Raw genomic sequence first — 57671 nt, forward strand, 5'->3', positions numbered from 1 at the left:
TTTAAGTAATTTTTGTTAGGTTTAGCAGCCCCACAGAAAACGAGTAAGACGAGTAATAAACAGATAGTTTGAATTCCTTTTTTATTTTTTGAAATTAAAACAAAACTAAGTAGCAACATCCCAGCAATTAAACTAATAAGACTAAACACAGCATTTCCTCCTTATTCTTTCTCAAGTTTAATTATAGATGTTATCAAATTGAAATGGAACACTTCGGAGTAATATAAAGCAGAAAAATAGACATTATATGCTATATTAAATATAAAAAGAAGGTAAGATAATGGTGAAAAAAATATATGAATTTAATTCAACAATATATTCTTCGGAAGTTGGCAAAGGGGGCGCCTATGTTATTTTTCCATTTGATATTCGTGAAGAATTCGGTAAAGGTCGTGTCAAAGTTCAAGTTGAATTTGAAGGAATACCTTATGAAGGTAGTATTGTGAATATGGGAGTTAAAGATTCAAAAGGAAACATTTGCTATATTATAGGAATTAAAAAAGATATCCGTCAGATATTAAAAAAAGATATTGGAGATATTATTACTATAAATGTACAAGAGAAGGAGGACAGGTAAATGTCTAATCACAAAATTTTTGATATGTCAGTTGCAAGTGTTTATCCATTGTACTTGAAAAAAATTGAAAAAAAAGGCAGAACAAAAGAAGAGTTAGATCAAGTGATTACTTGGTTAACAGGCTATGATGCACTTAGTCTAGATGAGCAATTAAAGAAAGAAACCTCATTTCGAGATTTTTTTGAAGAGGCACCTGAATTTAATGAGAATGCTAAATTAATAAAAGGGGTTATTTGTGGTTATCGTGTGGAAGAAATTGAAGACTCTCTAATGCAAAAAATAAGATATTTAGATAAACTGGTAGATGAATTGGCAAAAGGAAAAAAGATTGAAAAAGTGTTGAGAAGTTAATGGGTATTTGCTTTTTTTTAGGATTGCCTTTAAAATAGGATATAAATGAAAAGTTTTCTTGAAAAAGAAAGCTTTTTTCATTTCAAAAAAGGAAAGTAGGAATGAAATAAGTTGAGAATTGGTATGCGCACAATAAAAACAGGGTTAAGCGTGTTTATTTGTATTTTAATAAGTTTTATTTTTCATAGAGAAACCTATGTTGTTTCATCTATAACAGCAGTTTTTACCTTGAGAGAAGATATGTATAATACGTTAAAATTTGGCAGACATAGAGTGGTTGGAAATATTATGGGAGCAATGTTTTCAGTAGTTGCCATCTTTATTTTTAATCAATTTGGTGACGGAAATCTTGTTCAGTTATTCGCAATCCCGTTATTAATTACATTGATGATCTGGTTATTATCAGTGGCAAATTGTTATGAGGGAACAGTTGGGGCTTGTGCTACATTTTTAACCATTCTTTTTATGATTCCAGATAATCAATCTTATAGTTATGCTTTAGCTCGTGTTTTAGATAGTTTTATTGGAATGTTTGTGGCATTTGGTATGAACGTTGCTATTCCTTGTCGTTATAAAAGAATGGAAAAAGCAGAAAACAATTTTGAGTAGATCACTTGAAATTGTTTTTTTTGCATAACAAAAAGGTATCCATCCATATAAAATGATTGAATACCTTCGTCAATAGCTGGAATCTTCCACAGTTGATTACTCCTTAACTAGTTGATTTAAATTGTTTTTTGCTTCTTCAATAGTAGAACCTTGTGCTGAAATATTTTCATTGTTTGCATCAAAGACAATAAAGATATTTGCCTCAGTGTCTAAAGTTATACGATATTGAATTGCTTGATTGTTAAATACCATAATAAATTCTCCTTTCGCTTGTTTCTTTTTAAAGAAAGGCATAAACTTTCATGGTAACAAAATTCCTACACTCAATCTAACATAGCTATTTATTTTAAGCAAGAGAAAAATGTGTAAATTTCATGGATACTTCATAAATTTTTATTAAGATAAGAGGTGGCTAGTTTTATTAATTCGTTATTTTTATTGAAAGTTTTATTTCGAATTCAAAAAAAACATAGTATACTAGATGTATTAATAAGGATTGGTGTAAATAATATGGTTTTTTATTTTGTAGGATTAATTTTATGTGCAATAGGTGTGTTATATCTAGTGTTTCCTTCTAAACAGCGGGTTAATAAGTACGGATATAGAACACAAAGAGCTAAAATGAGTGACAAAAGTTACGAATTTGCTCAAAAAGAAGCAAGTAAAACCTTTCTTTTAATTGGAATACCCACTTTTATTGTTGGTTTCTTATTGAAACAATTTGGTTTTGTTCATTTTTTTATTATCGAAGTTCTCTTGATTGGAATACCAATAATCAGAATTTTTTACTTAATGGAAAGAAAACTTGAAAAATTTAATGACGAAGAAGGAGAGACAGTAAATGAAATTACTAATGATCGAGGATAATGAATCAGTTTCAGAAATGATGAAAATGTTTTTCTTAAACGAAGAATGGGATGTTACGTTTGAATACGATGGAAAAGACGGGTTAGATAAATTTTTAGCAAGCCCTGAAAGTTGGGATATGATTACGTTGGATTTAAATCTACCAACAATGGATGGTGTTACTGTTTGTCGTGAAATAAGAAAAGTATCGACAACTGTACCCATTATTATGTTGACAGCAAGAGACTCTGAAAGTGATCAAGTGATTGGCTTAGAAATGGGAGCAGATGATTATGTGACCAAACCATTTAGTCCGATTACACTTATTGCTAGGATCAAGGCACTTCATCGCCGCGCTGCATTAATTGAAGATACTGAAAAAACAACAAACGATATTGATTCGGCATTCGACGTAATTACGGAACATTTTAAAATGAATACAAAAACGAGAGAAGCGTACCTTGATGATCAGTTAGTAGATGGTTTAACCCCTAAAGAGTTTGACTTATTATTAACTTTAGCTAAAAAACCAAGACAAGTTTTTTCAAGAGAAAAATTATTAGAACTTGTTTGGGATTATCAATATTTTGGTGACGAAAGAACAGTTGATGCTCATATTAAAAAATTAAGACAAAAGATCGAAAAAGTTGGACCTCAAGTTATTCAAACCGTTTGGGGAGTTGGCTATAAATTCGATGATTCAGGAGTCGGTGAGTAATGCGTTATTTGCTACAACAAATGATTGCTTTTTTTGCGATTATTTTAACAGTTCTTTTAATTTTTGGTGTTGCCTTTACAAGAATTACAAAAACAACGGTGAAGGAAACAACCTATAACCAGTTAAAGGGATACTCAACAACGATTATAGATAACATGGAGGAGCAAAACTGGACGTTAAAGCAGTCTCTTGATACGACTAATGCTATTGTAAAGAATCAACATGTCGGTTTTTATTTGTTGGATAAAAATAGAACAGTTACTTATCCACCAAGTATTGAAAATCAATCAGCTAAAAATTTGATTTCTAATGAGGAATTAAAAGATTTACAAGATGGTAAATCCATCAAAAAAACCGTTGTTAATTCTTTAGAAAATAAAAAAACAATGATTGCAGTTTTTATTCAACCACTTTTTTCTGCACCTAATTTAGATTATGAAGGAGCATTAATTGTGTGGCAACCAAGTAGCAACATTGAAAAAAGTGTTAGTTCTGTCACACAAAATCTTTTTAAAGGTTTTATTATTTCCACAGTTATTGCTTTGATTATTAGTTATATCTTGGCGAAGTTTCAAGTTAATCGAATTAATCGAATGCGACGAGCAACTAATCAAATTGCTGCAGGTAACTTTGATGTTTATTTGGATGTAAAAAATAACGATGAATTAGATGACCTTGCTCAAGACTTCAATCAAATGGCAGTCGCTCTAAAAGAGTCCCATATCGAAATTGAGCGTCAAGAAGAGCGAAGGCGAAATTTTATGGCTGACGTTGCTCATGAAATGAGAACACCGTTAACAACAATTAACGGATTGTTAGAAGGTCTTGCTTACAAAGCAATTCCAAAAGATCAAGAAGAAAAATGTATTACACTTATGCAAAATGAAACAAGACGTTTAATCAGATTAGTTAATGAAAATCTTGATTACGAAAAAATCTTAACCAATCAAATTAGCATCGCGATTCAAAAATTAAATGCAACAGAAATTCTTGAAACGTTAGTGGATCAACTAAGTGGAAAAGCAAAAGACAAGAATGACGAAATTATCTTAGAAACAACAGAACCAGTTGAAGTGTATGCTGATTATGATCGTTTCGTACAGGTTATGGTTAATATAATAACGAATGCAATTCAATTTACAGAAGACGGACAGATAACGCTCAGTGTTTCAAGAGGTTACATGGAAACAAATGTAAGTGTGAGTGATACAGGAATTGGTATGTCTGAGGATCAAGTGAAGAACGTTTGGGACAGATATTACAAAGCAGATCCATCTCGAAAAAATACAAAATATGGTGAATCTGGTTTAGGTTTATCTATTGTAGATCAGCTTGTAAGGCTTCATGGTGGAACGATAAAAGTTGAAAGTGAAGTTAATGTAGGAACCACTTTTACGATTAGTTTTCCAGACCAAATACCAGAGGAAGGATAGATTTTTCTATCCTTTTTTTTGTTTGACTATACCTAATCGCTTTTTTTTGATACACTTTAGTAGACATAAAATGTAAGGATGAGAATATGACCGAAAACTATAGCTATCCATTAAATCCTGAGTGGACAACTGAAGAGATGATAAAAGTTGTTAATTTATGGGGGAAACTAGAGGAAACCTATGAAAATAAAATGACAGCCGAATCTTTTCTAGCAACTTATACAGAGTTTAAAACAGTCGTTAAAAGTATTGGTGAAGAAAGACAATTAGGAAGAGATTTCGAAGAGTTATCTGGTTATTCTTTGTACCGTGTTGTTAAGCAAGCAAAAGCTCAGAAAACAGGTCCGTTAAACAGAAAGGATTTTTAATCAATGAGTAAAGTAAAACTAATGGAACAAGTTGTTGATTGGATTACTGAAGCTGCTCGAGAGGTTAAGCAAAAGCTTGAACACCCACTGTTGGTCGAAGAAAAGAGCAATCGACATGATTTAGTCACTAATGTTGACAAAGAAACAGAAAAATTCTTAGTTGAAAAAATTAGAGCTCATTACCCAAATGATTTAATTTTAGGTGAAGAAGGTTTGGGAGATACTATCTCCGATACTAAGGGGAGAATTTGGTTAATCGACCCAATTGATGGCACGTTAAATTTTGTTAAGCAACAAGAAAATTTTTGTATTATGATTGGAATCTTTGAAGATAATGAACCTGTTTTAGGATTTATTTATGATGTTATTAAGAATGAATTTGCTTATGGCGGAAAAGAAACAGGAGTCTTTTTAAACGGAGAACCTATCAAAAAGATTGAAAACATTGGTTTAAAAGATGGACTGATTGGAATTAATAGTGGAATGTTTGCTAAAAATTTTTCAAATGCTCAAAATATTGGATTTGAAGCTGTCGGTATTCGTATGTTAGGATGTGCTGGTCTTGACTTTTTAAATATTTTACGAGGCAAGCAAAATGGGTATATTTCCCATTTGGCTCCTTGGGATTTTGCAGCAGGTGTAGCGTTAGGAATCCCATTAGGACTTAAATGTTCCAAATTTGATGGTAGTGATTATAGTATTTTAGATGGTAGGCAATATTTCGTTGTTGCTACGGAAAAAACTTATCAAGATATTTTTAAATAGTTAATTTTTTGTAAAAAAAGTCGAAATGAAAACTTTTCACTTTTTTTCAGTCGTTTTTTTTGTTATAATAAACAGTCGGAAAAATTAGGCGAACAAGGTTCGTCTTTTGTTTTAATAGAGTGAGGAGAGTCTAAGATAGTGAAATTAAGAGAAGATATTCGTAACGTGGCAATTATAGCCCACGTTGACCATGGTAAAACAACGTTGGTAGATGAATTGTTGAAACAGTCAAACACATTTGATAGCCACACACAGATTCAAGAAAGAGCAATGGATTCAGGAGATATCGAAAAAGAACGTGGTATTACTATTCTAGCTAAAAATACAGCGATTAATTACAAAGACAAACATATCAACATTTTAGATACACCAGGACATGCGGACTTTGGTGGAGAAGTTGAACGTATCATGAAAATGGTTGATGGTGTTATCTTAGTTGTAGATGCGTATGAAGGCACAATGCCTCAAACACGTTTCGTATTGAAAAAAGCCCTAGAACAAAAACTAACACCAATCGTGGTTGTTAATAAGATTGATAAAGCAACTGCTCGTCCTGCTGAAGTAGTAGACGAAGTGTTAGAATTATTAATCGAATTAGGTGCAGATGATGACCAATTAGAATTCCCAGTTGTTTATGCATCAGCTGTTAATGGTACAACAAGTTTATCAGATGATCCAGCAGACCAAGAGTCAACAATGAACTATGTTTATGATGCTATCTTAGATCACATTCCAGCTCCTGTTGACAATAGTGACGAACCATTACAATTCCAAGTATCTTTATTAGATTACAGCGAATATGTTGGCCGTATCGGTATTGGTCGTGTGTTCCGTGGAACAATTAAAGTTGGTGATCAAGTAACATTAATGAAACTTGATGGAGAAGTTAAGAAATTTAGAGTAACTAAATTATTAGGATTCTTTGGTTTAGACCGTGTAGAAATCCAAGAAGCTAAAGCAGGAGATTTGATTGCAGTCTCTGGTATGGAAGATATTTTCGTTGGAGAAACTGTTACACCTGCTGATCATCAAGAAGCGTTACCAATCTTACATATTGATGAACCAACATTACAAATGACATTCTTAGTAAATAATTCACCATTTGCAGGTCGCGAAGGTAAATTTGTTACTGCTAGAAAAATTGAAGAACGTTTATTAAATCAATTACAAACTGACGTTTCATTAAAAGTTGAAGAAGCTGGATCTCCTGATAGATGGACTGTTTCAGGCCGTGGAGAACTACATTTATCAATTTTGATTGAAAACATGCGTCGTGAAGGGTTTGAATTACAAGTTTCAAGACCAACTGTAATTTATCGTGAAGTAGATGGCACTGTATGCGAACCGTTTGAAAGAGTTCAAATTGACACACCTGAAGAATATATGGGTGGAGTTATTGAATCTTTAGGTCAACGTAAAGCTGAAATGCAAGATATGATTAATTCTGGAAACGGCCAAGTTCGTTTGATTTTCTTAGCACCAGCTAGAGGATTAATTGGTTACTCAACTGAATTTATGTCATTAACTCGTGGTTATGGAATTATGAACCATACGTTTGATTCATACTTACCAGTTCTTTCTGGTTTAGTAAGTGGTCGTCGTAATGGTGCGTTAGTTTCAATTGACCAAGGAAAAGCAACAACATACAGTATTATGAGTATCGAAGAACGTGGAACTGTTTACGTTGAACCAGGTACTGAAGTATATGAAGGTATGATTGTAGGTCAAAATAGTCGTGAAAATGACTTAGGCGTTAACATTACGAAAGCTAAGCAAATGACTAACGTTCGTTCAGCTAATAAGGACCAAACATCAGTTATTAAGAAACCGAAAATTCTTTCATTGGAAGAATCTTTACAATTCTTAAATGACGATGAATACTGTGAAGTAACACCAGAAAGCATTCGTTTAAGAAAACAAATCTTAAACAAAGCTGAACGTGAAAAAGCGGCTAAACGTAAAAAAACAGCAGATAACTAGAAACAAGTGAGAGATTGGAGTTTTTTGATTCCAGTCTCTTTTTTTATTGAGATAATCATCAAAAAAGTGTGGTTTAAATCGCGAAATTATTCTCATTTTAACAGCTATTTCTCTTGATTTTTGCTATAATGGAAAAGATTTGATAAGAAAGGGTGTTCGTACATCATGAATAATAAAGATAGTCTAATTCAAGGCTTAAATGAAAAACAAAAAGAAGCGGTAATGCACACAAATGGACCGCTTTTAATTATGGCTGGAGCAGGCAGTGGTAAAACACGTGTCTTGACCCATCGAATTGCTTATATTATTAATGAAAAAGATATTAATCCGTGGAACATTCTTGCGATTACCTTTACAAATAAAGCAGCACGGGAAATGAAAGATCGTGTCATTAAAATTTTAGGGCCAAGTGGTGAAGATGTGTGGGTATCTACCTTTCACTCTATGTGTGTCCGTATGTTACGGCGAGATGTAGATGTAATTGGTTATAATCGCAACTTTACGATTTTAGACAGTAGTGACCAATTAACTTTAATGAAACGGATATTAAAAGAAGAAAATATTGATTCAAAAAAATATGATCCAAGAAGTATGCTAAGTGCCATTAGTAATGCTAAAAATGAATTATTAACACCTAAATTATACGAAGAAAAATATACAGGCTTTTTTGAAAAAGTGGTAGGAACATGTTATAAACGTTATCAAAAAGAATTGAGACAAAATCAATCTATGGATTTTGATGATTTAATTATGTTAACGATTCGCTTACTTCAAACAAGTCCTGATATTTTAGCTTATTATCAAAATAAATTTCAGTATATTCATGTGGATGAGTATCAAGATACAAACCATGCACAATATACGTTAGTTAATATGTTAGCTAAACGGTTTGAGAATTTGTGTGTTGTTGGAGATGCTGATCAAAGTATTTATGGGTGGCGTGGAGCTGATATGCAAAATATTTTAGATTTTGAAAAAGATTATCCAACATCAAAAACTATTTTATTAGAGCAAAATTATCGCTCGACAAAAAATATTTTACAGGCTGCTAATAGTGTCATTGAAAGAAATGACAATCGTAAAAAGAAAAATCTTTGGACAGATAATAATGACGGTGAAAAAGTTGTTTATTACCGAGGTGAGAATGAAAGAGAGGAAACACAGTTTATTGTTTCAACTATTCAAAAATTAGTTGCAGAAGAAAATAAAAAATATGGTGATTTTTGTGTGTTATATCGAACAAACGCAATGAGTCGTGTGGTAGAGGAAACATTTCTAAAATCAAATATTCCTTATAAAATGGTTGGTGGTCATAAGTTTTATGATCGTAAGGAAATTCGTGATATTTTAGCTTACTTAAATGTTATTTCAAACGAGATGGACTCATTAAGTTTTGAGCGTGTTGTTAATGTGCCTAAAAGAGGTATTGGTCCAGGAACTGTACAAAAACTAAGAGATTTTGCTGAAATTCATGAATGGTCCCTACTGCAAGCAGCTGTTGATATCGACTTAACAAATATCACTGGAAAAGCTCACAATGAACTAGCTGGTTTTGGAGCCATGATGCAAGACTTTAAGCAAATGATTCCTTTTTTAAGTGTGACTGAACTAGTAGAACAAGTCTTGGAAAAAAGTGATTATCGCGATGACTTAAAACGTCAAAACACCTTAGAAGCTCACTCAAGATTAGAAAATTTAGAAGAGTTTTTATCAGTAACACAGGAATTTGATAAACGATTTGAAGCAGGGGAATATGACGATAATGAGTTAGAATCAGAAGAAGAAGCACCAAATAAATTAACCTTATTTTTAAATGATTTAGCTCTTGTTGCTGATATCGACAGTCTAGAAGAAGATCAAAGTCAAGTGACTTTCATGACGCTCCATGCAGCAAAAGGCTTGGAATTCCCATTTGTCTTCTTAATGGGAATGGAAGAAGGTGTCTTCCCACTTTCACGTGCTATTTTAGAAAACGATGAATTAGAAGAAGAGCGTCGTCTGGCTTATGTAGGAATAACAAGAGCAGAAGAAAAACTATTCCTGACAAATGCTTTTAGCCGTACACTTTACGGTCGTACTCAGTATAATCGTCCGTCAAGATTTCTAGGTGAAATTGACGAAAAAGTATTAGAGACATTTGGACAAGAAAATCGAGTCGTTAGACAAACACCGATTGGTGAACGTCCGAAACGTTCAAATTATATCCAACCAGAAAAAACTTCTGTATCAAACAAAGTTCAAACTGGTGGTGAAGCTAGTGCATGGAGTCCTGGAGACAAAGCTGAGCATAAAAAATGGGGCATCGGCACAGTTGTCAAAGTCTCTGGATCAAGTAAAGATTTAGAACTTGATATTGCTTTTCCAGCACAAGGAATTAAACGTTTATTAGCAGCATTTGCGCCAATTAAAAAAGTTGATTAAGGAAGTGATGAGGATTGGATAAAAAACAAGCACAAAGAGAAATGATAGCACTTAACGAAAAGCTAAACCAGTGGGCACATGAATATTATGTTAAAGATATGCCTACAGTTGAAGATGCTGAATATGATAAAATTTATCACCAGCTTGTTGAACTAGAAGAAACATTTCCGGATTTAGTAACATCTGATTCTATTACTCAAAGAATCGGCGGAGAAATTTTAACTGGATTTAACAAAGTTGAGCATCAAGTGCCTATGATGAGTCTGAATAATGCTTTTAATAAAGGTGATTTACTTGATTTTGATAAACGAATAAAAAAATTAACAGATAAAGAAATTCAATATATGGTTGAACTTAAAATTGATGGTTTGGCTATCAATTTACGTTATGAAAATGGTTTATTTATTCAAGGAGCTACTCGTGGAGATGGTGTCATTGGGGAAGATATTACACAAAATTTAAAAACAGTAATGTCAATTCCTTTAAAATTAAAACAGCCTATTGATATTGAAGTTCGTGGTGAGTGTTATATGCCAAAAAAATCGTTCATTCAGTTGAATGAAGCGCGTGAAGCTGATGGTGAGAATGTGTTTGCTAATCCAAGAAATGCAGCAGCTGGAAGTTTAAGGCAACTTGATTCAAAAATTACTTCCAAACGTAACTTAAGTACGTTCATTTATACGGTAGCAGAAACATCTTCCTTTGATTTTTCAACGCAAGCAGCTTCTTTAGATGAACTAGATATAATTGGCTTTAAAACAAACCATCAACGACAATTATGTCAGTCAATTGAAGACGTTTGGGATTACATTGAAAATTTTTTGGATAAAAGAAATGAACTTGATTATGAAATTGATGGCATCGTTATTAAAGTAAATGATTTTTCAGCTCAGAAAGACATAGGCTTTACGGTTAAGGCACCTAGATGGGCGATTGCTTACAAGTTTCCAGCAGAAGAAGCAGAGACAATTATTCGTGACATTGAGTGGACAGTCGGTCGAACAGGAGTAGTGACTCCAACGGCAGTAATGGATCCTGTTCAACTTGCAGGAACAACAGTATCCAGGGCAAGTCTGCATAATGTTGATTTAATAAAGGAAAAAGACATTCGATTATTGGATTCTGTAATGATTCATAAAGCAGGAGATATTATCCCAGAAGTAACTAGAGTTCTAGTCGATAAACGCCGCACAGATAGTAAGGTATACGAATTTCCAACACATTGTCCAGCTTGTGGATCTGAACTTGAAAGAATTGAATCAGAAGTAGCGTTAAGATGTATGAACCCAATGTGTCCTGCACAAATTAAAGAAGGATTAAACCATTTTGTTTCTCGAAATGCAATGAATATTGATGGTTTAGGTCCAAAGGTTTTAGAACAAATGTACGATAAAGAAATAATTAAAAATGTTGCAGATTTATATTTTGTCACAGAAGAAGAATTATTAACATTGGATAAAATTAAAGAAAAATCAGCTAATAATATTTTAACCGCAATCAATAATAGTAAAACTAATTCTCTTGAAAAATTATTATTTGGTTTAGGTATTCAACATGTAGGTTCTAAAGCTGCTAAGCTAATTGCTGAAAAATTTAAAGAATTAGATGCTGTGATGTCAGCAACTAAAGAGGAAGTCAGTGGCATTGACACGATTGGTCCTGTTATTGCAGATAGTTTAGAAAAATATTTTGCTAATGAAGAAGTTCATGAGTTGATTGCCGAACTTAAAAGAGCAGAAATTAATCTTACTTATTTAGGTAAGACTCTAGAAGACTTATCTCATGTTGAGTCACCTTTTAAAGATAAAACGATTGTATTAACTGGAAAGCTGACACACTTTAACCGAAATGAAGCCAAAGAAAAAATAGAAGCTTTAGGTGGGAAAGTCACAGGCAGTGTTTCTAAAAAAACAGATATTGTTGTTGCAGGTGAAGAAGCTGGTAGTAAGCTTGAAAAAGCATTAAAATTAGAAGTTACTGTATGGAATGAAGAACAAATGGTTTCAGCCATTGAAAATAGTACTAAAGTTGAATAGAATAGTATAGTGGATAAAAACATGATTTTCAGGAATAAGGAGCGAAAAATAATATGGCAATATCTAAAGAAGAAGTAAAACGCGTTGCTCATCTTTCTAAATTATCAGTAGATGATAATGAATTAGAAATGTTTACAACTCAAATGGGTAACATAATAGAAATGGTAGAACAATTGGAGAGCGTTGATACAAAGGGTGTTCCTTTTACGTCAAATGTGGCATCTGAAATGACTGTTTTACGTGAGGATATTGTAATCCAAAGTGAAACAAGAGATGAATTAATGAAAAACGTGCCAGAATCTAAAGATGGATTTATTAAAGTTCCTGCGATTATGGACAATGGGGAGGCAGGAGCATAATGAGTCATTTATATGAATTAACAGTTAAAGAACTATCAAATAAAATTCAATCAAAAGAAGTAACGGTTGAAGAGGTTATTAAAGATTCATTTGAGCGTATTAATGCAACAGAAGAAAAAATAGAAGCATTTATTACATTGAATGAAGAAAAAGCATTAGAATCAGCTAGAGAATTAGATAAAAAGGGACCATCAACAGATATGCCTTTAGCAGGTATTCCGATTGGCATTAAAGATAACATCGTAACAAAAGATTTATTAACAACAGCTGGAAGTAAAATGTTGTATAATTTTAATCCACCTTATGATGCAACGGTCATGACAAAAATTTATGAAGCAGGAATGATTCCTGTTGGTAAAATGAACATGGATGAGTTTGCTATGGGCTCTTCAACAGAAACTTCTTATTTCAAGAAAACTAAGAATGCGTGGAGTGATGAAAAAGTTCCAGGAGGCTCATCAGGTGGTTCAGCAGCAAGTGTTGCGGCTGGTCAAATTCCAGCTTCTTTAGGAACGGATACAGGTGGTAGTATTCGCCAACCGGCTTCTTACAATGGAATTGTTGGCGTGAAACCAACATATGGTCGTATTTCTCGTTTTGGCTTGATAGCCTTTGCTTCAAGTCTAGATCAAATTGGGCCAATGACACGTACAGTAGAAGATAATGCAATGGTATTAAATGCTATTTCAGGACATGATGTTCATGATAGTACAAGTGCTAAAAAAGAAGTGCCTGATTTTACCTCGTTAATTGGTAAAGATATCAAAGGCATGAAAATCGGTGTACCTAAGGAATTCATGACAGATGGTGTTGATCCAATGGTTCGTGAATCAATTCAAAAAGCGATGGAAACTTACCGTCAATTAGGCGCTATCGTTGAAGAAGTAAGTCTTCCTCATTCAAAATATGGCGTACAAGTTTATTATATTATTGCTTCATCTGAGGCCTCATCTAACTTGCAACGTTTCGATGGTATTCGTTACGGCTATCGTTCTGAAAATATTGAGAACTTAGAAGATGTTTATGTTAAATCACGCTCTGAAGGTTTTGGAGATGAAGTAAAACGTCGTATTATGCTAGGAACATTCTCACTAAGTTCAGGTTTTTATGATGCGCATTTTAAAAAAGCTGGTCAAGTAAGAACATTAATCATTGAAGACTTTAAAAAAGTGTTTAATGACTATGATTTGATTTTAGGGCCTGTGTCACCAACTATTGCTCATAACTTTGGCTCAGATAAAGATGATCCGGTAACAGCTTATATGAGAGATGTTTTAACAATACCAGTAAACTTAGCTGGTCTTCCAGGAATTAGTTTACCATGTGGTTTCTCAGAAGGTATGCCAATCGGTTTACAATTAATCGGAAACTACTTTGAAGAAGAAAAAATGTATCAAGCAGCTGATGCATTTGAAAAAGCAACAGAGTTTCATAAAATGAAACCAGTTATTTTAGGAGGTAATGCTTAATGAATTTTGAAACAGTTATCGGATTAGAGGTTCACGTGGAGTTAAAAACAGACTCTAAGATCTTCTCATCCTCTGCCGCTCACTTTGGTGCAGATCCTAACACAAATACAAACGCTGTTGACTTTAGTATGCCAGGCGTTTTACCAGTAATGAATAAGCGTGCGCTAGAATATGGTATGAGAGCCGCTCTAGCTTTAAATTGTACTATTTCTCAATCTACCCATTTTGATCGTAAAAATTACTTTTATCCAGATAATCCTAAAGCATACCAAATTACTCAAGATGATGAGCCGATTGGACATGATGGTTGGATTGAAATTGAAGTAGAAGGTAAAAAGAAAAAGATCGGGATCGAACGTGTGCATTTGGAAGAAGATGCAGGTAAAAACATTCATGGCACTGATGGTTATTCTTATGTTGATTTAAATCGTCAAGGAACGCCACTGATTGAGATTGTTTCAGAAGCGGATATGCGCTCGCCAGAAGAAGCCTATGCTTATTTAGAGGCTCTTCGTTCAATTATCCAGTTCTCTGGTGTTAGTGACGTTAAAATGGAAGAAGGATCAATGCGTTGTGACGCAAATATTTCTTTACGCCCTTATGGCCAAGAAAAATTTGGAACAAAAGCAGAACTTAAAAATTTAAACTCATTAAATAATGTTAAAATGGGCTTGATTCATGAAGAAAAACGCCAAGCAAAAACATTGTTATCAGGTGGAGAAATTCAACAAGAAACAAGAAGGTATGATGAAACAACAAAATCAACTATTTTGATGCGTGTTAAAGAAGGCGCAAGTGATTATCGCTATTTCCCAGAACCAGATGTTCCTCGTGTTGAAATTTCTGATGAATGGGTAGAAAGTGTTCGTCAAAGTATTCCTGAACTACCAGCAGCAAGACGTATACGTTATGTTGAAGAATTAGGATTACCAGAATATGATGCGATGGTATTAACTCTATCAAGAGATATGTCGGATTTCTTTAATGCAACACTAGACGAAGGGGCAGATGCTAAACAAGCTTCTAACTGGTTAATGGGTGAAGTTTCTGCTTATCTGAACAGTGAAAAAATTGAATTACTAGATACTAAATTAACGCCAAATAATTTAGCTGGTATGATTAATTTGATTGCTGATGGTACAATAAGTTCTAAAATTGCTAAAAAAGTATTTAAAGAATTAATTGAAAATGGTGGAGATGCAAAAGAAGTTGTTGAAGAAAAAGGACTTGTTCAGTTATCTGATCCGGCTCAATTGTTACCAGTAATTAATGATATTCTTGATGGAAATGCACAATCAATTGAAGACTTTAAAAATGGTAAGGGCAGAGCAGTTGGCTTCTTAGTAGGTCAAATTATGAAAGCAACAAAAGGTAAGGCAAACCCAGGGGTTGTTAATAAACTATTGAATGAAGAACTATCAAAAAGATAAGCTCTTCTAGATAAGGAGAAGGCCATGAAGGCACGACTAATTTATAATCCAACATCGGGTAAAGAATTACTTAAAAAAAATCTAGCAGATATTTTAAATGTTATGGAGCAAGCAGGCTATGAATCAAGTGCTTATGCGACAACTCCAGAACCATTTTCAGCAAAAAAAGAAGCTAACCGTTGTGGTTTAGCAGGATTTGATTTAATTGTTGCAGCTGGTGGAGATGGCACGATTAATGAAGTAATTAATGGTATCGCTCCTCTTGAAAGTAGACCGAAATTAGCTATCATTCCTGGTGGCACAACAAATGATTTTGCCAGAGCTCTTCATATTCCACGTGACAATGTGGTTAGCGCAGCAGAAGTGATTTTAAAAAACCAAACAATTAAATCCGATATTGGAAAAGCAAATGATACTTATTTTATGAATATTGGAGCAGGTGGCTATTTAACAGAATTGACTTATGAAGTTCCTTCACAGTTGAAAAGTGTTTTTGGCTACTTAGCATACTTAGTTAAGGGAGCTGAAATGCTTCCACGAGTAAAACCAATCGATATGAAATTAGAATATGATGATGGAGTATATGAAGGGAAAGCATCTATGTTTTTCCTAGGATTAACAAATTCAATTGGTGGGTTTGAGCAAATTGCACCTGATGCCCAACTTGATGATGGAAAATTTTCATTAATTATCGTAAAAACAGCAAATGTCATTGAAATAATGCATTTAGTTGCAATGATGATTAATGGAGGAAAGCATGTTAATGATAAACGGTTAATCTATACTAAAACATCTAAACTATATGCAGAACCAAAAGATAAAGATTTTCGAATGATGATCAATCTTGATGGTGAATATGGTGGAGATGCACCGATGACTTTTGAAAATTTAAAACAACATATTGAAATTTATGCTAATTTGGATGAGATTCCTGATTCAGCTGTTTCAGGTGATATGGAAGAAGCCTCAGATCAGTTTATTAAAGAAGTTGAACAATTGACAAATGAAGATATTGATGGTGACGGAGTTATTGCAGACAAAGAGTAAAACTAAAGGACGGACTATATGACAAACATAAAAAAAGAAATACCTGTAACTAAGAATGATAAAGTATGGGTGGTCATTGAAGATCTAACTCACGATGGACGTGGTGTAGGAAAAGTTGACTATTATCCAATTTTTATTGAAAATGCAATTCCAGGTGAGGAAGTAGAAGTACGCGTATTGAAGACAACGAAAAAATTTGCTTATGGAAAAGTATTACAATGGAAAGTAAAAAGTGAAAACCGTGTTGAGGACGTTGAGTCCGACTGGATAAGAACTGGTATCGCACCATTACACCATATGACTTATGATGCACAATTACAATTTAAACAAAATCAAGTTGAAAAGGTGATACACCGAATTGGTGGGTTTGATAGCGTTGAAGTAAAGGCAACTAAGGGAATGGAAGTACCATCAAAATATCGTAATAAAGCACAAATTCCAGTTAGAAAATTGAATGATCGTCTAGAATTTGGATTTTTTAGAAGAAATAGTCACGATTTAGTACCTATTGAGGATTTTTATATCCAAGAACCAGAAATTGATGCTGCTCTTATTGCAATCAAACCAATTCTTGAACGCTTTAATGTCAAACCATATGATGAAAAAAATCAAACAGGCAATCTAAAAAATATTGTTATTAGAAAAGGTCATTATACGAATCAATTAATGATTGTTTTAGTAACGAAAAAGAAAAAAATCTTTAAAATTGGAGAAATTTGTAAAGCAATTGTTGAAGAAGTTCCAAATGTCTCTTCAATGATTCAAAGTATTCATACGGAAAATAATAATGTTATTCTAGGTAAAGAATTTGTCCGTTTATATGGTGATGAATTTATTGAGGATGAACTGTTAGGTAATACCTATCAAATTTCTGCAAAATCGTTTTATCAAGTTAACACGAAACAAGCTGAATGTTTATATCAAGAAGCAATAGACCGTGCTGAATTAAAGAAAACTGACGTTGTAATCGACGCTTACTGTGGTATTGGGACGATTGGTTTATCTTTAGCAGATAAAGTATCTAAAGTTTACGGTGTTGAAGTCGTAAGTGATGCAATTGAAGATGCGAAAAAAAATGCTGAAATTAATCACATTGAAAATGTAGAGTTTGAAGTAGGTAAGGCAGAATATGTATTTGATAAATGGTTAGAAGAAGAGATGAAACCTAATGTCATTATAGTTGACCCGCCAAGAAAAGGTTTATCTGAAAGCTTTATTGAAGCAAGTGCTAAAATGAATCCAGAAAAAATTGTTTATATCTCTTGTGATCCAGCAACATTTGCTCGTGACTTGAAATTATATGCTGATCTAGGTTACCAACCAGATTATGTTCAACCTATTGATATGTTCCCACAAACATCGCATATTGAGTGTGTTACTGTTTTAAAAAAATAATTAAAAAAGGTAGAAAAACGAATTCGTTTTTCTACCTTTTATTTGAATAGAGAATCTAAAAGAATACATTGATCATAATAATTCGAATTTGCTAAATCGTTATTAGAGGTGACAATAATTGCAGTACTTTGATTTAGCTTAGTGAAACTTTTGAGAATAGGCATAAGGTTAAATAAAAAAAGGCTTGTATCTATTTGATTTGAAGAAGTATCAAAAATAATAATATTTTGTTTCAAAATCAGCGCCCGAATGATTTGAAATATCATTTGTTCATACTCAGACAATTCGTTAGCACTCTGTTTTAAGCTCTTGTCATTAAGTTTAAACTTGATAATTATCTGATTAATTTGGATTAAAAAATTTTCTTTTTCCTTTTTTGGAATACCTAAAAGTAAGTTGTCCTGAACACTTAAAAAGGGTAACATAATATTTTTTCTTCCCATTACAGCATAAAAGTTGAAAGAGTTAATTGCTTGAAAAAAAGATAAGATATCCTTTCTTTTATCAGTTGTTTCTTGTTCTAAAATAATAGTTAGTTTTTCTGAGAGAAGCGAAGCAAATATTGCTTCTTTATTTTGTTTGTCATAAATCATTCAGGTAATACCCTCCTATACGAACAGAGTGAAATGTAGCTTGAATACCCTGCTAAAGAACCGATAATAGTTGTTGCAATTAAAATAAGTGAATTTCTAATGTAATTTTTTAAAGTATTTTTAAAAGAAATTTCCTCAAAACTCACATCAAAAAGCGATACTTTATTATAGGGTAAAATAGTTTTAGTATCATTCTTAGATGACATCTTTTTTTTATTTTGATTAGTTGTATTTGTTAAATCTGCATCTTCATGAGTTTGAGTAAAAACTAATGACTGTTCTTCAAAATAATTATCAACTATTTTTTTATTAATATTGACACTTTCATTAATAAATTGCCCATGAAATAAAATGAGTAATAATAGAAGTGATGATATACTAATAAAAATTGGAGAAATAAGTTCAAGTAAAAGATATTTTAAGATGTGTGAACGCTTGATACCGATGTAATACATTGAATCAATTTCATCTTTTCTGATTTTTGAAGCATAAAAGCTGAGTAAAAAAAAGAAAACAATGGAGAAAAAAACTAAGGCTAAAAATAGATCATTATAAAAAGAAGTTACGTAGTGATTACTTTCAATCAATTGATCATTTAACCCACTGGTTATCTGAGGCAAAGCACTTCTGAGAGAATCCCATTTATTCATAATATATTTTAATGTAATATTTTGTGTCTGTACCAATTGTGAAATTAAAGTAAAAGAAAATAAGAATAATGAGAAAATTAAAAAATAAAAAATAGTTATTTTTTTATGATATTTTGCTGCGACAAAAGATTGTTTTAAAGTTGTCATTATCTCACCTCCATAATAAAAATTATACCTATTAGTTGTGAAAAAAATATGAATAATAACAAATAAAAAAAAGACTTTGGTTGCAAAAGCCAAAATCTTTTTTTAAACTATTTATTTTCTTCTGAAGAAGAGCTACCACTCGTTTTATTATCTTCTTTGCCGTGGTAGTCTTGATATGTTTTTGTTTCATACATATCTTGAGTTGACTTGTTTCCATGTTTTGAATAAACACTTGTTGATTTTTTACCTTTTTCTTTTTCGATAGTTTCAAGTTTTTCTAACCCATTTTTATAATCATAATCTTCAGGTTTAACAGGTTCTAGTCCACTTTCAGTATAGAATCGTAATAAATCTCCATTGGTTAAAGCATCAGACATATTTAACTGAGTACTAGCTTTCTCTCTTGCTACTTCAACTTCACTTGCTTGATCTTCCGTTAAAGTTTCAAGTAATTCACCTGTTTCATTTAAATAAACTGATTGTCCAATGATTGTATACTTAGGAGTTTCAATTGTTCCGTTTCTAAATGCAACTACTTGATCGTTGTCTTTTGAGAAGAAGTCCTGACCTAATTGAATATACTTAGATGAATCAACACCAAGTAAATGTAGAAGCGTAGGCAAGATATCGACTTGTCCACCATAAGTTTCAGAAACTTTTCCGTCTTTCTGACCAGGAATGTGGAACATAACAGGAACACGCTGCATTTGAGCGTCATCAAAGTCATTCCAATCATCTTTGGATTTACCAATTAAATCTGCAAGATATTTATTTCTAGAATTTGAAATACCATAATGGTCACCATACATGACAATCATTGAATTTTCATAAAGGCCACTTTTCTTAAGATAGTTAAAGAATTCTTCAACAGCTTTGTCTAAATAATTAGCTGTTGCAAAGTAGCCATTGATTGTTGGGTCCGGTGTATTAGCAATAGGAAATCCTGCTTCTTCATCTTTAAATTGAGAATAAGGATAATGATTAGTTACAGCAATAAACTTAGAATAGAAAGGTTGTTGCATATGCTCTAAATATTTTACTGATTGGTCCATAAACGGTTTATCATGTAAACCGTATTGGAATGAATTACTTTCATTAACATCGTAATAACTAGCATCAAAGAAATAGTCATACCCTAAATGTTTATAGGTTTCGTTTCTATTCCAGAAAGCTCCACCATTACCATGGAATACAGCACTAGTATAACCAGCTTCTTGATTTAAAATAGCTGGAGCTGCTTGGAACGTATTTTTATCACCTAGCTGTGTAAATAATGGTCCTTGACCTAAGCCAAAGAAAGAATTTTCTAACATTGTTTCTGCATCACTTGTTTTACCTGAACCAACTTGATGGAAGGCATTTTTAAAGCTGTATGTTTCATTTGAATGATATAGGCTATTTAAGAACGGTGTGACTTCATGTTCAACGCCATTTTCATCTTTTAATTTGTAATCAATTAAAAATTGTTGGAAACTTTCTAAGTGAATATAGATAACATTTTTTCCTTTAGCAATACCAAACATGTCTTTGTTTGGTTCTGATTGATGATCTTTAACGTAGTTTTGAACGTCAACTAAATCATTCTCGCTAGCTTGAGCACGTCGTTGGTTAGCATGATATGTTTGAACGCCATCATAAACGGTAAAAACATTCATACCTAGATATTTGACAATGTGATCACGTGAAAAAGTTCTTTTTAATAGCTCTGGGCGATCCATTTCGGCTAAAGTTAAGTTAGCTGAAAAAAGAAAAACTGCAAAACAAGTAATCGCAAGAGATGTTCTTGCACGGATTGGTCTTTCATCAAGCTTGATCTTTTTGAAAAGTAATAAAAGAGTCAAGACTATAATATCTATCCAATATAAAAAGTCATATGGACGGAACATGCGTAAGGCACTTTCTCCAAGTCCAGAAGAAACTTTACCTGCACCTAACATTGTATTAACCGTAATAAAATCAGTAAATTCTCTGTAGTAAATGACATTAGAGAATAGTAGTAATGTGGTTAAGGATGAAATAATGATTAAGGCAGTATAGGCTCTTTTAGGATTTTTTACATAAAGTGCTGCTGAGAATAAAAATACTGTCGTAGCAATTGGACTTATGAATAAAATGAAATATTGAAAGACACTTTCAATTCCTAAGTTAAAATCTACTAAGTAGGCAAATATATTCTTAGCCCAAAAGAGAACAGACATTAGTGTGAAGAATCCTAATCTTGTATTTAGTAAATTTTTATAATAATTATGTTTCAAAGTTAAACTTCCTTTCTTACATTCCAACCCTTGTTTAGTAAAAATTATTTTATTAAACATTCCCTAATATTTTACCCTTATCAAATTGAAGTGTCAATTAGATTAGGGTGTATTAAGTAAAAATTAAGACTTTAGACGGAGATAAAAAAATGTGGATTGAGTACCTTTAAACTGATATAGTATAAATAGTATAGAATTTTAAGGAAAAGGGTATTTTAATGAAACGTATAATTTTAAAGAATCAAGCAATAACTAAATTTGATAAGAAGTACCCCTTAATTAAGAAAGAAGATTTAGCATCTGAAAAAGATGTGATAAATTCTGAATGGGTTTCTTTTTTTAGTCAATCAAATCAGTTTTTGGGATATGGCTATTTAGGCATTCAAAATAAAGGATACGGTTGGATTTTAAGTTTTAAAGAAAATCAACCAATAACTGAGGAATTATTGAAAAGTAAAATAGAAGTGGCTATTGATAAAAGAAAGCATTTCTTTAATGATGAGCAAACAACTGCCTTTAGAATTTTAAATGGCGAAGGAGACGGTTTTGGAGGAATTACCATAGACTGGTATAATAATTATCTGGTCGTTTCTTGGTACAACCAAACAATTTATGATCATAAAAACGAACTAATAAGTATTATTACTAATATTTTACCGGATTTAGATGGAATTTACGAAAAAGTTAGATTCCGTTCAGATACATTACCAGAATCACAATTTATTATTGGCAAGCAAGCTGAGGAACCTTTGATTGTTAAAGAAAACGGTGTTAATTACGCAACTTATCTAAATGAAGGATTAATGACAGGAATTTTCTTAGATCAAAAAGAAGTAAGAGATTGTTTGATTGATGGATTAGCAAGTGGAAAAACATTGCTTAATACATTCAGCTATACTGGTGCTTTTTCAATTGCTGCTGTTGCTGGTGGGGCGCTCCATACAACGAGTGTTGATTTGGCTAAGCGGAGTATTGAAAAAACAGAAGAACAATTTCAAGTAAACGGTATAGATCCTGAAACACAAACGATTTTAGTTATGGATGTTTTTAATTATTTTAAATATGCTGAAAGAAAAGGGCTATCCTTTGATGTGGTTGTTCTTGATCCACCAAGCTTTGCCAGAAATAAAAAGAAAACATTCTCAGTAGCAAAAGATTACGGTAAGTTAACAACAGAAGCGGTAAATTTAATTAATAACGATGGAACTTTGGTTGCTTCAACTAATGCAGCAAATGTTTCGTTCAAAAAGTTTGAGAAGATGGTAGAAAAGGGTATACTTGATTCGGGACGTCAATTTAAAAAAGAACGTATTTTTAGATTACCAAGTGATTTTGTTGTGTCTGATACTTTTTCAGACGGCGACTATTTAAAGGTGTTAATCTACAAAATAATTTAATAAACAACAAAAAGATGGGATAGATGTGTTATGTCTAAATTAAAGGTTAGAAATCTTACACTTGGTACAGGTCAACCAAAAGTATGTGTTTCTTTAATTGCGAGTAACTTTGAAGAGTTATTTGCAGAAGCAATGCGTATTAGTCAAATGGATTGTGATTTGATTGAATGGCGCGCAGATTATTTTATGTATGTTAATGATATTTCTTTTATGAGAAAAGCGGCTTATTTTATTCGTTATGCAATAGAAGACAAGCCTTTAATTTTTACATTTAGAACACTTGATGAAGGTGGCGGGCAGTATATTGAACCAGATTATTATTTTGAACTAAATCGATATATGGTTCATACTGGATTAGTTGATATTATTGATATTGAATTTGCTAAATTAGTTGATTCTGAAACAGATTTAATTAGATTTGCTAAGCAAAATAACGTAAAAGTTTTATTGTCTAATCATGATTTTGTCGAAACACCAACAGAAGCATTGATGACTGAGATGATATATGATATGCGTTATCTTGGGGCAGATATTTGTAAACTAGCTGTTACACCAAACGATATGCAAGATGTATTAACTATTTTACAAAGTTCTGATAACATTCAAAGGGAAAAAGAAAATATACCGTTTGTTTTAATCGGGATGGGAGAAGTTGGAAAGTTAACTCGAATGACAGGTGAATTGTTTGGTTCTGTTATGACATTTGCTTCATCGGGTAAATACAAATCAGCATCTGGACAAATGACAATTCGTCAACTTAGAAAAGGTCTAGATGTTATGAGTTCAAAGAGTGAGGGTGTAGATTTTGGCAAAGAAAAAAACGCATAAAACAAATGCGATTCGCTTGTTAGAAAAAAAGAAAATACCTTTTGAGATTTCAGAATACGCTTGGTCAGAAGACCATATGGGAGCTAAAGATGCAGCAGAGCAACTAGGCGTTGATAATTCAGAAATTTATAAAACTCTAGTAGCTGTTGGTAATAAAACGGGACCAATCGTCGCGGTTGTTCCTGGAGATAAAGAGTTAGACTTAAAAAAAATCGCAAAAATAAGTCAAAATAAAAAAGTAGATATGTTGCCTATGAAAGAACTGGAGCCTTTAACAGGTTATGTCCACGGAGGCTGTTCACCAATAGGTATGAAAAAGCAATTCCCTACTTTTTTTGCAGTAGAAGCAGAAAAATTGGAAACATTCCGATGTTCCGCAGGTATGAGGGGATTACAAATGCAAGTAGCACCTCAAATTTTAGTTGATTTATTAAGAGGCAAGTTTGCTGATATTACTGTTGAGTAATTAAAAAGAAATTAAGTTAAAGTGTTTTTGAACACTTAACTTAATTTCTTTTTTAGTAAGTAAAATAACTAGCAATCTCAGCAGCATTTTTTCCTGCAACATGTCCCGTAACAAAAGCGGCTGTGATATTGAAACCTCCTGTGTAGCCGTTGACATCAAGAAGTTCACCAGAAAAGAAGAGACCATTAATCAATTTACTTTCCATTGATTTTGGATTAATTTCCTTTAATTCAATACCGCCACCTGTAACAAATGATTTGTCGAGAGGATAAGTATCGTAAACAGAGAATCTAAAATCTTTTATTTCATTGATCAACTGTAATTTTTCAACATCAGTTAGTTGTTTTAGACTCTTTGATTCATCGATTTTTAAATTGCTAAGAAGAAATTCTAAGTATCTTTCAGGGAGTAAGTTTCTAAGCCCGTTTTTAACTGATTTATTGCCTTGTTCTTCAATTCGATATTCAATCTCTTGAAGCAAGTCGCTGTCAGAATGGTTTGGTAGTACATCTAATGTGAGAGTAACCGTCTTATACCCTTTTTCTAATTCTTTATTAACAAACATACTGCATCTTAAAGCAGCAGGTCCGGAAATACCAAAATGGGTGAAGAGCATATCCATTTCATGAGAAACGATAACTTTTTCTTTTTCATTTAAAACAGATAACTTAATATCTCGTAATGACAACCCTTGTAAGATTTTTTTCTCGATAAAAGTTTCTTTTGAACGAATAGGAGACTCTGTTGGAAAAAGGGGAGTTACACTATGCCCTAATTTTTTTGCAAGTTTGTACCCATCTCCAGTAGAGCCAGTATATTGAAATGTTTTTCCACCAGTAGAAAGAATGACACAGTGAGCGGAGTATTCTTTTCCTTCGTCTGTTTTAACACCAGTAATTTGTTTGTTTTCTGTTAAGATTTTTCTCACAGTAGTCTTCATCATAAGTGTTACGTTATACTCTTTTAATTTTTTAGCTAATCCCTCTACAATGGCTTTTGAGGTGTTTTCTACAGGAAACAATCTACCATGATCTTCTTCCTTTAAGGGAACCCCATTTGATTCGAAAAATTCCATAATATCATAGTTATTAAATTGAGAAAAAGCACTGTAAAGAAATTTTCCATTTCCAGGGATAAAATTTATAATTTCCTCGGGTGGTCGATTATTGGTAACGTTACATCTACCACCTCCAGTAAGTCTTAATTTTTTTCCAAGCATTCTATTTTTATCGATAACAGCAACTTTGGCACCAGTTTCAGCTGCTGAAATAGCAGCCATCATTCCACTTGTTCCGCCACCAACAACAATTACATCAAAATCAGTCATTATTTTCCTCCTAGTAGTTATGCGCCTTTTATTCTAACATAAACAGTAAATGTTTTTGTAAATTTTAAATTTTAAGCTATACTATGTCTAAATAAAAAAAGGTGTGTGATAATATGACAGAAATTAAACAATATTTAGAAAACTTAGAGAATAATCTTAAAGCTAAGTATCCAAATCAAAAGGAATACTTACAAGCTGTCGCAGAATTCATGGGAACCATTGAACCTTTTTTAAATCAAAATCCAATCTTTGTAGAAAAGAATATTTTAGAGATGCTGCTTGTACCTGAAAGATTGATTGAATTTCGAATTCCTTGGATGAGTGACTCAGGTGAGTGGAAAGTTAACACAGGTTACCGAGTTCAGTACAATTCAGCTTTAGGACCATATAAAGGCGGTATGAGATTTCATCCAACTGTTAATCAAAGTATTATGAAATTTTTAGCTTTTGAGCAAATATTTAAAAATAGCTTAACTTCTTTACCCATTGGTGGAGGAAAAGGTGGAAGTGATTTTGATCCTAAAGGAAAATCAGAAGGTGAAATTATGCGCTTTTGTCAAAGTTTAATGCAAGAGCTTCAAAAGTATATTGGACCAGATCAAGACATTCCTGCGGGGGATATTGGTGTTGGTGGACGTGAAATTGGTTACTTGTTTGGTGAATATAAACGTTTAAATAGTTATCAAGCAGGCGTATTAACGGGAAAACCATTATCTTACTGGGGAAGTTTAGCTCGAACAGAAGCAACAGGTTATGGGTTAGTTTATTTTGTTGAGCATTTATTAAATGATCAGAAGGATAGCTTTGCAGGCAAAAAAGTTTTAGTTTCAGGAAGTGGAAATGTTGCAATTTATGCCATTGAAAAAGCACAAGAATTAGGAGCGACGGTTTATGGTTGTTCTGATTCTTCAGGCTATGTAATAGATCCAGAAGGAATTGATCTTAATTTAGTTAAAGAAATTAAAGAAATCAAACGAGACAGAATTAAAACATATTTGGAAAAAAAACCTAAAGCTAAATTTGTTGAAAAAGGCAATATTTGGTCGGACGAACTTTATTTTGATATAGCACTACCATGTGCTACTCAAAATGAAATATCAGAAGAACTTGCCAAACAGTTAGTGCAAAATGGTGTTCAAATAGTAGCAGAAGGCGCTAATATGCCGACAAGCTTAGAAGCCTTGGAGGTTTTTAAAGAAAATAATATTTTATATTGCCCCGGAAAAGCATCAAACGCAGGGGGCGTTGCAGTATCAGCGTTAGAAATGGCACAAAATGCGCAAAGATTACCTTGGACTTTTGAACAAGTAGATCATGAGTTAAATCAAATTATGAAAAATATTTATGAAACATGTCGTGATACTGCTAACCGCTATGCAAATAAAAATGATTTTGTATCAGGAGCCAATATAGCAGGATTTGAAAGAGTGGCTAAAGCAATGCTAAGTCAAGGATTGGTTTAATTTGTGTTACAAGTAACATCTTTTATTTTTTTCTGAAAATATGATGTGAAAAACCTGAAAGAATGTTAAAATGTAACTATAGTAACAACAAATAAACATGTAAAAAAATAGGAGGATGATTATGTCTCATATTAGTTTTGATTATTCTAAAGTCGGAAAATTTATTGGTGAAAACGAATTAGGGTATATGCAAGCAGAAGTTAGTGCAGCACATAAAGTACTTAGAGAAGGAACTGGAGCTGGTAGCGATTATCTAGGATGGATTGATTTACCTGTCGCTTATGATAAAGATGAATTCGCAAGAATTAAACAATCTGCTAAAAAAATCCAATCTGATTCTGAAGTTTTAGTAGTAATTGGTATCGGTGGTTCTTATTTAGGAGCTAAGGCAGCAATTGATTTCTTGAATCATTCTTTTTACAATTTATTAGATGGTGATGAAAGAAAAGCACCTCAAGTATTTTTCGCTGGAAATAGTATCAGTTCTTCATACTTAACTGATTTAATTCATGTTATTGGAGATCGTGATTTTTCAGTTAATGTTATTTCTAAATCAGGCACAACAACAGAGCCGGCAATTGCATTTAGAGTATTTAAAGAGTTACTTGTTAAAAAATACGGTAAAGATGAAGCTAATAAACGTATTTATGCAACAACTGATAAAGAACGTGGTGCAGTAAAAGTAGAAGCAGATGCTGAAGGATGGGAAACATTCGTTATTCCAGATGATGTTGGTGGACGTTTCTCTGTACTAACAGCTGTAGGACTACTTCCGATTGCAGTTACAGGAGCAAGCATTGATGATTTAATGAAAGGTGCTGCTGATGCTCGTGAAGCATATAGTTCAGATGACTTAGCAACAAACGAAGCTTATCAATATGCTGCATTACGTAATGTATTGTACCGTAAAGGAAAAGTAACTGAGTTGTTAATTAATTATGAACCAAGCTTACAATATTTTTCTGAATGGTGGAAACAATTATTCGGTGAATCAGAAGGTAAAGATCAAAAAGGAATTTACCCTTCAAGTGCTAACTTCTCAACTGATCTACATTCTTTAGGTCAATATATTCAAGAAGGTCGTCGCAATATCTTTGAAACAGTTATTAAAGTCGATAAAGCACGTCATGAATTAGCAATTCCAGAAATGGATAAAGATTTAGATGGATTAGGATACATCCAAGGAAAAGACATTGATTTTGTTAATACAAAAGCTTTCCAAGGAACTTTATTAGCTCATACTGATGGAGATGTTCCTAACTTTGTAATCACTATTCCTCAAACAGATGCTTATACACTAGGATACTTAATGTATTTCTTTGAAATCGCGGTAGGTATCTCAGGATACTTAAATAGTGTTAATCCATTTGACCAACCAGGTGTTGAAGCTTACAAAAAAAATATGTTCGCACTTTTAGGCAAACCAGGATTTGAAGATTTAGCTAAAGAGTTGAATGAACGTCTGTAAAAATTATGAAAGGTTGTGACTTAAAAGAGTCCAACCTTTTTTATTAATACTACTAATATTTACTAATCGTATGATAAAATAGTTATTATTGTATGATTGGAGATAAAATATGGATAAAAGAGAAAGTAATATTGACGTTTTTAAAGGAATGGCTATTTTTTTTGTTGTATTAGGCCATATCCCAGAAGTTCCTAAGGATGTTTTTAATTACATTTATTCTTTTCATGTGCCACTGTTTTTCTTTTGTTCAGGATATTTAATGTATTTAAGTAAACAAAATACAATTAATTTCTTATACATAAAAAAGTTGTTAAAAAAAATCATGCTTCCGTTTTATTTTGCTTATATTTTTTCTTATTTAGTAACTTTATTTTTTGAATCTGATAAAAGAAATTTTCTTTTCTTTATTGAGTTTCTCAAGGGAGGTTTATTAGGTTCACATTGGATGGATGTAAATAACTTTCCTCTATGGTTTTTACCATTATTTTTTGTTAGTACTTTAACATTTAAATATTTAACAAAATTTTCAATAAAAATTATTATAGGAATTGCTTCAATCTGTTTTTTTATTTCCCCACATGCTTATCTGTTTTTGAAAAATCCAGAAGAAAATATTTTTTGGAGTATTAATGTTTTATTTCCTGCTATTTTTTTCATGTCTTTGGGTTATTTAATGAAGTACTTAAATGCAATTGACTGGTTTGACCATCAATTAAGTCCATTTGTCTCCTTAACATGTGGAGGATTAGGTTTAATTATTGCGTTTGTGTTTCCTTCTGAAATATTGTATATAGAAAATTATTGGTACTTGATTGGTGCAGTTTTAGCAATGATATTTTTCATTTGGTTAAATAAAGACAATCAAAATAATATCATTCGATACTTAGGGAAAAATTCAATGATAATTTTAGTTATGCACAAAATAATAAATTACATATTATTGGAAATAGGCTTTGATAAGTTTTTAAAATCAATTAATTTAACTGGAATCATTTACGCTTCATCTTTTGCTGTAATTATAATCATTTTTTCAATTTCTCCTTTATTCGTTCATTCTTTGACAAAAAAAATAGAGGAAAAGCAGCTATCTAATTTATCAAATTAAGAACTTGATTAGAAATGTCAGAAAGCGTTTACCATTATACCTATATTTATTGTAAAAAAGATCACAAACAGGTAGATTCACAAACTTCTTTGTGCTAATTTGAGCATGTAGTTGAAATTGAGGAGGATGTTTAACAATGGCGATTGAAAAATTTGAAGCAGTTGTAGAAAACGTAGCAGGATTGAAAGTATCATGTAAATCAAGAGATTTTGAATTTATTTTAGATGAACCAAGAAATTTAGGTGGAACTGATACTGGAATGAATCCAGTTGAAGCTTTATTAAACTCTTTAGGTGCTTGTAAAGTGATTGTTGCTAAAAGCTTTGCTAGATTGCATAAAATTAAACTAAAAAGTATTCGTATTGAACTTGAAGGAGAACTTGATCCAGATGGCTTTATGGGAAAAAATCCAAATGCTAAAATTGGATTCTCAAAAATTACAACTAATTTCTTTATAGAAGCTGATAATACAGATGAAGAAATTGCAGATTTTGTTGATTTTATTAACAGAACTTGTCCAGTAGCAGATACGATTGAAAACGGACCAGAAATGATTTCTAATATTATTAAATAAGACTAAGTAGAAGTAGAGATTGACTCAACGAAGAGACAATCTCTTTTTTTGTTGACGTATTTCGAAAAATATCATTTTTATATATTCATTTGAATGTAAGCTAAATCCGATTAAAAAAAGGTGTTTACAAAAATTATCAAATTATTAATCAATTAACATTAAAAAAAATCTCACAATTTGTTCAAATTTTTATTTAACAAACTATTAAATATTTGTTATAATTCATTGCGTGTATTTAGAAAAGGGTAGGTGAATATATATGGCCAAGAAAAATGGGCAAGGAACATCAAAATTAGTGTTACGATCAGTTTTAGTGATTTATTTGATCGAATTAGTATGGTTTCTTTATTCTCAAGTAGTAAAAAAAATGATGAACGGCCAAACAATTGATATTCAAACAAAAGAATTGGCTATCATGTTAATCGTTGGTCTTTTAGTAATTTTAATTCTATTTATTTTAAAAAGGTCCAGAAAAATCGGTGGAATTTTAATAGCTGTTTTGGTGGGTAGTGTACTTCTTTTTTGTATAGCTGCTCCATTATTAGATGTTTATCTTCCAATCGTTTGGCAAATTTTCCAAGGCTTTAAGTAAGATGCTGATTTTTCAGCATCTTTTTTTATTTTATTAGATGTTATCGGTTTTTTTCTGAAAGCGAGTATGATAGACTGTATACAGTGAAATAAAAGGAATGATATCAATGTTAAATCTTTCAGATAAAAGACAACATTTTCGTTTTCCTGTTTACGATGATGAAACAGGAGTTAAATTACCTAAAAAAAGAAATCGCGAGTTTTTAAAAGATATATTAGATGATGGTTTTGTTTATTCAAAACAGGCCCCCGTTAAACGAGAAGAAAAAATAGTTAATAATTATAACATGGATCCTGTTGAAATAATCGATGCCCCAGACTACTTCGGACATGATGGTTTAGAAGATACAGAAGATATTTCAGCAGCACCCAAAACTCAAAAAACTGCATTTCATGAAAAAAGAATAAAACTAGATCAAAAAACAGTACCAGTAAAAAATAGTGGAACTTATGTCGAACCTGAAAAAAAAGACTATAAATCCCCACAATCTTCGTTTTCAAATAAATTTTTTGAAACGGATAATTATGGTAATGCTAAACATCAAAAAACAGATAGTAGACGATCAAAATTTGAATCTTCGTATGATTTACCAGGAGAGAAAGGGAAAAATATTTTTCAACCAAAACATATCCCTGCTTCTTTGATAGAAGATTCTTATGAAGAAGAACGTCCAAGACACAGTAGAGAACTAATTGTGGATGAGCTTAGAAAAGCATCATCTGATAATTTGCTGTTAATGGAAGAAGAGGTTATTTTAGATCCAATCATAGAAGAAGTTGAACCAGTGAGTACTTTAATTAATGAAACACCATCGTTGGATAAAAAGAAAAACCAACGACTTGAAAAAACATTATCTGGAATTATTGCTGAAGAAGGAAGTACTAAATTAGATAGTTATTATTTTGATTAGTGAATACTTACATAGGCAGGTCCTGTGTAAGTATTTTTTATTGATATTTTCTGTAAATTGTACGATAATAATTTAGATATTTGTATTGATATATTAAAAAGTGTATAGAAAGAAAAGGTGATTTTTATGGAGATTCATAAAAATAAAACATATCATTTTGTAGGAATTAAAGGATCAGGCATGAGCTCATTAGCTTTATTGCTACATCAAAAAGGCTTTACAGTTCAAGGTTCTGACGTTGAAAAATACTTTTTTACTCAAAGAGAATTAGAAATAGAGGGAATTAAGTTACTTCCTTTTGATGAAAATAATATTACCGATGACTTAGTGGTTATCGCTGGAAATGCTTTTCCTGATACACATGTTGAAATCCAAACAGCGTTAAAAAAAGGATTGAATGTAATTCGTTATCATCGTTTTTTAGGTGAATTTATTAAACTGTACACAAGTATTGCTGTAACTGGCTCTCATGGAAAGACAAGTACAACGGGATTATTAGCTCATGTTTTGTCAGGAATTAAACCAACAAGTTTTCTGATTGGTGATGGGACAGGGCATGGCGAAAAAGATGCAGAATTTTTTGCTTTTGAAGCTTGTGAATACCGCAGACATTTCTTGTCGTATAAACCTGATTATGGAATTATTACTAATGTTGACTTCGATCATCCTGATTACTATGAAAGCATTGATGATGTATTTAGTGCGTTTCAAGTTTTTGCAGAAGGTGTAAAAAAAGGAATTGTGGCTTATGGGGACGATGAGTATTTACGTAAATTAAAAGTGGATGTTCCTGTTTATTATTACGGTGCAACAGATTCAGATGATTTCCAAGCTAAAAATATCGAACGAACAACAGAAGGTTCAAGTTTTGATGTCTTTTATAACAAGGAATTAATAGGCAAGTTTACAGTTCCTGCATTTGGTTTCCATAATGTGATGAATGCTTTAAGTGTGATTTCAATTAGCTATTTAGAAGGCTTAGATATGGTCAAAGTTGCTCAAGAGATGATTACTTTTAATGGTGTGAAACGTCGTTTTAGTGAGAAAAAAGTAGCGGATATGATTTTAGTGGATGATTATGCTCACCATCCAGCAGAAATAGCCGCAACGATTGATGCGGCTAGACAAAAGTATCCGAATAAAGAAATTGTCGCTGTTTTTCAACCCCATACATTTACTCGTACCATCGCATTAATGGATGATTTTGCTACTTCACTTGATTTAGCAGATAGTGTTTATTTATGCGAAATATTCGGCTCAGCAAGAGAAGATGTTGGTGAAGTAAAAATTGAAGACTTAGGTGACAAAATTTCCAAAGGCGGTTCAGTTGTGAGCCTGGATGATATGTCAGCATTGTTAAATCATGAAGAAGCAGTCATTGTTTTCATGGGTGCTGGAGATGTTCAAAAATTTCAGGTTGCATATGAACAACTTTTAGGTAATACTATAAGAAATAACATGTAATGTTATTAACTTTGTTGGCAGAATAGGAGATTAAATCATGTTAAATTCCCCAAAAAAAGAAGGTAAATTAATTGATGAATTGTTTGAAGGTGAGTCTTTAAGTATCACTGAAACAATTGAAGATAGTCAATTATTGCTTTATTTAGGACTAACGAACGATGCGAATCCATTGTTTATTCAGCATAAGTATACAGAAAAAACGGAATATAAACGTCCGATTGTTCCAAGCATTATGTTGATGGGGATTATTTCAAGTGTTGTTTCAAAACATTTACCAGGTCCAGGATCTAACATAGTTAATTTATCTTTTAATTTAGTTCATCCAGTTTATCACTATGAAACATTAACGTTTCATTTTGAAGTAATCAAGATTGATTTAATGAAAGAAGTTGTGACTGTTTCGGTCAAAGCTCAAAATTACGAAGAAGTGCGCGTTCTTGATGCAGTGGTGATGGTGAAGCCAACAAAGGTGAAACAATCAGAAGAAAGGGACGTGATTGATAATGATGGACAATAATCATAATGTGGAAAAAACGGCTGGCCTATCTAAATTCTATAGTAAGGTATATGGCTATTTAGGTTTAGGTATCTTGGTCAGCGCAATAACATCGTATATTGTAATGAATATTTATCCAGCAGAAGTATTAGGATTTGTTTACGGAAGTAAGCTAAATTTCTTTTTAATGTGGGGTGTTCAAATAGCACTTGTTATTTACTTAGGTAAAAATGCATTCTCTAATTCTGGAAAATCATTAATTGGTTACCTTGCATATACGATATTAACAGGCATTACCGTTTCTGCGACACTATTCATGTATGAAGGAACAGATATTACTTTAGCCTTTGTGACTGCATCAGGTATGTTTATTGCTATGTCGATAGTGGGGCTTGTTATTAAAAAAGACTTGAGTGCTATGGGACATGCATTATACAGCTTATTGATTGGTGGAATCATTGCTATTTTCTTAAATATCTTTTTATTAAAGAGCTCAGTAGTTGATTTATTCATCTCTCTTGCTATGGTAGTTATCTTTTCCGGATTGATAGCTTACGATAATCAAAAAATTAAGCATTTCTACCAAGAGTTAGGTGAAGAAGCAGGTTCTAATTTAGCAATTTATTGTGCTATGACACTTTATCTTGATATTGTTAACTTGTTCTTATATTTGGTACGTATCTTTGGTAGAGACTAATAGTTAGAAATAACTTATAGGATTCTCTTAGCGTTAGCTAGGGGAATCTTTTTTTGATTTAAGTGGATTCTCTTCGCATTGTGTAGTGATTTTTGTTAAAATGATTGAGAATAGTTTGGAAATGGAGTGTATATATGTCAAAAAATAAATTGTTATTAGTAGATGGAAATAGTATCGCGTTTAGAGGGTTCTTTGCATTGTATCAGTCTCTGGAACGGTTTAAAAATAATAGTGGACTTCATACAAATGCACTTTATGCGGTGAATAATATGTTAGAAAATGTGTTAGAAAAAGAAAAACCAACGCATGTTTTAGTTGCTTTTGATGCAGGAAAAACTACTTTTAGACATGGTTTTTATGAGGACTATAAAGCTGGAAGAGCTAAAACTCCTAGCGAATTTAAAGAGCAAATGCCTTATTTAAGAGATTTAATTGAAGGTCTTGGTATGAAACATTATGAATTAGAAAATTATGAAGCTGATGATATCATTGGAACCTTAGCAACACGTGCAGATAAGGAAAAATTTGACGTGGTTGTACTGTCTGGAGATAAAGATTTAACTCAGCTAGCTTCTGATAATGTTCGTGTAGATGTTACTGTTAAAGGTGTTAGTGAGATTGAATCATATACACCTGATCATATCATGGAAAAATATGGTTTAACTCCAAATCAAATTATTGATATGAAGGGATTAGCTGGAGATCAATCAGATAATATCCCTGGTGTTACTAAAATAGGTGAGAAAACAGCTATTAAGCTTTTAAAAGAGTTTGGCACTGTAGAAGGCGTTTACGAAAACGTTGAAGACATGAAAAAAAGTAAAATGAAAGAAAACCTCATTAATGAGAAGGATGTTGCATTAATGAGTAAACGTCTGGCAACTATTAATGTGGATACACCGATTGAAGTAAGTGTGGACGATTTAGCTTTTAATGGAAAAGATTTAGATAAATTAATTCCTTTTTATAAAGAAATGGACTTTAATTCTTTTTTAAACAAACTTGATACAAGTTCCGTAGAGATGGAAATTACTGAAAAAAAAATGGTTAACTATCAATCAATTGAAACATTTGAATCTAGCATGTTTACAACGGACATGTCTCTTTATATTGAAATGTTAGATGAAAATTATCATACGTCAGATGTTGTTGGTTTTTCATTCGGTACTGAAGAAAAATATTTTGTATCAAATAATATTGAACTTCTAAATGATTCTTTATTTATGGAATGGCTAGAAGATGAAACAAAAACGAAGAAGGTATTTGATACTAAACGAACAGAAGTTGCGCTTAATCGTTATGGTATCTCACTTAAAGGAGTAAAATTTGATACGCTATTAGCATCCTATTTAATTGATTCGACAAATAATAGTGAAGATATTGCAGAAATTGGTCAAACATTTAACTATTATGAAGTTGATATTGATGAAGCCATTTATGGTAAAGGTGCTAAAAAAGGACTTCCAGAAGATGATAAGGTACTGTTTGAACATTTAGCAAGAAAAACAATGGCAATCAATGATTTGTATGAACCTTTAATGACAGAGCTTGAAGATAAAAATCAAATGGAGTTATTCACTGATATTGAACTGCCATTGGCTCATATATTAGGTGAAATGGAAATACAGGGAATTACAGTTAATGCTAGTCGTCTTCAAGAGATGAAAGGTGAATTTGCCCTAAAGCTTCAAGAAATTGAACAGAATGTTTATGAAGAAGCCGGCGAAGAATTTAATCTAAATTCACCTAAACAATTAGGTGTTATTCTCTTTGAAAAAATGGGACTTCCAGTTATTAAGAAAACTAAAACAGGTTACTCAACAGCAGTAGATGTTTTAGAAAAACTACAAGGACAATCTCCGATTATTGATTATATTTTAACCTATCGTCAAATTGCTAAAATTCAATCTACATACGTGGAAGGCTTGCTAAAAGTTATTTTTGAAGATAATAAAATTCACACACGTTATGTTCAAACGTTAACTCAAACTGGTCGATTAAGCTCTGTGGATCCTAATCTTCAAAATATTCCGATTCGACTAGAAGAAGGCAGAAAAATAAGAGAAGCCTTTGTTCCTAGAAATAAAGATTGGCAACTCTTTTCATCTGACTACTCTCAAATTGAATTACGCGTATTAGCGCACATTTCAAACGATGAGCATTTAAAAGCGGCTTTTATTGAAGGTCAAGATATTCATGCTAGTACTGCAATGCGTGTTTTTGGAGTTGAAAAGGAAGTAGATGTAGATGGTAATTTAAGACGTCAAGCAAAAGCGGTGAACTTTGGAATTGTTTATGGTATAAGTGATTATGGACTATCACAGAACTTAGGTATTTCTAGAAAAGACGCTCAAACTTTTATTGATACATACTTTGACAAATATCCTGGAGTAAAGGAATATATGGAAGAAGTTGTTCGAGAAGCAAAAGACAAAGGTTATGTCGAGACTTTATATCATAGAAGACGTTATTTACCTGATATTAACGCTAGAAACTTTAATATCAGAAGTTTTGCTGAAAGGACGGCTATTAATACGCCTATCCAAGGAAGTGCGGCTGATATTTTGAAAATCGCAATGATTCAAATTAGTGAAAAACTGAAAACTGAAAAAATGGAAGCGACTATGTTACTTCAAGTTCATGATGAGCTCGTTTTTGAAGCACCAAAATCAGAAATTCCTAAACTACAAAAAATCGTTGAAGAAACAATGGAAACAGCTGTTAAACTAAGTGTCCCATTAAAAGCAGATAGTAGCGTTGGAAATACCTGGTACGAAGCCAAATAATAAAAATTAAGAGTGTTTCTCATATTTTTAATACAAGGAGTTAGTAAAATGCCAGAGTTACCAGAAGTAGAGACAGTTAGAAAAGGCTTGGAAAACTTAGTTTTGGGTAAAAAAATTAATGAAGTTAAAGTCTATTGGCCGCGAATTATCGAATCTCCAAATGTTGATGTGTTTAAAATCAACTTAATCGGTGAGACGTTAGAAAAAGTGGAAAGACGGGGCAAGTATTTAATTTTTAAATGGACTCATTTTGATATGGTGAGTCATTTGAGGATGGAAGGAAAATTTGAGTTTCATTCAAGTGATGACCCTTTGATAAAACATAGCCATGTCATCTTTAAGTTTGACGATGAAACAGAGTTACGTTATCTGGATGTTAGAAAATTTGGACGTTTCGTTCTTTTACCTAAAAATACAGCTGAAAATTACAAAGGAATTAAAAAACTAGGGCCTGAACCAATACCAGCTGATTTTTTATTTGAGCCATTTTTTGAGCAATTGAAAAAGAAAAAAAAAGCAATAAAACCTTTATTGTTAGATCAATTACTTGTTACAGGATTAGGCAATATTTATGTAGATGAAGCATTATTTAGAGCACAACTTCATCCAGAGCAAGAAGCAGATACACTGACTAAACAAGAAGTAAAAAGATTACATCAGGAAATTATAAATGTACTAGGTGAAGCTGTTGAGGCTGGTGGGACAACGATTAGAACTTATAAAAATGCTTTAGGAGATGCAGGTACTTTTCAAATCTCTTTGTCAGTTTATGGTCAACATGGCGAAAGTTGTCCAAGGTGTGGTAGTGAAATATTAAAGAAGAAAGTTGCGCAGCGAGGAACCCATTATTGCCCTCAATGTCAAATTCATCGCAAAAGAAAGGACAAGTAGTATGAGTTTTGTTTTAGGATTAACAGGTGGTATTGCATCAGGCAAGAGCGCGGTGAGTCAATACTTTAAAGAAAAGAACATTCCAGTTATTGATGCTGATGAGATTGCTAAAGAAGTAGTGAAACCAAGAACCCCAGGATTAGCTAAGATTGTTGCTCATTTTGGTTCATCTATCTTAACGGATGAGAGGGCGCTTGATCGAAAAAAATTGGGAAATATTATTTTTAATGATGAAGACAAACGTCAACAATTGAATGATATTATCCATGGAGAGATTGAACAGCGTATTGATAAATTGTTGAATGAGCTGAAATCGAGCAATCATTCTTTAATTGTGATAGATGTTCCGTTACTTTTTGAGGCTAATTATGAATCTAAATGTGATGAAATAATGACAGTTTTTGTTTCTCAACCCACTCAATTAGAACGATTAATGTTAAGAGATTCTTTGTCAGTGAAAGACGCTTTGGCTAGAGTAAATAGTCAGATGTCTATTATTGATAAAGCGTTAAATTCTGATGTTATCATTGATAATGAAGGAACTATAGAAAATACGAAGTTACAGGTCGAACGATGGCTTGAAATTTTTAAAGCAACATCTAAATAGTTTTTGGAATAGGTAAAAGTAGACAATGTGTTTATTTTTACCTTTTTTTATTCAGATAATGATAAAAATGTATCTTCACCAATTTCTATTTGTTGCAAAAAAAGTTTTGAATTTGTTCGTTTTAAAGAGATTTTCTTGCGTTTTTTCTTGTTTTCTTTCAATTATGAATCAGACTATACCTTTTACGCCGTTACATGTTATAATGTTCCTATTAAAAAGTAATTTTCAGTAATATACTGTAAAAATAGATGAGGTGAAGCAGATGCAATGTCCAAAATGTCATTATAATGGTTCCAGAGTGGTGGATAGTCGACCTGCTGACGATGGAAGAGCTATTAGAAGAAGGAGAGAATGTGAAGATTGTGGCTTTAGATTTACCACTTTTGAACGTGTTGAGGTAACACCTCTTTTAGTTGTTAAAAAGAATGGTACTCGTGAAGAGTTTAATCGAGATAAAATATTAAGAGGTCTTGTGCGTTCAGCTGAAAAAAGACCTGTTCCAATGGAAAAAATGGAGCAAATTGTTGATAGCGTTGAAAATAGAATTAGAAGCTTAGGTGAAAATGAAGTCTCAACAACTATGATTGGTGAATTTGTGATGGAAGATTTAGTTAATCTAGATGAAATTGCTTATATTCGTTTTGCCAGTGTTTATCGTCAATTTAAAGATATGAGTGTTTTCTTAGAAGAATTACAAGAAGTAATTGATAAAGAAAACAGAGAATAAGAAAGTGAGCGGTACCTTTGAGTAAAGCATGGGAACAATTAAAACCGAAAGATAAATTTTCAGTGATTAAAACACAATATGTTTCTGAAATGGATACTGTTGTGTTAAACATGTTGTATCAACCAATAATTGGTACCGAAGCAGTTGGTTTAATTAATTCATTGTTAATGATAGAAAAAATTAAAGATAACAAATCTACAACGCGACATAGTGTTTTATTAAATCAATTAAATATTGGTATTCCTAGTTTTTTTGAAGCAAGAGGTAAATTAGAGGCAGTTGGGCTTTTGAAAACTTTTTTAAAAAAGTTAGATCATGAAAATCATTTTATTTATGAGATTCAAAAACCTTTGGAACCAAGTGCTTTTTTACATGATGATATTTTATCACTACTATTAATTGAAAAACTAGGTTTTGAAGAGGTTGAAACAATCAGCCAATTTTTCAATTTTGAGCGAAAAAATATGGAAGATTATGTTGATGTGACTAGATCGTTTGTAGATGTTTTTCAATTTAATGAAAACCGATTGTCAACAAACGATGAACGAATAAAAGTCATTAAAGAAAATGTTAGTGTTGTTAAAGAGCAAGACTCGATTAATCTAGCTTCAAAATTTGATTGGACTTTCTTTAATAGTTTGATTGAAAACTTACATATCAATCAAGAGCAGATTGAGAAGGAATTAAAGCGAAGCATTGAACTCTTTAACCAATTATACGGAATTAATGAGTTGGAGATGTACGATTATATTAAGCAATCTATTGATTATGTTAATAATCGTGTCATTGAAAAAGACTTTAAACAGTTGATTTATAAAGGCTATCACAGTCGTAAGAAGCAAGAAAGAGGTATGTCTAATTCAGAAGACATACCAACTGGATTGACAGAAACAGAAAAAGATCAACTTCGTAAAAATACACTTCGTTTATCAGGTTTTTCTGAGGAAGAAATCAGTGTTATTATTTCTTGTGAATCAATTCCCCCCCTTGTTTTTATGAAGGCTATAAAAACACAAAAGGGTGGTTTTGTCAGTAACAATGAAAGATGGACTGTTGAAAATTTGAAAAAGCAATCGGGATTACCTGATTCGGTAATTAATGTGTTGATACATTATATGTTAGTTGTACAAGAAAAAGCAGCAGTTAATCAAAATATGATGACCTCTATTGCAAATGATTGGGCTCAGAAGAAGATATTTTCTCCTGAAGCAGCATTTACTCAGGTAAAAAATTTGCAAAAAGAACGTGAAAAACCTGTTAAAAAGAATAAAAATTATTCTAAAGCGCCAAACAGAAAAGAAACATTGCCGGAGTGGGCGAAGGATGATGCTGTAAGGAAAAATACTCCTTTATCTAAAGAGGAACAAGATTTCTTTGCTAACCAAATTAAGCAACTGACAAGTAAAGCCAAAGAAGGTGACAACTAATGGAAAATATCGGTAAAGGATTAGACAAAACGTTAAAATCTAAAAATTTAACTAGTAAATTAGATAAATTAATGGAAGAAGTCATGTCAGATGAAGATGTTCAACAGTTTATAATGGAACATAGAGAGCAATTATCAGATGATGATATTGTTAAAAGTTATGCGAAATTGTATGAATTTGTACAAGAGAAGAAAAAATATAAGCTCAAAGATGCCACAATGATTGCACCTGGTTATGAACCACGTTTGTTTATGAATTTTCACTATATTGATGTTACGTATGTTCCAACAAAAGGATTAATTCAAAAACAAGAACAAGCTATTATTAGAAACCGAGTTAAAGCAATGGATATGCCAAAAGATATTAGAGAAGCAAGATTAGATCGTTTTGAATTGGATGCAGAGCGAAAAGAGGCTTTTCAAGAAGCTATAAAGTTTATTAATGAATTTGAAGATACCCCTAAAGAGTTTCATCAAGGGCTGTATTTACAAGGTACTTTTGGCGTTGGAAAAACGTATCTTTTAGGGGCTATTGCCAATACTTTAGCAGAAAAAGGATTTCAATCAACTCTTGTTCATTTTCCGACATTTGCAGTTGAGATGAAACAATCTATTCAAAAGGATACAGTTGGTGAAAAATTAGATGTGGTAAAAAGAGCTCAAATTTTGATGATTGATGATATAGGTGCTGACTCCATGAGCAGTTGGGTAAGAGATGATGTGTTAGGTGTTATTTTACAATATCGAATGCAGGAACAATTGCCAACATTTTTTTCTTCTAACTTTGACATGAGACAATTAGAAGAAGAACACTTGAGTGTGACTCAAAGAGGGGAAGAAGAGCCACTTAAAGCAAAGAGAATTATGGAGAGAATTCGGTATTTAGCTAAAGAGATTAATATGATTGGCGAAAATAGACGACTTTATCGATAGTTTTTTGAATATTATAAACAAGAGAAAAACTGATTGACAAAGAAATGACAGACTAGTATAATTATTTTTGTTGCTTAAGGAGTGATAAAATGAAGTGGGCATTGGCTGAATTAAATAAGTTTAAAAATGGTCAAATAACGTTTAAAGAAACACTTGATTTAGAATCTTCTCTAAAATTAAGAGAGCCATCTATTTTAGGCGTGAAGGATGTTTTTGTTGAAGGATTTGTTCAAGTTGATTCAACAGGCTATTTAGCTCATATTGTTGTCAATACAACAATCATATTACCTTCATCTCGTTCGTTAGAACCTGTAGATATTCCTTTATCTTTGGTGGTTGACGAAGAATATATGACAGAAGCTCAACTTAATGCGTTAAGTGATGTAAGTGAGGAAGAAAAACAATTAATCATGCCTTTGGAAAAAGATTTAATTGATTTAACAGAGGCTGTAGAAGATTATATTTTACTTAACTTACCTTTGCAAGTGTTAACAGAAGCGGAACTAAGTGCAACAGAACTTCCAAAAGGTGACTTTTGGCAAGTACTTACTGAAGATGAGGTTGCTCATGCAGACAACCAAGATTCAGAAGAAAAAATTGATCCTCGTCTTGCGAAATTGTCTGAGTTACTAGTAACAGACGACGAAGAGTAAGATTGGAATATATGTGTTATTTTAGCACGTAGTTATTGTTTAGGGAGGTGTAACAATATGGCAGTACCAAAGAGAAAAACTTCTAAGGCTAAAAAAGCTAAACGTCGTACTCATTATAAATTATCAGCTCCAGGCTTAACAGCTTGTTCAAACTGTGGTGAAATGAGAAAAAGTCATCATGTGTGTCCTTCTTGTGGCCACTATGATGGAAAAGATGTTATGACTAAAGAAGCATAAAACATTTTTTTGAAAATGTAAAACCTGTAGACTAACCATGGAGTCTATAGGTTTTTTTGTGTTTTAATTAATAAAAAGAAACTTATCGCCAATTGACGATAAGTTTCTCTTTTAGTCTTCTCTTTTTCTTAAACCAAACGGAACACGACTTTCAGTTCCGTTTTTTATTCTTTTAATATTATCGCGATGACGATAAATAATGAAGCTAGTAATAGCCATGGCCAGGCCTGTTAATAGCCAATCTTGGTGATTTAAAATGGTTGGAAATATGAGTGGTAGTATGATAGTTGATAAAGTAATTAAAATAGCACTTACCATACTTGCTAAACTAACCATGCTGGTCAAAAATAAAAGAATCACAAAAATACTTGCAGAGTAGATAAAAAACAAGGGGCTGTAGGCAAGTAACATTCCCGCACTTGTTGCAACAGCTTTTCCACCTTTGAAATGACCAAAAATTGGAAAGGTATGACCAAGAATAGCGGCGACACCAAACCAAAGTGGGTTTAAATTCATATCAAATAGTAACGGAAGAGATGTGGCTAGAGTACCTTTTAAAATATCCATAAACAAAACAATAATACCGGCTGTTTTTCCTAATACTCTAAAAGTATTGGTTGTCCCAGTATTTCCACTCCCAAAATTTCGAATATCTTTTTTATAGAATAATTGTCCAATCCAAACACCTGATTGAAGGGAACCTAACAGATAAGCGATAAATAAAAATAATATCTCTTTCAATGCAAAAAACCTCCTTAGGCTAAAAGTAATTTTACCATGAAATAAAAGTAGTCACAATAAGAAGCAAGGAAAAGCTGAATAATTTTAAAGTTAATAATTTTTTTATGTAAACCAAATACAACTTTACCTCTCAATTCACTTAATTATTGAGAGATAAAGTTAATAAATGCTACAATGTGATTGTTGGTAATTTTTATTAATAAATTTACCAAATATGATATCAAAGATAATAGGAGAATGACGTATGAAACTAACAGTGCTATCAACTAGTGATACGCATGGTTATCTTTACCCGACAAACTTTAGAAAAAGAAATCAATCACTTAATTTTGGCTTAACTAAGCTAGTGAGTGAAATGAGAAAAATTGAAAAAGAGAAAGATATTATTCTTTTGAAAATAGATAATGGTGATTTTCTACAAGGTTCACCATTAAGCTTTTATTTAGAAAAAAATCGGGAAGCGGGATCCATGGCAGATATAATGAATCAAATTGGCTATGATTGTGGTGTTTTAGGTAATCATGAGTTTAACTATGGCTTGCAGTTTTTAGAAGAAACAATCGCTAAGCTTAATTATCCAATTGTATGCGCCAATATACTAAAACGTTCAGGAGAATATTTTACTGGAACTCCGTATACTATTTTTGAAAAAGAAGGAGTAAAAATAGCTGTACTTGGTCTTACGACTCAATATATTCCCCATTGGGAAAAACCAGAAATTATTGAAGGTCTAATTTTTAGATCAGCAGTAGAAACGGCAAAAGAATTTGTACCGAAATTAAGAGAAATAGCAGATGTTGTGATTGTTAGTTACCATGGTGGGTTTGAAAAAGACTTAGAAACAGGTGAAGCAACTGAGGTTATAATTGGCGAAAACGAGGGCTATGCACTGCTTTATGAGGTTGAGGGGATTGACGTCTTATTAACTGGCCATCAGCATCGTTACATTGCGTTGAATAATGAAAAGATTTCAGCTACTCAACCAGGTGATAAGGGGAAATTTATTGCTAGAGTAGATGTAGATTATGAAGAGGATTTAAAAAAAATAATTAAAACACATGCTGAATTAATCAAAATTGGTAAACAAGAAGAAGATTTTGAATTAAGAAATCGTTATTTACCTTTATCTAATCAGGTTGAAGACTGGCTTGATGAAACGTTAGGGAAAGTTGAAGGAAATATGAAGATTGAAGATACAATGGAAGCGAGAATGTATGGACATCCTTACATTGAGTTTATTCAAGAGGTTCAAAAAAATGCAACAGGAGCTAATATTTCTTCAACAGCTTTGTTTGATGATAAGGCAAAAGGGTTTAGCAAAGAAATTAGTCGTCGTGATATTATGACTAATTATATATATCCTAGCTCCTTATCGGTTGTTTCAATTTCAGGAGAGGATTTAAGGTTAGCAATTGAGAAATCAGCTTGCTATTTTGATAGGAATACTTTAAACGGTAGGTATTCAGAAAATGATTTTTCAAAAGATACTATTGCTAATTTTAATTATGATTTATATAGTGGAGTTGATTACACAATTGATACTAGTCGTCCAAAAGGAGAACGTGTGACGTATTTAAGTTATAATGAGAAGGAAGTTTTGCCAGAAGATAGATTAGAAGTTGTTATGAGTCAATATCGTGCAGTGGGTGGCGGCGATTATAGTATGTTTAATTCTGAAAAAATCATAAAAGAAATCTCAGTAGATATGGTGGAACTAATTACTGAGTATTTAAAAAATCATCCAAAGATAAAAGCGATTCAACCAACAAATTTTAAGTTAATTAAGTAAAAAGCTAAGAGCGGTTTTATTTTAAACCTTTGCTCTTAGCTTTTTATTTTAAATAATGAATGGCTTCATCTCGTGTCATATAAAAATGAATACCGTGTGTAGAGTCAATCCATCGATCTTCATTGTAGCTGTCAGGTTCTATAATTTCTCCAACTCGGTAAATAAAATGCTCATCAACTAGAGAAACAGCTTCTTGATAAACTTCTTTAAAATCAATACTTTTAATACTTAAAACTTTCGCTTTATTACAACGACATGTATTGTTGGTCGCTGAGGAACGTTTGGCATCAGCGGGTACTAATAGTTGAACTATTCTAAAATTGTAACACTGTTTATACGCTAGAAAAGCTCCTGTTTCCGGACAAGTCATCTCAAGGTATTTTGCAGATGATTTGTTTTTAATCTCCGATAAGTCGCAATTGGTAAGAATAGCATATCTAAAGTTTGCTTGATTAACATCTGCTTGATTAAATGAACAATTGATGAGAGTAGCTCCTGTAAAGTTTGCATAAGACAGCTGACAGAGTGAAAAGTTACATTCTTTACAAATACTATTTGAAAAATCGGCGTACGATAAATCCTGTTTAGAAAAAATTTTATTTTCTAGCTCTTTTTCCTTAAAGCTGTTCATCTAAAATCATCCTTTCGAGATAATCAAGGTATTAATTGTTTGTTTTCTCTAATTTTACAAAAGCTAAACTAACACTAGTCAGTAAACCTAATACAAAAAAATAAGCAAAAGCTGTTAAAAAGGTTCCACTCATATCAACAAGAAAACCTATCATTAACTGAGCAACAGCACCACCTATGATTCCTCCTGAAGCAATTGTAGAATAACTAGGTGCAAAATTTGCTCCTTCAAAAAGCTTCATAGGTATTGCCATCAAAGTAACAAAAGATAACGTTAAAAAGAATGTTGCAAAACCTAATACAAAAATGAAATTAAAAGGTTTGTGTAGAAAATATGCTGCAAATACAAGAAAAGATCCAATCAAAGAAGTAATCATAATAACTAGTTTATCTTTATTTTGAAAAAACTTACTAATGATATAACTCCCCCCTATCGCACCGGTAAGTGCAAAAACACCGATAGCTGAACTGATTAGTCCAGATTGAGTTAAATTAACACCACGGTAAGAGGTCAAAAAGGTAGGTAGCCAATTGTTTAATCCATAAAGCAAATTATTGATAAAAAAAGCGCCAAAAAACAGAATCCAAATAGTTGGGTTTTTCCAAACTACAAAAATAGAAATTTTTTCTTCTTCTGTAACGGTATCTTTTGACGTCTTCTTTTTAGGAATTGATGATGAGATAATAAAAGCAATAATAAGTGCCAAAATAGTTAGTAAACTATAACCAAAACGCCAACCTTTTGCTTCAATGATGGGAGAAAGTAAAAGTGGACCAATTATTCCAGCTACTCCAGATGATGAAATCAATATACCTTTAGCAAAAGTTCTCCTTTCAACAGGAAAATTATCAATAACTTCCTTGCTAGAAGCAGAAGCGTAACCAGAGTGAGAAAACATTCCGGTTAATAAACGAATGGCTATAAGCATCTGAATATTTTGACCTAAACCAAACAATAAATCAAAACTACCAATTAAAAGAATGGAAGAAATGACTACTTTTCGAGCACCAAATCGGTTGATAGCAAAACTCATTGGAATCTGCATCATGGCATAACCAATAAAAAAAGCGCTCATGATAAGACCTTTAGTGCTTTCTGACATTGGAATATCTTGGCTGATAGAGACAATTGAAATACCAACTGACATTTTGTCAATGTAGACCATAACGTATCCTAGGAATAAGGAACCTAGCAAAATATTTAAATTAGTTGCTTTATTTTTTTGATTCATTACAAAAATCATTCCTTTATATTTATATAAGTAGGTTAATTTTAAAAAGTTAATTTCTAATTAAATATACACTTAAAAAAGAGAACTGCCTAGTCCTTTTCATTTTAAAAACAAGTGATTTTTGAACTGAGTCTTTTTAAAACTTTGCATGTTTCTTGATTTTATTATAGAATGAAAAGTACAAGAGATGAAGGAGATAAAGCCAACTTGTCAGCAAGTTGTTTTTTTTTGGTCTAAAAAATAGGCTTTAATTTCACTTCATTTTGAAGTAATATGTATAAAGAAATTAAATGCTTAAATAAGCATTCAAGTGATGTAAAGGGGTTTTTTCATGTCGAAAAAAATTGAAAGACAATATGATGATTCTTCGATTCAAGTCTTAGAAGGACTTGAAGCGGTTAGAAAAAGACCTGGGATGTATATTGGGTCGACTGATTCAAAAGGACTACATCATTTAGTATTTGAAATATTTGATAATGCAGTAGATGAAGCACTTTCTGGTTATGGAAGTGAGATTGATGTAACGATTCATAAAGATAACAGTATCAGTGTTAGAGACTATGGTCGAGGAATGCCTACAGGAATGCACGCTTCAGGCAAACCAACCATAGAAGTCATTTTTACAGTATTACATGCTGGTGGTAAATTTGGTCAAGGTGGATACAAAACATCAGGAGGATTACATGGTGTCGGTGCAAGTGTGGTTAACGCTCTTTCCAGTTATTTGAGAGTTGAAACGATTAAAGATGGAGAAGAAGTTAAACTTGAATTTAAAGATGGTGGTCACACAGATGGGAAATTAACACGAATTAAGTCTACGAAGAAGAAAAATGGCTCGTTAATTACCTTTAAACCAGATCCAACCGTTTTTTCTACAACTGTATTTTCATATGATATTTTAGCTGAGCGTTTAAGAGAATCTGCCTTTTTGTTAAAGGGAATAAAAATAACCCTAATAGATGAACGAGATGATAAGGAAGAAACATTTCTTTTTGAAGAGGGAATTAAAGAATTTATTGAATATTTAAATGAAGATAAGGATGTTTTAACACCAGTTATTTACTTTTCAGGTGAAAAAGAGGGTATTGAAACAGAATTCGCCTGTCAATACAATGATGGTTATTCTGAAAACACGTTATCTTTTGTTAATAACGTTAGAACAAGAGATGGAGGAACGCATGAAGCAGGTATGAGAAGTGCGTTAACCAAATCGTTTAATGAATATGCTAGAAAAGTTAGCTTGCTAAAAGAAAAAGATAAAAATTTAGAAGGTAGCGATTTTAGAGAGGGTTTATCTGCAATCATTTCTGTAAGAATTCCAGAAAATCTTCTTCAATTTGAAGGACAAACAAAAGGTAAATTAGGAACACCTATTGCTAGAAATATTGTTGAAAGTATTATTAGTGATCAACTAGGGTTTTACTTGCAAGAAAACAGTGAAATGTCACAAATGCTGATCAGAAAAGCTATCAAAGCAAGAGAAGCAAGAGAAGCAGCTCGTAAAGCAAGAGAAGATAGCCGAAATGGTAAAAAACGTCGTAAGGGTGAATCTTTATTGTCTGGGAAATTAACACCAGCGCAATCAAGAAACCCAAAAAGAAATGAGCTTTATTTAGTCGAAGGAGACTCTGCGGGAGGTTCAGCTAAACAAGGACGAGATCGTAAATTCCAAGCAATTTTACCGTTACGTGGTAAAGTTATTAACACTGAAAAAGCTAAACTACAAGATATTATGAAAAACGAAGAAATTAATACAATGATTTACACGATAGGTGCTGGTGTAGGTGCTGATTTTGAAATTGATGACTGTAACTACGATAAAGTGATTATTATGACCGATGCGGATACTGACGGTGCTCATATTCAAGTTCTGTTATTAACATTTTTCTACAGATATATGAAACCATTAGTTGAGGCAGGAAAAGTATATATTGCTTTACCACCTCTTTATAAAGTTCAAAAAGGAACGGGTAAAAAAGCTGTTATTAAATATGCTTGGACTGATGAGGAATTAAAAGAAGTCACCAATTCAATTGGCAAAGGCTATATGCTTCAACGCTATAAAGGACTAGGCGAAATGAATGCGGATCAGCTTTGGGAAACAACAATGGACCCTGAGACAAGAACATTAATTCAAGTGACAATTGAAGACGTTGCTAAAGCAGAGCGTCGTGTTACAACATTGATGGGAGATAAGGTTGAACCTCGACGAAGATGGATTGAAAAAAATGTTCAATTCTCTTTAGATGAAGATGGCAGTATTTTAGAAAATAGTGAGCCAACTCAACCTGTGATTAATAAGGAAGATAACTTTCAAGAAATTAATCTATTTGAGATTAATGGGAATGAAGGAGAGAAAAAATAATGAGTGAACGAAAAGGTATCCAAAAATTAACACTCGAGGAAATAATGGGGGATCGATTCGGTCGTTATTCGAAATATATTATTCAAGATCGAGCGTTACCTGATATTAGAGATGGACTGAAACCTGTTCAACGCCGTATCTTATTTTCGATGAACAAAGATGGCAATACTTTTGAAAAAGCTTTTAGAAAGTCTGCTAAATCAGTCGGAAATATTATGGGGAATTATCATCCACATGGGGATAGTAGTATTTATGAAGCCATGGTTCGAATGAGTCAGGATTGGAAATTAAGAGAACCTTTAATAGAAATGCATGGTAATAATGGTAGTATGGATGGTGATCCACCTGCGGCAATGCGTTATACAGAGGCAAGATTATCAAAACTAAGTGGTGAACTTTTAACAGATATTGAAAAAGAAACTGTTAATTTTGTTTGGAACTTTGATGATACAGAAAAAGAACCAACCGTATTACCGGCTAAATATCCTAATCTTTTAGTTAATGGTTCAACAGGAATTTCAGCAGGTTATGCAACAGAAATACCAACGCATAATTTATCAGAAATTATTGATGGAACAATTTACTTAATTGATAATCCTAATGCATCTTTAGATAAATTAATGGAATTTATCCCGGGACCTGATTTTCCAACAGGGGCCATTCTACAAGGAAAAAAAGAATTAAAAAAAGCCTATGAAACTGGAAAAGGAAAAGTTAATTTACGTTCTAAAACATCTATAGAGCCACTAAAAGCAGGACGTGAACAAATAGTGATTACTGAAATACCTTATGAAGTTAATAAGGCTGTTTTAGTTAAAAAAATGGATGAGCTTCGTTTATCAAGACGATTAGAAGGAATCTCTGAAGTGAGGGATGAAAGTGATCGAACTGGATTACGAATCGTTGTTGAATTAAAAAAAGAAGTAGATGCTAATGGTATTTTGAATTATTTATTCAAAAATACTGACTTACAAATTAACTACAATTTTAATATGGTGGCAATTCATGATTTAAGGCCAGAACAAGTCGGTCTTAAAGTAATTCTAGATGCCTACGTAGCGCATAGACGCGATGTTATAAAAAAACGTAGTGAGTTTGAGCTTAAAAAAGCAAAAGACAGACAACATATTGTTAGTGGATTAATTAAAGCATTGTCTATTTTAGATAAAGTGATTGCGACTATTCGTGGTAGTAAAGATAAAAAAGATGCCAAAAATAACTTGGTTAAGGAATATGCCTTTACTGAAGCTCAGGCTGAAGCCATTGTTTCTTTACAACTTTATCGTTTGACGAACACTGATATTACCGCTCTTGAAAAGGAAAATCAGGAATTAACTGAATTAATTTCTAAGTTAATGCTTATTTTAAACAATGAAAAAGAACTTTTAAAAGTCATGAAAATGGAATTAAGAGAAGTAAAAAAACAATATCACACACCAAGATTAACAAAATTAGAAGAAGAGATTGAAGAAATTACGATTGAAACAGCTGTGTTAATTCCTCAAGAAGATGTAATGGTTAGTGTTACTAAAGAGGGGTACGCTAAAAGAAGTAGTTTAAGATCATATGGCGCTTCTAAGGATGATACAATTGAGATGAAAGAGACAGATAGTTTATTGTTTGCTTCTCAATTAAATACTCATGATCATTTGTTAATTGTAACGAATAAAGGGAACATGATTTATCGACCAGTTCATGAATTAGCCGATAAAAAATGGAAAGATGTTGGAGAGCATTTCTCACTAAGTATTACAACATTAGATGCTAGTGAAAAAATAATTGGTATCTATCCGTATACTGAAATAGATGAGAAGAAACAGTTTGTCTTTGTGACAAAAGAAGGAATGATCAAACGAACATTAATGAGTGAATTTAATGTTTGGCGAACATATAAGAGCCGTCCGACCCAATGCATTAAATTGAAAACAGAAACAGATGAAATCATTTCTGTAGAGCTTATAGATGGTATACAGAGTAAGGATGTTCTTTTGGTGACTCATATGGCATTTGGTTTATATTATGATTTGGAAGAAGTGCCGGTTGTCGGAGCAAAAGCATCTGGTGTGAAAGCTATCAATCTAAAAGTAACTGATTATGTTGCAAGTGCAGTTATTTTGGATAAGAACGAGGAAGCATCAATTACAATCGTTTCACAACGAGGTTCGGTGAAGCGAATGAGAGTAAATGAATTAAGCAAACTCGGTCGAGCTAAACGCGGATTAATGGTACTGCGAGAACTTAAGAGCAATCCGCATCGCGTAATAGCAGCAATTAAGAATCAAGAAAACCAATTAATTAAAATCGAAACAACATCTAATAATGTTTATTCAGTTGATTTTAGAGAGGTTCCAATAAATGATCGCCAATCTAATGGTTCGTTTGTGATTGATGAAAAGAACGATGGACTAGTAGAAGTGGTGACGACTGAAATAACCGAACCGTAGATAATATGTGAAAGGAGTATCTTTTAAGAGATGCTCCTTTTTCTGTTATATATCAGACAGATTAAAAGAAACCTGTTATAGTACAGTTTTTCGTTAGATTGATACAGTGTTAACAATGAAAATAATTAGTGAAAACTTGATAATATAGCTATTTATAGAGTGTGAAGAAAAATAATGGTAAAATAAACTCTTTTTTTCACTATAACACTTGCAGTTGATTGTTTATGTGTTATAATGAGCATGTAAAACAAAATTATAAATTAAACATTAAAAAACAAACATTTTAAGGAGGCTTCTCAATATGGGACATTGGGATGGATTTAAAGGCGACAAATGGCGTACAAGTGTGGATGTTAGAGATTTTATCCAACATAACTACACAGAATACAAAGGTGATGACAGTTTCTTAGAGCCAGCTGCAGAAAGCACTGAAAAATTATGGACTAAATTACAAGAATTATTCGAAGTACAACACGAAAAAAATGGTGTTTACGACATGGATAATAACATCCCTGCTACTATTACATCACATGAGCCTGGATATTTAATCAAAGAAGAAGAAAAAATTGTTGGTTTACAAACTGATGTACCATTGAAACAAGCATTTATGCCTTATGGTGGTATTAACATGGCAAACAACGCTTTAGTTTCTAACGGTTACGAAACTGACGAAGAAATGTCAAAAATCTTCACTGATTGGAGAAAAACTCATAACCAAGGTGTATTTGATGCTTACACTCCAGAAATGAGAGCCGCTCGTAAAAATAAAATTATCACTGGTCTTCCAGATGCTTATGGTCGTGGACGTATTATCGGTGATTACCGTCGTTTAGCATTATACGGTTTAGACTTCTTAATTGCTGAAAAGAAAAAAGACTTATCAAATGTTGGTAACAAAGTGATGACTGATGATGTTATCCGTTTAAGAGAAGAAGTTGCTGAACAAGTTAAAGCTTTAGGCGATATCAAAGAAATGGGTACTTATTACGGATTTGATTTATCAGCTCCAGCTAAAAATGCTCAAGAAGCAATCCAATGGACTTACTTTGGTTATTTATCAGCAATTAAATCTCAAAATGGTGCTGCTATGTCAATTGGACGTATTTCAGCATTCTTAGATATTTATATTCAACGTGACTTAGAAAATGGTGTTATTACTGAATTAGAAGCTCAAGAGATGATTGATCATTTAATCATGAAATTACGTATGGTTAAATTTGCTCGTACTCCTGAGTACAATCAATTATTCTCTGGTTACCCAATTTGGGCAACATTATCAATTGCTGGTATGGGAATTGATGGTCGTTCATTAGTAACTAAAAATGATTTCCGTATTTTACATACATTAGTAAACATGGGACCATCTCCAGAACCAAACTTAACAGTTTTATATTCTTCACATTTACCAGAAGGATTCAGAACATTTGCTGCTCATATTGCAAAAGAAAGTTCTTCAATCCAATTTGAAAATGATGATTTATTAAGAGCTAACTGGGGATCAGATGACTGCGCGATTGCTTGTTGTGTGTCTGCAACAGTTATGGGTAAAGATATGCAATTCTTTGGTGCTCGTGCTAACTTAGCAAAAGCTGTTCTTTATGCAATCAACGGTGGTGTGGATGAAAAAACTAAAGCTCAAGTTGGACCTAAATATCGTCCAATGACTGGAGACACTTTAGATTTCAACGAATTCATGGATCGTTACAAAGACATGATGGATTGGTTAGCTGAATTATATGTTAATACATTAAATGTTATTCATTTCATGCATGACAAATATGCTTATGAAGCTCCACAATTAGCCTTTATGGAAACAGACTTGAAACGTACTTTTGCAACAGGTATTGCAGGTATTTCTCATGCGGCTGATAGTGTTATGGCTATTAAACATGGTAATGTTAAAGTTATTCGTGATGAAGATGGCTTAGCAGTAGATTATGTTCCAGCTAATGAATTCCCAACTTATGGTAATGACAACGCTGAAGCAGATGCTATGGCAAACTGGATCTTAGAATACTTCATGACTCAAATTAAACGTCAACATACTTACCGTAATTCAACACCAACAACATCATTATTAACAATTACTTCTAATGTTGTTTATGGTAAAGCTACAGGTAATACTCCTGACGGACGTCGTGCGGGTAAACCATTAGCACCAGGTGCTAACCCAAGTTATCAAGATGGCAAATTCTTAGGTGAAAAGAATGGTTTATTAGCATCATTAAACTCAACAGCTAAATTAGAATATACAAACGCTCGCGATGGTATTTCTAATACACAAACTATTAATCCTAATGGTTTAGGTAAAGACGATGCAACACGTGTTAATAATTTACGTAATGTAATGGATGGATACTTTGACAATGGTGGTTACCACTTAAACGTTAACGTATTTACAACAGATTTATTATTGGATGCTCAAGCACATCCTGAAAAATATCCAAATCTTACAATCCGTGTTTCTGGATATGCTGTTAAATTCCGCGATTTAACTCCAGAACAACAAGCAGATGTTATCTCAAGAACTGCTCACGAAAAAATGTAATTAAATTAAATAACTAAGAGGTGGCTGATGACTTCGGTCACCTCTTTTTAAATAAGGAATGGGAAAAGTTATGACAGAAAAAGTTACTGGAAGAATTCATTCAACTGAAAATTTTGGAACTGTGGATGGACCTGGTGTTCGTTTTATCGTATTTATGCAAGGATGTCGCATGAGATGCGAGTTTTGTCATAATCCGGACACATGGAAAATTAACGGTGGACGTGAAGTGACGACAGACGAAATTTTAGAAGAAGCTTTACGCTATCAAAGCTATTGGGGTGAAAAAGGTGGAATTACTATAAGTGGTGGGGAACCATTGCTTCAACCTGAATTCATTACTGATCTGTTTAAAAAAGCAAAAGCAAAAGGCATTCATACAACCATCGATACCTGTGGTCGTCCATTTACTTATGAAGAACCATTTATTAGTCAATTTGATGAATTAATGAAATATACAGATTTACTTCTTTTTGATATTAAGCATATTGATAATGAAGGGCATAAAAAATTAACCAAAAATCCAAATGACAATATTTTAGAAATGGCGCAACATTTATCTGATATTGGTAAACCAGTTTGGATTAGACATGTTTTAGTTCCTTTTAGAACGGATTATGATGAATTTCTTGTCAGATTGGATGCATTTATTAAAACGTTGAAAAATGTTGATAAAGTAGAAATTCTACCGTATCACACAATGGGAAGATACAAGTGGGAAGAGTTAGGATTAGCTTATCCATTAGATGGAATTGACCCACCGACTCAAGAACGTGTGAAAAATGCTCAAGATTTATTGCATGTCCAAGATTATACAAAATATCAAACAAGATAGTTGACTTTTAAATGAGAGTTGATATAATCGACTGATAATATTAAGTACTTACTAGGGTTCCGTAATGAAAGTTAGTCTGGTCCGAGAGTAAGCCCATAGTGAAAACTGTGCACACGGAAGGATAAAAGCCTGGGAGATTAATTTCCCAGGCTTTTTTGTGTGAAAATCTAAATTAGAGGAGAGATTTTTTATGAATCGTAGTTGGCTATCTATTGTTATAGCAGCAATATTTGAAGTAATGTGGGTAATTGGTTTGAAACATGCAAGTACTCCACTTGAATGGGGAGGTACTTTGATTGCTATTTTTATTAGTTTTTATTTAATGATTAAAGCAGGTGAAAAATTGCCGGTTGGTACTGTTTATGCCGTTTTTGTAGGTCTTGGAACGACAGGAACTATTTTAGTTGATACATTTATTTTTAAGCAACCAATAAGTATGATGACAGTAACATTTTTAGTTATCTTATTAATTGGTGTAATGGGATTAAAACTATCATCTGATGATAAAAAAGAAAGTGAGGTAAAGTAATATGGCATGGATTAGTTTAGTTTTTGCTGGAATTTTTGAAATGCTTGGAGTGAATAGCATTAATAAGTATGTTAATGAAAAGTCGAAGAGAAACTTAATAACATTAATTATTATGTTTGCTCTAAGTTTTATTTTACTCTCTTATTCAATTGAAAGTTTACCGATGAGTACTGCTTATGCTGTCTGGACAGGAATTGGTGCTTCTGGTGGAGCAATCTTAGGAATTGTTTTTTACAAAGAGTCTAAAGATGTGAAGAGACTCTTCTTCATTGGGTTAATATTAATTGCAGCTGTAGGATTAAAATTAATTTCTTAAAAGACTTAAGAAAATAATAATTTATGATATAATATCAGAAGTAAGATATAGATATTGGAGGAATTATTATTATGTCAAAAGTTTTAGTTTTTGGACATCAAAATCCTGATACAGATGCCATTACATCGGCAATTTCATTTGCATATTTACAACAAAAATTAGGTGTAGAAGCAGAAGCAGTTGCTTTAGGCACTCCTAACGAAGAAACCACATATGCTTTAAATTATTTTAAAGTTGATGCACCTCGAGTTGTTGAAATGGCTTTACCTGAAGCTAATCAAGTTATGTTAGTGGATCATAATGAAGCACAACAAAGTATTTCTGATATTAAAGAATTAGAAGTTCTATCGGTAGTTGATCACCATAGAATCGCTAATTTTGAGACAGCAAATCCTTTGTATTACCGTGCTGAACCAGTTGGATGCACAAATACAATTATCTTGAAATTATATAAAGAAAAAGGCATTGATATTCCAAAAGAGATTGCTGGTTTAATGTTGTCAGCTATTATTTCAGATTCTTTATTATTTAAATCACCAACTTGTACAGATGAAGATGTTGCAGCAGCAAAAGAACTAGCTGCAATTGCTGAAGTTGATATGAATGTTTATGGTTTAGATATGCTAAAGGCTGGAACAAACCTTTCAGATAAAACAGCATTACAATTAATTGATGCTGATGCTAAATCATTCCCAATGGGTGGTAAAAACTTACGCATTGGTCAAGTAAATACTGTAGATGTTAAAGATGTTTTAGCTAGACAAGAAGAATTAGAAGCTGAAATGAAAAAACAAAATGAATTAAATAGTTTTGATATGTTTGTTTTAGTTATTACTAATATTTTGGATAGTGATTCAGTGGTATTGGTTGTTGGTGAGCCTAAAGAAAAAGTAGAAGAAGCTTTCAAAGTGAAACTAGAAAATAACCAAGCAGTATTAAAAGGTGTGGTTTCTCGTAAGAAACAAGTCGTTCCACCTTTAACCAATGCATTTAGCTAATTAAAATTGTCAAGGGGTTGGGATAAACGCGATCGTTTTCCTAGCCTCTTTTTTGAAGGTGAGTAATAATGATAAAAATAAAAAATACACCGTTCAATCAAGAAAAAATGGCGTCTCTTTTGACTAAAGAGACGGAATTAATTGTTGATTATTTGGTAAGTAGGTACAACGAAAAAGTAACACTTCGCGATATTAAAAGAGCTTTTCCTAATATTGAATCGATGGACCGATTGATTGATGAACTCGTTAGTTTTGACTTGTTGACACGCAGTAAAAGGACGTATTCTTTTGCGGGTAACATTGTAACTAAAGATGTTCAAGATGAAGTGATAGATAAGGTGACTCAATATCTTTCTAAAAAGGAGTCTGAAATTTTTTCCGTTATGAATGACGAGTTAGCTAAAATAGATTTTAATAACCGACAATTAGTTGTTTTATATCAATTGTTTTCAGATGGAGTATTCGAGAAAGATTCAATCTATCCAGAAACTGAATTTTCAAAACGATGTCTTTCTTTACCTACTAGATATACTGAAGTGTCTGGAAAAAAAGACCGTTTTTTTACAATGGCGACTCGAGAACCTTTTTATGCACATAATTTATCTGATTACTTTAACTTTCTATCTTTGAATAGAGATGATTTACCAGAAGAGTTTTTAAAAACAAGAAGAAAAATAGGTGATGTCAACTCACTTTATTTTATGAATTATTGTGAACGAAAGTTAAGACGCTTGGAAAAGGGGAAAGTCAT

53 protein-coding genes and 1 riboswitch (1 of these 54 only partly in view) are annotated in these 57671 nt (G+C 32.4%); of the genes, 45 read left to right on the forward strand and 8 right to left on the reverse strand.

The window, feature by feature from the left end; translation table 11 throughout:
• The first annotated feature begins 283 nt into the window (after positions 1-283).
• From RR554_RS01445 to RR554_RS01455, 3 genes are all read left to right on the forward strand, one after another.
• Positions 284-577, forward strand: coding sequence for a DUF1905 domain-containing protein (locus tag RR554_RS01445; protein ID WP_332467316.1), 294 nt, complete (start codon positions 284-286; stop codon positions 575-577).
• On the forward strand, positions 578-928 hold the full coding sequence (locus RR554_RS01450) for a DUF2200 domain-containing protein (protein WP_332462527.1): 351 nt from the start codon (positions 578-580) through the stop codon (positions 926-928).
• Between the two features lie 123 nt (positions 929-1051).
• Positions 1052-1537, forward strand: coding sequence for an FUSC family protein (locus tag RR554_RS01455; RefSeq protein ID WP_332462528.1), 486 nt, complete (start codon positions 1052-1054; stop codon positions 1535-1537).
• A 96-nt stretch (positions 1538-1633) separates the two neighbouring features.
• Here the strand turns inward: RR554_RS01455 and RR554_RS01460 are convergent, their stop codons facing one another.
• The gene (locus RR554_RS01460; protein WP_185847518.1) at positions 1634-1789 is read right to left on the reverse strand and encodes a hypothetical protein; all 156 of its coding nucleotides are present in this window, start codon (positions 1787-1789) and stop codon (positions 1634-1636) included.
• A gap of 258 nt (positions 1790-2047) precedes the next feature.
• Here RR554_RS01460 and RR554_RS01465 point away from each other — a divergent pair, with 258 nt between their 5' ends.
• From RR554_RS01465 to rlmD, 13 genes are all read left to right on the forward strand, one after another.
• Positions 2048-2404 carry an SdpI family protein gene (locus RR554_RS01465; RefSeq protein WP_332462529.1) on the forward strand — a complete coding sequence of 119 codons (357 nt, stop codon included), beginning with the start codon at positions 2048-2050 and terminating at the stop codon, positions 2402-2404.
• Positions 2379-3101 carry a response regulator transcription factor gene (locus tag RR554_RS01470; RefSeq protein ID WP_332462530.1) on the forward strand — a complete coding sequence of 241 codons (723 nt, stop codon included), beginning with the start codon at positions 2379-2381 and terminating at the stop codon, positions 3099-3101. Before RR554_RS01465 ends, RR554_RS01470 begins: the two co-directional genes overlap by 26 nt.
• On the forward strand, positions 3101-4534 hold the full coding sequence (locus tag RR554_RS01475; protein ID WP_332462531.1) for a HAMP domain-containing sensor histidine kinase: 1434 nt from the start codon (positions 3101-3103) through the stop codon (positions 4532-4534). Before RR554_RS01470 ends, RR554_RS01475 begins: the two co-directional genes overlap by 1 nt.
• Positions 4535-4620: 86 nt before the next feature.
• Entirely contained in the window at positions 4621-4902 is a 282-nt protein-coding gene (locus RR554_RS01480; protein ID WP_332467281.1) for a UPF0223 family protein, read from the forward strand.
• 3 nt (positions 4903-4905) lie between these two features.
• Positions 4906-5667, forward strand: coding sequence for an inositol monophosphatase family protein (locus tag RR554_RS01485; protein ID WP_332462533.1), 762 nt, complete (start codon positions 4906-4908; stop codon positions 5665-5667).
• A gap of 138 nt (positions 5668-5805) precedes the next feature.
• On the forward strand, positions 5806-7647 hold the full coding sequence (gene typA, locus RR554_RS01490; RefSeq protein ID WP_332462534.1) for a translational GTPase TypA: 1842 nt from the start codon (positions 5806-5808) through the stop codon (positions 7645-7647).
• 165 nt (positions 7648-7812) lie between these two features.
• Entirely contained in the window at positions 7813-10068 is a 2256-nt protein-coding gene (gene pcrA / locus RR554_RS01495; protein WP_332467282.1) for a DNA helicase PcrA, read from the forward strand.
• A gap of 41 nt (positions 10069-10109) precedes the next feature.
• On the forward strand, positions 10110-12104 hold the full coding sequence (gene ligA / locus RR554_RS01500) for an NAD-dependent DNA ligase LigA (protein WP_443081312.1): 1995 nt from the start codon (positions 10110-10112) through the stop codon (positions 12102-12104).
• A 53-nt stretch (positions 12105-12157) separates the two neighbouring features.
• Complete coding sequence (gene gatC, locus RR554_RS01505; protein WP_332462537.1) at positions 12158-12463, forward strand: Asp-tRNA(Asn)/Glu-tRNA(Gln) amidotransferase subunit GatC; 306 nt, start codon at positions 12158-12160, stop codon at positions 12461-12463.
• On the forward strand, positions 12463-13932 hold the full coding sequence (gatA, locus tag RR554_RS01510) for an Asp-tRNA(Asn)/Glu-tRNA(Gln) amidotransferase subunit GatA (RefSeq protein WP_332462538.1): 1470 nt from the start codon (positions 12463-12465) through the stop codon (positions 13930-13932). Before gatC ends, gatA begins: the two co-directional genes overlap by 1 nt.
• Positions 13932-15362 carry an Asp-tRNA(Asn)/Glu-tRNA(Gln) amidotransferase subunit GatB gene (gatB, locus tag RR554_RS01515; RefSeq protein WP_332462539.1) on the forward strand — a complete coding sequence of 477 codons (1431 nt, stop codon included), beginning with the start codon at positions 13932-13934 and terminating at the stop codon, positions 15360-15362. The genes gatA and gatB overlap by 1 nt, the downstream gene beginning before the upstream one ends.
• Positions 15363-15386: 24 nt before the next feature.
• Positions 15387-16409 carry a diacylglycerol kinase gene (locus RR554_RS01520; RefSeq protein ID WP_332462540.1) on the forward strand — a complete coding sequence of 341 codons (1023 nt, stop codon included), beginning with the start codon at positions 15387-15389 and terminating at the stop codon, positions 16407-16409.
• A 27-nt stretch (positions 16410-16436) separates the two neighbouring features.
• Positions 16437-17804 (forward strand): 23S rRNA (uracil(1939)-C(5))-methyltransferase RlmD, encoded by a 1368-nt coding sequence (gene rlmD / locus RR554_RS01525; RefSeq protein ID WP_332462645.1) that lies wholly within the window; start codon positions 16437-16439, stop codon positions 17802-17804.
• Between the two features lie 38 nt (positions 17805-17842).
• Here rlmD and RR554_RS01530 read toward each other — a convergent pair whose 3' ends face one another.
• The 3 genes from RR554_RS01530 to RR554_RS01540 all read right to left on the reverse strand — a co-directional run bounded on the left by RR554_RS01530 (position 17843) and on the right by RR554_RS01540 (position 21449).
• Complete coding sequence (locus RR554_RS01530; RefSeq protein WP_332462541.1) at positions 17843-18397, reverse strand: hypothetical protein; 555 nt, start codon at positions 18395-18397, stop codon at positions 17843-17845.
• A complete protein-coding gene (locus RR554_RS01535; RefSeq protein WP_332462542.1) occupies positions 18394-19194 on the reverse strand; it encodes a hypothetical protein in 801 nt (266 codons plus the stop codon). Before RR554_RS01535 ends, RR554_RS01530 begins: the two co-directional genes overlap by 4 nt.
• Positions 19195-19301: 107 nt before the next feature.
• A complete protein-coding gene (locus tag RR554_RS01540; protein WP_443081309.1) occupies positions 19302-21449 on the reverse strand; it encodes an LTA synthase family protein in 2148 nt (715 codons plus the stop codon).
• 218 nt (positions 21450-21667) lie between these two features.
• Here RR554_RS01540 and RR554_RS01545 point away from each other — a divergent pair, with 218 nt between their 5' ends.
• The 3 genes from RR554_RS01545 to ybaK are packed head-to-tail and all read left to right on the forward strand — an operon-like array spanning position 21668 to position 24140.
• Positions 21668-22846, forward strand: coding sequence for a class I SAM-dependent rRNA methyltransferase (locus tag RR554_RS01545; protein ID WP_332462543.1), 1179 nt, complete (start codon positions 21668-21670; stop codon positions 22844-22846).
• A gap of 30 nt (positions 22847-22876) precedes the next feature.
• Entirely contained in the window at positions 22877-23674 is a 798-nt protein-coding gene (gene aroD, locus RR554_RS01550; protein WP_332462544.1) for a type I 3-dehydroquinate dehydratase, read from the forward strand.
• Positions 23652-24140, forward strand: coding sequence for a Cys-tRNA(Pro) deacylase (gene ybaK, locus RR554_RS01555; protein WP_332467284.1), 489 nt, complete (start codon positions 23652-23654; stop codon positions 24138-24140). Before aroD ends, ybaK begins: the two co-directional genes overlap by 23 nt.
• 52 nt (positions 24141-24192) lie before the next feature.
• Here the strand turns inward: ybaK and RR554_RS01560 are convergent, their stop codons facing one another.
• On the reverse strand, positions 24193-25467 hold the full coding sequence (locus RR554_RS01560) for an NAD(P)/FAD-dependent oxidoreductase (RefSeq protein ID WP_332467285.1): 1275 nt from the start codon (positions 25465-25467) through the stop codon (positions 24193-24195).
• A 113-nt stretch (positions 25468-25580) separates the two neighbouring features.
• On the opposite strand from RR554_RS01560, the gene gdhA reads away from it, so the two are divergent.
• The 17 genes from gdhA to rpmF all read left to right on the forward strand — a co-directional run bounded on the left by gdhA (position 25581) and on the right by rpmF (position 42496).
• Positions 25581-26930, forward strand: coding sequence for an NADP-specific glutamate dehydrogenase (gene gdhA, locus RR554_RS01565; RefSeq protein WP_332467286.1), 1350 nt, complete (start codon positions 25581-25583; stop codon positions 26928-26930).
• 121 nt (positions 26931-27051) lie between these two features.
• A complete protein-coding gene (locus tag RR554_RS01570; protein ID WP_332462548.1) occupies positions 27052-28398 on the forward strand; it encodes a glucose-6-phosphate isomerase in 1347 nt (448 codons plus the stop codon).
• A gap of 109 nt (positions 28399-28507) precedes the next feature.
• Positions 28508-29503 (forward strand): acyltransferase family protein, encoded by a 996-nt coding sequence (locus RR554_RS01575; RefSeq protein WP_332462549.1) that lies wholly within the window; start codon positions 28508-28510, stop codon positions 29501-29503.
• A 136-nt stretch (positions 29504-29639) separates the two neighbouring features.
• Positions 29640-30077 (forward strand): OsmC family protein, encoded by a 438-nt coding sequence (locus RR554_RS01580; RefSeq protein WP_332462550.1) that lies wholly within the window; start codon positions 29640-29642, stop codon positions 30075-30077.
• Positions 30078-30336: 259 nt separating this feature from the next.
• Positions 30337-30669, forward strand: a complete 333-nt coding sequence (locus tag RR554_RS01585) for a hypothetical protein (RefSeq protein WP_332462551.1) — start codon at positions 30337-30339, stop codon at positions 30667-30669.
• Between the two features lie 106 nt (positions 30670-30775).
• A complete protein-coding gene (locus RR554_RS01590; protein WP_332467287.1) occupies positions 30776-31579 on the forward strand; it encodes a hypothetical protein in 804 nt (267 codons plus the stop codon).
• A gap of 126 nt (positions 31580-31705) precedes the next feature.
• On the forward strand, positions 31706-33043 hold the full coding sequence (gene murC, locus RR554_RS01595; RefSeq protein ID WP_332462553.1) for a UDP-N-acetylmuramate--L-alanine ligase: 1338 nt from the start codon (positions 31706-31708) through the stop codon (positions 33041-33043).
• A 34-nt stretch (positions 33044-33077) separates the two neighbouring features.
• Entirely contained in the window at positions 33078-33560 is a 483-nt protein-coding gene (locus tag RR554_RS01600; protein WP_332462647.1) for a MaoC/PaaZ C-terminal domain-containing protein, read from the forward strand.
• On the forward strand, positions 33547-34236 hold the full coding sequence (locus RR554_RS01605) for a Bax inhibitor-1/YccA family protein (protein WP_332462554.1): 690 nt from the start codon (positions 33547-33549) through the stop codon (positions 34234-34236). The genes RR554_RS01600 and RR554_RS01605 overlap by 14 nt, the downstream gene beginning before the upstream one ends.
• A gap of 134 nt (positions 34237-34370) precedes the next feature.
• Positions 34371-37022 (forward strand): DNA polymerase I, encoded by a 2652-nt coding sequence (gene polA, locus RR554_RS01610; RefSeq protein WP_332467288.1) that lies wholly within the window; start codon positions 34371-34373, stop codon positions 37020-37022.
• Between the two features lie 48 nt (positions 37023-37070).
• A complete protein-coding gene (mutM, locus tag RR554_RS01615; RefSeq protein WP_332467289.1) occupies positions 37071-37913 on the forward strand; it encodes a DNA-formamidopyrimidine glycosylase in 843 nt (280 codons plus the stop codon).
• A 1-nt stretch (position 37914) separates the two neighbouring features.
• Positions 37915-38520, forward strand: a complete 606-nt coding sequence (gene coaE / locus RR554_RS01620) for a dephospho-CoA kinase (protein WP_332467291.1) — start codon at positions 37915-37917, stop codon at positions 38518-38520.
• A 262-nt stretch (positions 38521-38782) separates the two neighbouring features.
• On the forward strand, positions 38783-39247 hold the full coding sequence (nrdR, locus tag RR554_RS01625) for a transcriptional regulator NrdR (protein ID WP_332462558.1): 465 nt from the start codon (positions 38783-38785) through the stop codon (positions 39245-39247).
• Between the two features lie 17 nt (positions 39248-39264).
• Entirely contained in the window at positions 39265-40674 is a 1410-nt protein-coding gene (locus tag RR554_RS01630) for a replication initiation and membrane attachment family protein (protein ID WP_332462559.1), read from the forward strand.
• Entirely contained in the window at positions 40674-41606 is a 933-nt protein-coding gene (gene dnaI, locus RR554_RS01635; RefSeq protein WP_332462560.1) for a primosomal protein DnaI, read from the forward strand. Before RR554_RS01630 ends, dnaI begins: the two co-directional genes overlap by 1 nt.
• Before the next feature lie 89 nt (positions 41607-41695).
• Positions 41696-42259 carry a YceD family protein gene (locus tag RR554_RS01640; RefSeq protein ID WP_332462561.1) on the forward strand — a complete coding sequence of 188 codons (564 nt, stop codon included), beginning with the start codon at positions 41696-41698 and terminating at the stop codon, positions 42257-42259.
• A 57-nt stretch (positions 42260-42316) separates the two neighbouring features.
• Positions 42317-42496, forward strand: a complete 180-nt coding sequence (rpmF, locus tag RR554_RS01645) for a 50S ribosomal protein L32 (RefSeq protein WP_332462562.1) — start codon at positions 42317-42319, stop codon at positions 42494-42496.
• Between the two features lie 111 nt (positions 42497-42607).
• On the opposite strand, the gene plsY is transcribed toward rpmF, so the two are convergent.
• Positions 42608-43237 carry a glycerol-3-phosphate 1-O-acyltransferase PlsY gene (plsY, locus tag RR554_RS01650; RefSeq protein ID WP_332462563.1) on the reverse strand — a complete coding sequence of 210 codons (630 nt, stop codon included), beginning with the start codon at positions 43235-43237 and terminating at the stop codon, positions 42608-42610.
• A gap of 244 nt (positions 43238-43481) precedes the next feature.
• On the opposite strand from plsY, the gene RR554_RS01655 reads away from it, so the two are divergent.
• Positions 43482-45026 carry a bifunctional metallophosphatase/5'-nucleotidase gene (locus RR554_RS01655; RefSeq protein WP_332467292.1) on the forward strand — a complete coding sequence of 515 codons (1545 nt, stop codon included), beginning with the start codon at positions 43482-43484 and terminating at the stop codon, positions 45024-45026.
• Between the two features lie 43 nt (positions 45027-45069).
• On the opposite strand, the gene RR554_RS01660 is transcribed toward RR554_RS01655, so the two are convergent.
• Positions 45070-45657: a pentapeptide repeat-containing protein gene (locus tag RR554_RS01660; RefSeq protein WP_332462565.1), complete on the reverse strand. Its 588-nt coding sequence runs from the start codon at positions 45655-45657 to the stop codon at positions 45070-45072.
• 31 nt (positions 45658-45688) lie between these two features.
• Complete coding sequence (locus RR554_RS01665) at positions 45689-46888, reverse strand: MFS transporter (protein ID WP_332467293.1); 1200 nt, start codon at positions 46886-46888, stop codon at positions 45689-45691.
• A gap of 331 nt (positions 46889-47219) precedes the next feature.
• Between RR554_RS01665 and parE the strand changes: the two genes are divergently transcribed.
• From parE to RR554_RS01705, 8 genes are all read left to right on the forward strand, one after another.
• Positions 47220-49253: a DNA topoisomerase IV subunit B gene (gene parE / locus RR554_RS01670; protein WP_332462567.1), complete on the forward strand. Its 2034-nt coding sequence runs from the start codon at positions 47220-47222 to the stop codon at positions 49251-49253.
• Complete coding sequence (parC, locus tag RR554_RS01675; RefSeq protein ID WP_332462568.1) at positions 49253-51697, forward strand: DNA topoisomerase IV subunit A; 2445 nt, start codon at positions 49253-49255, stop codon at positions 51695-51697. Before parE ends, parC begins: the two co-directional genes overlap by 1 nt.
• A 301-nt stretch (positions 51698-51998) precedes the next feature.
• A complete protein-coding gene (gene pflB, locus RR554_RS01680; protein WP_332467294.1) occupies positions 51999-54245 on the forward strand; it encodes a formate C-acetyltransferase in 2247 nt (748 codons plus the stop codon).
• A gap of 70 nt (positions 54246-54315) precedes the next feature.
• Positions 54316-55077 (forward strand): pyruvate formate-lyase-activating protein, encoded by a 762-nt coding sequence (gene pflA / locus RR554_RS01685; RefSeq protein ID WP_332462570.1) that lies wholly within the window; start codon positions 54316-54318, stop codon positions 55075-55077.
• 40 nt (positions 55078-55117) lie between these two features.
• A riboswitch (guanidine-I (ykkC/yxkD leader) is annotated at positions 55118-55215 on the forward strand.
• A gap of 52 nt (positions 55216-55267) precedes the next feature.
• Positions 55268-55606, forward strand: coding sequence for a DMT family transporter (locus RR554_RS01690; RefSeq protein ID WP_332462571.1), 339 nt, complete (start codon positions 55268-55270; stop codon positions 55604-55606).
• Position 55607: 1 nt separating this feature from the next.
• Positions 55608-55922, forward strand: coding sequence for a DMT family transporter (locus tag RR554_RS01695; RefSeq protein WP_332462572.1), 315 nt, complete (start codon positions 55608-55610; stop codon positions 55920-55922).
• Positions 55923-55993: 71 nt separating this feature from the next.
• Positions 55994-56920, forward strand: a complete 927-nt coding sequence (locus tag RR554_RS01700) for a manganese-dependent inorganic pyrophosphatase (protein WP_332462573.1) — start codon at positions 55994-55996, stop codon at positions 56918-56920.
• Between the two features lie 68 nt (positions 56921-56988).
• Positions 56989-57671: the 5' portion of a DUF1803 domain-containing protein gene (locus RR554_RS01705; RefSeq protein WP_332462574.1), read on the forward strand. Its footprint extends 271 nt past the window's final position; the window shows 683 of its 954 coding nt (coding positions 1-683); it begins with the start codon at positions 56989-56991; its stop codon lies off the right edge, out of view.

The organism is Vagococcus sp. (assembly GCF_036639995.1).
Taxonomy (GTDB): Bacteria; Bacillota; Bacilli; order Lactobacillales; family Vagococcaceae; genus Vagococcus.

What these genes read in the sequence shown, in the direction of transcription:
- RR554_RS01450 (WP_332462527.1), top strand. Translation starts at nt 578, where the DNA reads ATGTCTAATCACAAAATTTTTGATATGTCAGTTGCAAGTGTTTATCCA.
- RR554_RS01455 (WP_332462528.1), top strand. Translation starts at nt 1,052, where the DNA reads ATGCGCACAATAAAAACAGGGTTAAGCGTGTTTATTTGTATTTTAATA.
- RR554_RS01460 (WP_185847518.1), bottom strand. Translation starts at nt 1,789, where the DNA reads ATGGTATTTAACAATCAAGCAATTCAATATCGTATAACTTTAGACACT.
- RR554_RS01465 (WP_332462529.1), top strand. Translation starts at nt 2,048, where the DNA reads ATGGTTTTTTATTTTGTAGGATTAATTTTATGTGCAATAGGTGTGTTA.
- RR554_RS01470 (WP_332462530.1), top strand. Translation starts at nt 2,379, where the DNA reads ATGAAATTACTAATGATCGAGGATAATGAATCAGTTTCAGAAATGATG.
- RR554_RS01475 (WP_332462531.1), top strand. Translation starts at nt 3,101, where the DNA reads ATGCGTTATTTGCTACAACAAATGATTGCTTTTTTTGCGATTATTTTA.
- RR554_RS01480 (WP_332467281.1), top strand. Translation starts at nt 4,621, where the DNA reads ATGACCGAAAACTATAGCTATCCATTAAATCCTGAGTGGACAACTGAA.
- RR554_RS01485 (WP_332462533.1), top strand. Translation starts at nt 4,906, where the DNA reads ATGAGTAAAGTAAAACTAATGGAACAAGTTGTTGATTGGATTACTGAA.
- pcrA (WP_332467282.1), top strand. Translation starts at nt 7,813, where the DNA reads ATGAATAATAAAGATAGTCTAATTCAAGGCTTAAATGAAAAACAAAAA.
- ligA (WP_443081312.1), top strand. Translation starts at nt 10,110, where the DNA reads ATGATAGCACTTAACGAAAAGCTAAACCAGTGGGCACATGAATATTAT.
- gatC (WP_332462537.1), top strand. Translation starts at nt 12,158, where the DNA reads ATGGCAATATCTAAAGAAGAAGTAAAACGCGTTGCTCATCTTTCTAAA.
- gatA (WP_332462538.1), top strand. Translation starts at nt 12,463, where the DNA reads ATGAGTCATTTATATGAATTAACAGTTAAAGAACTATCAAATAAAATT.
- gatB (WP_332462539.1), top strand. Translation starts at nt 13,932, where the DNA reads ATGAATTTTGAAACAGTTATCGGATTAGAGGTTCACGTGGAGTTAAAA.
- RR554_RS01520 (WP_332462540.1), top strand. Translation starts at nt 15,387, where the DNA reads ATGAAGGCACGACTAATTTATAATCCAACATCGGGTAAAGAATTACTT.
- RR554_RS01530 (WP_332462541.1), bottom strand. Translation starts at nt 18,397, where the DNA reads ATGATTTATGACAAACAAAATAAAGAAGCAATATTTGCTTCGCTTCTC.
- RR554_RS01535 (WP_332462542.1), bottom strand. Translation starts at nt 19,194, where the DNA reads ATGACAACTTTAAAACAATCTTTTGTCGCAGCAAAATATCATAAAAAA.
- RR554_RS01545 (WP_332462543.1), top strand. Translation starts at nt 21,668, where the DNA reads ATGAAACGTATAATTTTAAAGAATCAAGCAATAACTAAATTTGATAAG.
- aroD (WP_332462544.1), top strand. Translation starts at nt 22,877, where the DNA reads ATGTCTAAATTAAAGGTTAGAAATCTTACACTTGGTACAGGTCAACCA.
- RR554_RS01560 (WP_332467285.1), bottom strand. Translation starts at nt 25,467, where the DNA reads ATGACTGATTTTGATGTAATTGTTGTTGGTGGCGGAACAAGTGGAATG.
- gdhA (WP_332467286.1), top strand. Translation starts at nt 25,581, where the DNA reads ATGACAGAAATTAAACAATATTTAGAAAACTTAGAGAATAATCTTAAA.
- RR554_RS01570 (WP_332462548.1), top strand. Translation starts at nt 27,052, where the DNA reads ATGTCTCATATTAGTTTTGATTATTCTAAAGTCGGAAAATTTATTGGT.
- RR554_RS01575 (WP_332462549.1), top strand. Translation starts at nt 28,508, where the DNA reads ATGGATAAAAGAGAAAGTAATATTGACGTTTTTAAAGGAATGGCTATT.
- RR554_RS01580 (WP_332462550.1), top strand. Translation starts at nt 29,640, where the DNA reads ATGGCGATTGAAAAATTTGAAGCAGTTGTAGAAAACGTAGCAGGATTG.
- RR554_RS01585 (WP_332462551.1), top strand. Translation starts at nt 30,337, where the DNA reads ATGGCCAAGAAAAATGGGCAAGGAACATCAAAATTAGTGTTACGATCA.
- RR554_RS01590 (WP_332467287.1), top strand. Translation starts at nt 30,776, where the DNA reads ATGTTAAATCTTTCAGATAAAAGACAACATTTTCGTTTTCCTGTTTAC.
- murC (WP_332462553.1), top strand. Translation starts at nt 31,706, where the DNA reads ATGGAGATTCATAAAAATAAAACATATCATTTTGTAGGAATTAAAGGA.
- RR554_RS01605 (WP_332462554.1), top strand. Translation starts at nt 33,547, where the DNA reads ATGATGGACAATAATCATAATGTGGAAAAAACGGCTGGCCTATCTAAA.
- polA (WP_332467288.1), top strand. Translation starts at nt 34,371, where the DNA reads ATGTCAAAAAATAAATTGTTATTAGTAGATGGAAATAGTATCGCGTTT.
- mutM (WP_332467289.1), top strand. Translation starts at nt 37,071, where the DNA reads ATGCCAGAGTTACCAGAAGTAGAGACAGTTAGAAAAGGCTTGGAAAAC.
- coaE (WP_332467291.1), top strand. Translation starts at nt 37,915, where the DNA reads ATGAGTTTTGTTTTAGGATTAACAGGTGGTATTGCATCAGGCAAGAGC.
- nrdR (WP_332462558.1), top strand. Translation starts at nt 38,783, where the DNA reads ATGCAATGTCCAAAATGTCATTATAATGGTTCCAGAGTGGTGGATAGT.
- dnaI (WP_332462560.1), top strand. Translation starts at nt 40,674, where the DNA reads ATGGAAAATATCGGTAAAGGATTAGACAAAACGTTAAAATCTAAAAAT.
- RR554_RS01640 (WP_332462561.1), top strand. Translation starts at nt 41,696, where the DNA reads ATGAAGTGGGCATTGGCTGAATTAAATAAGTTTAAAAATGGTCAAATA.
- rpmF (WP_332462562.1), top strand. Translation starts at nt 42,317, where the DNA reads ATGGCAGTACCAAAGAGAAAAACTTCTAAGGCTAAAAAAGCTAAACGT.
- RR554_RS01655 (WP_332467292.1), top strand. Translation starts at nt 43,482, where the DNA reads ATGAAACTAACAGTGCTATCAACTAGTGATACGCATGGTTATCTTTAC.
- RR554_RS01660 (WP_332462565.1), bottom strand. Translation starts at nt 45,657, where the DNA reads ATGAACAGCTTTAAGGAAAAAGAGCTAGAAAATAAAATTTTTTCTAAA.
- RR554_RS01665 (WP_332467293.1), bottom strand. Translation starts at nt 46,888, where the DNA reads ATGAATCAAAAAAATAAAGCAACTAATTTAAATATTTTGCTAGGTTCC.
- parE (WP_332462567.1), top strand. Translation starts at nt 47,220, where the DNA reads ATGTCGAAAAAAATTGAAAGACAATATGATGATTCTTCGATTCAAGTC.
- parC (WP_332462568.1), top strand. Translation starts at nt 49,253, where the DNA reads ATGAGTGAACGAAAAGGTATCCAAAAATTAACACTCGAGGAAATAATG.
- pflB (WP_332467294.1), top strand. Translation starts at nt 51,999, where the DNA reads ATGGGACATTGGGATGGATTTAAAGGCGACAAATGGCGTACAAGTGTG.
- pflA (WP_332462570.1), top strand. Translation starts at nt 54,316, where the DNA reads ATGACAGAAAAAGTTACTGGAAGAATTCATTCAACTGAAAATTTTGGA.
- RR554_RS01690 (WP_332462571.1), top strand. Translation starts at nt 55,268, where the DNA reads ATGAATCGTAGTTGGCTATCTATTGTTATAGCAGCAATATTTGAAGTA.
- RR554_RS01695 (WP_332462572.1), top strand. Translation starts at nt 55,608, where the DNA reads ATGGCATGGATTAGTTTAGTTTTTGCTGGAATTTTTGAAATGCTTGGA.
- RR554_RS01700 (WP_332462573.1), top strand. Translation starts at nt 55,994, where the DNA reads ATGTCAAAAGTTTTAGTTTTTGGACATCAAAATCCTGATACAGATGCC.